This window comes from Streptomyces sp. CC224B, assembly GCF_030010595.1.
GTDB classification, from domain to species: Bacteria; Actinomycetota; Actinomycetes; order Streptomycetales; family Streptomycetaceae; genus Streptomyces; species Streptomyces longispororuber.
Window position 1 is genome coordinate 1 of the sequence record NZ_JASCXL010000016.1, and the last position, 57,671, is coordinate 57,671.

Here is a 57,671-nt window from a genome sequence, read left to right on the forward strand (position 1 = left end):
GCAGATCGATGCCGCCGTACGGGGTCGTCGGGTCCTCGGCCAGCTGGGCCAGCACACGGCCCAGACGCAGGGCGATGTCGCGTGCGTGTTCCTGGTCAAGGAGGTGGTGCTGGTGCTGGAGGGTGACCTTCAGGTGCGGCTCGGCCAGGGCGATGACGGTCAGCGGGTAGTGGGTGCCGCTGAGCGGGCTGATCCCGGTCACCGAGATACCCGCGGCGGAGTAGGCCTCACTCAGCGCGGCACCGTCGATGGGGTAGGACTCGAAGACCACCATGGTGTCGAACAGCGCCCGCAGCCCGGTCACCTGGTGCATGTCCAGCAGACCGTGGTGATGGTGGTCCAGCAGCGCGCCCTGACGGTCCTGCAGCGTGGTCAGCACCTGGCCCAGCGACGCCCCCGGCGCGCAGTCGACACGGACCGGGAGGGTGTTGATGAACAGGCCCACCATCTCGTCCACGCCCGCCACCTGCGGCGGACGCCCGGAGACCGTGGCACCGAACAACACGTCCCGGCGCCCGGTCAGGCCTGCCAGCAGCATCGCCCACGCACCCTGCACCACCGTGTTCAGCGTCACGCCCAGCTCACCGGCACGACGCGTCAACGCACGCGACTGCTCCGCACTCAGCGGCACATCGATCTGGCCGACGCCTGAGGACTGGCCCTGCTCGTCGGAGCCGACGGGCAGCAGCAGCGTGGGCTCGTCCACGCCTTCCAGCTCCTTGGCCCACACACGCGCGGTCGCCTCCCGGTCCTGGCGCGACAGCCAGGCCAGGAAATCACGGTAGGCACGCGGGCGGCCCAGCGCGGAGGCATCCCCGGCCGTGCCGTACAGCCGCATCAAGTCCTGCATCAGGAGCGGGATGGACCAGCCGTCGAACAGGGCGTGGTGAGCGGTGAAGACCAGCTCCCACCGGTCGGTCTCCAGCTTGATCAGCGACAGGCGCAGCAGTGGGGCGTCGGACAGGTCGAAGTGCCTGCGGTGCTCCTCGGCCAGGATCTGCTTGAGGCGCTCCTCCCGTTCGCCCTCGCCGAGGGAGGTCAGGTCCTGCTCCTGCCACGGCAGTTCGATGCCGTTCTGGATGATCTGGACGCGGTCACCGGCGCTGTCGGTGGTGAACGCCGCCCGCAGGTTCGGGTAGCGGTCCAGCAGTGCCTGTCCGGCCGCTCGCATGCGCTCCGGTTCGACCGCACCGGCCAGGTGGAAGTCGAACTGCATCTGGTAGGCGTCGAAGGAGGCACCGGCCAGCTCGGTGTGGAAGAGCAGGCCCTCCTGCATCGCGGTCAGCGGCCATACGTCAGCCAGACCCGCGTAGCTCCTCTCCCATCCGTTCAGCTCTGCCTGGCTCACCTTCACCAGGGGCACGTCCGAGGGCGTGAGGCCGCCCGCCTCCGGCGCGGCGGCGTGCCGGGCGAGGCCTTCGAGGGCGATGCGCCACAGGTCGGCCAGCTCCTCCACCTCGGCCTGCGTGAACAGGCCGGAGGGGAAGTCCAGGCGGGTGACCAGGCGCGGCCCCTGCTCGCCGTCGGCGACGTACGCGGTGACGTTCAGGGCGGCCAGCGCGGGCATGTCCGCGTCCAGCTCCGCGAGCAGCTCGGTGGTCCCCTCGACCTGCGTGAAGCCCAGGCCGCGCAGTGCGTCGGGGACGTCGGACGCACCGGCGTACCGGCCCAGGTAGTTGAAGGACACCTGGCCGGTCGTGTGCCGCTTGAGGATGTCCGCGGTCTGCGGGTTGAGGTAGCGCAGCAGGCCGTAGCCGATGCCCTTGTCCGGCACGGCGAGGAGCTGCTCCTTGACCGCCTTGACGGCGGTCGCGGCGGCCCTGCCGCCGTTCAGGGCGTCGTCGAGGTTCACGCCCGCGACGTCCAGGCGGACGGGGTACATGCTGGTGAACCAACCCACCGTGCGGGACAGGTCGGCGCCCGGCGCCGCGGCTTCCTCGCGGCCGTGGCCCTCCAGGCGCAGCAGCAGCGAGGACTCCTCCACCCCGCGCCGCTTGCGCCACGTGGCCACGGCCAGGGCGAGCGCGGTCAGCAGCCCGTCGTTGACGCCGCCGCGGTAGGCCGCGGGCAGGCTCGTGAGAAGCGCTTCGGTGGCTGCCGCGGGAAGGTCCATGTGGACGTACTGGACCGTGGCGAGGGTGTCGAGGGCCGGGTCGAGCGGGCGGCTGCCGAGCACCGGGTCCCGGCCCGTGACCATCGTGCGCCACAGCGCCAGCTCACCGGCGCGCTCCGCCGACCGGGCCTCCTCCGTCAGCGCGTACGCCCAGCGCCGGGCGGACGTGCCCACCGGCGCGAGCTGCGGGGTGCGGCCCGCGCGGACCTGTTTCCACGCCTCGGCGAGGTCGGGCAGCAGGATGCGCCAGGACACGCCGTCGACGACGAGGTGGTGCAGCACGAGCAGCAGCCGCCCGGCGCGCTCGGCACCGGCGTCGAACCACACGAACTGCGCCATGACACCGGCCGCGGCGTCCAACCGATCGGTGGCGGCATCCAGTTCGGCGACGGCCCGCTCACGCCAGCCGTCGGCCCAGTCGCCCTCGGTCTCCACGCGGTGGATCCGGGACGCGACGTCGACCGAGCCCGGAGCGGTCACCTCAAGGCCGGTCTCCTCGCCGGTGACCAGGCGCGAGCGCAGCATGTCGTGCCGGTCGACGACCGCCGACAGGACCTTGACCAGGCCCGTCTCGTCCAACCCGGCGGGCAGCTCCACCGCCGTCGACATGGTGAACCGGTCGATCCCCGTGCCGAGTTCCTGGAGCCAGTGCCCGATCGGCAGCAGCGGCATGAAGCCCACGCCGCCGCCCTCCAGCTCCTCCAGGACCGGCCGGTCCTCACCGCTGCTGACCGCGCTCTCAGCCAGTTCGAACACCGTGCGGGCCTCGAAGATCTGCCGGGGCGTGACCTCCACGCCCTGCGCGCGGGCCCGGGCGGCCACCTGGATGGAGCGGATGGAGTCACCACCGACGGCGAAGAAGTCGTCATCGATACCGACCCGCTCCAGACCGAGGACATCGGCGTAGACCCCGGCCAGGACCTCCTCCACCGGGTTGCGCGGCGCCCGGTAGGCACTGCCGGTGAACTCCGGCTCCGGCAACGCCTTCCGGTCCAGCTTGCCGTTGGGACCCAGCGGCAGCTTGTCCAGCATCACGAACACCGAAGGCACCATGAACTCCGGCAGCCGCCCGGCCACGAACCGGCGCAGCTCCCGCGAGGAGACCGCCGCGGTCAAATCCACGTCCAGGTCGCCCACATCGGCTATCGCGCCGGGCTCGCTCTCCCACAGGTGGGCGGCCACCACGTAGCCCACCAGCTGGGTGCTGCCCTGGTGCTGTCGCGTCACCACGGCGGCCTTCGCGACACCCGGGTGCGCGGTCAGCGCCGCCTCCACCTCGCCCGGCTCGATGCGGAAGCCGCGCACCTTGACCTGCGCGTCGTCACGGCCGGCGTACTCGAGCTGGCCCTGGTCGTTCCAGCGGGCCAGGTCCCCGGTGCGGTACATCCGCTGCCCCGCCGGACCATAGGGGTCGGCCACGAACCGCTCGGCCGTCAGCCCCGCCTGGCCGAAGTAGCCACGCGCCACCTCACCGGCCACATACAGCTCACCCACCACACCCGGCGCCACCGGCTTCAGGCCCGCGCCCAGCACATAGGTGCGCATATTGCCCAGCGGCACCCCGATCGGCGCACCCGCCGACCCCCTCCAGCCCTCCTGAGCCTGGAAAGCGGTCGCGTAGAACGACTCCGTCTGCCCATAGGAGTTGACCACCCGCACCCCGGGAATGGCCTCCCGGGCGCGCTCCACCAATGCCGCCGACAGCGCCTCACCGGCAAACACGACCGTGTCGGCTTGAATCTTCCCGCCCACCTGGTCGAGCAGCTCGGCGAAGACCGACGGCACCGAGCTGACCACGCTGCCCGACCAGCCACCGCGCTCGGCCACCACCAGCGGATCGCGGACCACCTCCACCGTGCCGCCCACCGACAGCGTGGTGACGATCTCGAACACCGACACGTCGAAGTTGATGGAGGTCCCCGCCAGCATCCGGCAGCCCGCCTCCACACCGACCACCGCGGCGAGGCGCGTGACACCGTTCACCACCCCGCGGTGCGTCACCGCCACACCCTTGGGCTTACCGGTCGAACCGGAGGTGTACATCACGAAAGCGGTGTTCGCGGGCCGGGCCGCGGCCGGCCGTACGTCCGGCCCCGCCGCCGCGAAGTCGACGTCCTCGATGAACAGGCTCGGCACCTCCGACACCGGGAGCGCTCCGGCCGTGCCGGCGTCGGTCAGCACCAAGGCCGGTCGGGCGTCGGACAGGATGTGGCCGAGGCGGGCGCTGGGGTACTTGGGGTCGATCGGCAGATAGGCGGCGCCCGCCTTGAGGATGCCCAGCATGCCCACGACCAGGTCCGCCGAGCGTGGCAGTGCCAGTCCGACGACGGTCTCCGGGCCCGCTCCGCGGCCCGCCAGCTCGCGGGCGAGGCGCTCCGCCCGCGCGTCGAGTTCCGCGTACGACAGCTCTTGGTCGTCGTGGATGACGGCTGTCGCGTCCGGCGTCGCCGCGGCCTGGCGTGCGAGGAGGCCCGTGATGTCGAGTTCGGGTGTCGGGGCCGCGGTGTCGTTGTACGTCCGCAGGACCAGCTCGCGTTCGTCCGGGTCCAGGACGTCCGCGAGCGTGACCGTGCGGGAGGGCTCGGTGGCGAGCGCGTCGACGAGGCGCACGAACCGGGCCAGCAGGGCCTCGGCCGTGGACCGGTCGTACAGGTCGGTCGCGTACTCCAGGAAGATCGACAGGCCCGGGTCGAGCGGGTCGCTGAAGAAGTTGAACTCCAGGTCGAACTTGGCCGTCGGGGTCGCCAGCGGGCCGACGTGGGCCCTGACCCCCGGCAGCTCGAACTCGGACCAGCCGCGGGTCGCCCAGGTGAACATCACCTGGAACAGCGGGTGGTACGCGGTGGAGCGCTCCGGGTTGAGGATCTCCACCAGGCGCTCGAACGGCGCGTCCTCGTTGTCGTACGCGGCCAGGGCCTTGTTCTGCACCTGCGCGAGGAGCTGCTCGAAGGACGGGGTGCCGGAGAGGTCGGTGCGGAGCACCCAGGTGTTGACGAAGAACCCCACCAGGTCCGCGAGTTCCTCGTCGGTGCGGCCCGCGATGGTCGAGCCGATGGCGATGTCCTCGCCCGCGCCGAGGTGCTGGAGCAGCACCGCGAGCGCGGCCTGGAACACCATCGGCGTGGTCACGTTCGCGCGTCTGGCCAGCGCCTCGACCTTCTCCAGCAGCTCCTCGTCGAGCGTGAGGCCGATGCCGTCACCGCGGTGGCTGGGGGCCGGGGGGCGCGGACGGTCGGTGGGCAGGCGTATCGGCTGCGGTATCCCGGACAGTTCCTCGCGCCAGTAGGCGAGCTGCGTGGACAGGAGGCTGTCGGGATCACTCTCGTCGCCGAGGACCTCGCGCTGCCACAGCGTGTAGTCGATGTACTGGACCGGCAGTTCGGGCCAGTCCGGCCGCTCGCCCCGGACGCGGGCGGTGTACGCGGTGGCCAGGTCGCGGGCGAGCGGGCCCGCGGACTCCCCGTCGCTGGCGATGTGGTGGATCAGGAGCAGGAGCCGGTGGTCCTCGGCACCCGTGCGGAAGAGGGTGGCGCGGACCGGTATCTCCTCGGACAGCGTGATCGCGTAGGTGGCGGCCTCCCACACCGCCTCGTCCACGTCCTCCGCGGCCACCTCGACCAGTGGGACGTCCAGGTGGACCTGCTCGGCGGGGACCACCTGCTGCCCGGGGACGCCGTCGGCGCTCTCCACGATCAGCGTGCGCAGACTCTCATGACGGGTCACCACGTCACGGACCGCCGCCGCCAGTGCCTCCGTGTCCAGTACGCCTGTGAGCCGGACGAGAAAGGGCACGTTGTACATCGGCGACGGCCCCTCGAACTTGTCGATGAACCACAGGCGCTGCTGAGCGAAGGACAACGGGATCATGACGTGGGACTCCTATTCATCGTGCGCAGGGGGACCGACTGGCGGCCGATGCACCCGTGACCGTGCGCGCCGACTCCCCCGTGAAATCGGCTCTTCGAATACCGCTCGACGGCTTTTCAGGGCGGGCGACTTCCCTGTGCTCGGCGCGTCGGCCAGGCGGTGCCGGTATGATCGTCGGCCGAACTCGGCAGCCGGTCCCGGCGAGGACTGAAAAGGCTTCACCACGGCCTCGCCGACCATGCGAAAGCATGGCACGCGACCACGGAGAACACCGTCGAATTTCTCCGAGAAACCTGACGTTTTCAAGGCCGGCCCAGTCGACACACCGGGCTCGCCGGATCAAGGTACCCCTGTCCCGTCAACGGGACCACGACGTCGCGGGCTCCGGACGCCCTTTATCGATCCGGCCGCCTGCGGCTCTTGACAACGCTTCGCCCGCAGAAACGGAATGGCATGCATTCACATCATTACCGTTCCGCTTCCCTCGCGACCGGAATACGGGATCGCACTTTACCGGGAGCGCACTTCGGCCGTCATGCGGCAGCTACAGGATCTATGGGAACGGCACGGGAAACGACAACTCGCCGCCGCCCTTCTTTCCCTCCGGCCCGCGAAGGCGAAAGGCCCGTTCAGGCGGGCGTCCACCAGACGCCCTACGCCGATTGACGGAAGCCGCACCGGGCCGGTGCTCGTACCGCAGGCCCCGGCGCGGAATCCGGCCTTTCGGTACGTGGACACCTGTCCGGGCGCACGGAATCAGATGTACACGGCCTCTTGTGACGGTTCTCGCCATTTACGGGTGGAACCCTGTCTTCACCGGGTGGGGGAGGTCACGATCTGAACCACCTCTCCTCCGCATCGCACAGATGGAGCGCTCATGACGCGCAACGACCCCCGTGCGCCCGTGCTCGTGGAAGACCCCTCCGTCGCGTTCTCCTGCGCTCCCCAGCGGCCGGCGCTGCGGCACCTGGGCAGGGCCTCCCTGCGTACGTCCCGGTCCGGCACCCGGCGGCGCGCCCTGGGGCGGGCGCCCCGCGTCCTGCTCTTGGTGCCCTCGTACACCCGGGTCGTGGAGCCCTCCCCGCAGGGGAGCAGCTTCAGGGCGCTCGGCCTTGACACGTTCGAGGTCATGAAGAGGGCGGGCACGCCGATCGGTCTCCTGCGCATCGCGGCGAACGCCCGTCTCGCAGGTTTTGACGTCCGGATCGTCGACTCCCCCTTCGCCGGCTGGGAGCAGGAACGCCGGCACGTGGACCTGGGGAACGGCAGCAGCCTCGTACGCTACGGCCTCGACGACGACCAACTGCGCTCCCTCATCGAGGAGTTCGACCCGGACGTCGTCGGCGTCCAGTGCATCTACACCGTCCAGTGGGGCAACGCGCGCGCCCTCGCCGACCTGGTCAAGGACATCGACCCGGGGATCGTGACGATCACCGGCGGCGCGCACCCCAGCGGCGACTGGCGATACGCCGTCCCGGACTCCCCCTTCGACCACGTGGTCATCAACGAGGCGGACCAGACCTTCACCGCTCCCCTGCGGGCGCTCACCGAGGAGGGCGGCGACATCGACGCCGTGCCCGGCATCGCCTACCGCCGCGCCGACGGTGCCGTGATCCGCACGAGCGCGGCGTCGCCGTACATGCGCATCCTGCCCAAGCGACAAGGGCTCGACCAGCGGCTCGGCATGATGCCGCTGCCCGACTTCGGGATGCTGGACATGCGCCAGTACGAGCAGGGCTACCACTCCTCGGGCAGACGGGTGCGCGACCACGGCTCCTGGGCGCAGATCTTCTCCACCATCGGCTGCAACGTCGGCTGCGACTTCTGCTACATCCCCATGGTGAACGGCCCGTGGCGGGCGCTCGGCACCGACTGGTTCGACCTGCACCTCGCCGAGATACGCAAGCACGGTGTGACCGAGGTGCTCATCGAGGACGACCACCTGCTGCACGACCCGCTGTACGCGATGGAGGTCTGCAAGCTCCTGCGCAAGCACGACCTGCCGTGGGTCGAGGAGGGCGGCCTGAGCCTGTTCAACCTCGTCCTGCTGCACCTGGGGGAGAAGTTCGCCGACGGCATGGACGAGGCCGAGCGGCGCAACCCCAACTTCCGCAACGTCCTCGCGGCGATGCGGGCCGGGCTCACCTGCCGTGACCTGATCAAGGCCATGGCGGACGGCGGCTGCTACAGCGTCTACCTGGCGGTGGAGAGCGCCAACGAGGACAGCCTGGTGGAGTCGGGCAAGCCCCGGCTCAACGCCTTCCAGCAGGCGACGGGTGACGTGGTGGAGATGTTCACCGAGTACGGCATCCAGGTCACCGGCGGTTTCATGCTCGGCTTCGTCAACCCGCCCGAGCGGCCCGGGGGCGAGCCGTACATCGAGTCGCTGGAGCAGATCGAGAAGACCGTCGACTACGCGGTCACGCTCATGGGCCGTGGCATGGCCTATGCCAACCCCTTCATCGTCACGCCGCTGCCGGGCACGAAGATGTGGGACTTCCAGAAGGACTACGTCGTACGCCACTACGACAACGGCTGGTCGCACGAGAAGGCGACGATGGCCACCGAGAAGTGGAGCGCCGAGGACATCGAGCGGGCGCGGCTGGACCTGCTGGTACGCGCCAACGGCGCGGACAAGGTGGTGGAGATGGTCCGCCGCGGGACGTGGCCGGTGGACGCCTGACCTGACCCGGCCTGACGCGGCCTGCCCCGGCCTGACCGGGGTCCGGCGCCCGGGCCCCGGTTCAGTTCCGGCGGCGCGCGGCGCGCAGGGCGTCCGCCGAGGCCAGTGTGGCGCCGCCGGCGATGAGTACGGTGGCGGCGGCGACGGGCCAGCTCGCGTCGGCCCGCCCGGCCGCCACGAGGAGTGTGGTGGACAGCAGCGGGGCGAAGTAGGAGAAGGTGCCGAGGAGCCGGATGTCGCCGTGCTTGGTGCCGTGGTCCCAGACGTAGAAGGCGCCGCCGACCGGGCCGAGGCCCAGGGCGAGCACGGCGAGCCACTGCCAGCCGTCGGGTCGGACGGTGTCTTCGAACAGCAGGTGGCAGACGGCCGCGAGCGCCGCCGTGGCCAGGCAGAAGAAGGCGACCATGTCGGTGGGGACCTGCGGGTAGCGGCGGTTGGCCACCGAGTACGCCGACCACACCAGGGCGCAGACGGCGGCCGCCGTGTAGCCCAGCAGGTACTCGCCGCGGAGGTGCACGCCCTCGCCGCCGGTGACCAGCAGGAAGGTGCCGCCGAGCCCGAGCACCGCGCCCGCCGTGTGCCACCAGCGCAGCCGCTCGCCGGGCAGCAGCGCGGAGAACACGACGATGAGCAGCGGCCACAGGTAGGCGATGAGGCCCGCGTCGACCGCGGGGGCGTTGCGCAGGGCGAGGAAGTAGAAGAAGTGGTAGCCGAACAGGCCGCCGATGCCGAGTGCCCAGGCGCCGCCGGGCAGCCCGCGGGCGAGCGCCGCGCCGCCGCGGACGGCCCGGGGCAGCCCGATGAGCCCGCCGACCGTGAACGCCATCGCGGTGAGCTGGAACGGCGGTACCCGCCCGCTCAGCGTGGTCAGCAGCGCCAGCGACGCCCACAGCAGCACGGCGACCGCGCCGACGCCCGTGGCCCGCATCCGCCCTGCTGACGACCCCGCCGACGACCCCGCCGAACGCCCTGTCCCACCGTGCTCGTCCCCCGACGTGGCGGCGTCGGCCCGAGTCTCCCCCGCGTCCACCAGTCCTCCAGCCCCCCGCGTCCCCCGTGGACCCGGTGACGATGCGTCAGCCCACGGCTACCGGCACATGGTACTGACGCCCGCCGGACCCGCCTGCGCTTTCCGGACAGCCTCGGGCCGGCCGAGGCGGTCGGCCAGCCCGGCCAGGTCGTCGGCGTGCAGGTCGAACCGGTCCGTGCCGGTGGGCGGGTCGCCGACGGGGCGGGCGACGTAGGCGGTGCGCAGGCCGAGGCCCTGTGCTCCGCGGAGATCCCAGGCGCGGGCGGCCACCACGAGCAGCCGCTCCGGCGGCCGCCCGGAGACGGTGACGGCCAGTTGGTAGGCCGCCGGGTCCGGCTTGTAGGTCCGGGCGTCCTCGCCGGGCAGCGCCTGGTGCCGGCGCAAGCCCGCGTGGGCGTTGAGTTCCAGCAGCGCCGTCCGGCTCGCGTGGGAGAGTCCGATCAGCGGGAACCGGTCGGCGAGCCGGGCGAGGCCTGCCGCCGTGTCGGGCCACGGCGCGAGCCTGCGACCCGCCAGGGCCAGCTCCGCCACGGCGGCCGGATCGTCGACTCCGACAGGGAAGCCGGTCTGATGCCCGCGCCGCCCGCGGGTGCGGCGGCCCTCAGGGCGGCGGAGGCAACACCGCCTGCCTGGTGCGCGGGCACCAGGGACGTGCGCGGCCGGTGCGGGTGCACCAGGGCGGGACGGCCGCGGGGGACGATGCCCGGACGGGCCGCTCAGGCGAGTGTGGGAGACGCGTGCAGAGCGCGCAGTCCCCAGCCCGGCCAGGAGACGCGTGCACGGCGCGCGGTCCCCAACCAGCCAGGAGACGCGTGCACGGCGCGCCGTCCCCCAACCAGCCAGGGGACCCGACCAGTTGACCAGTCAGGACCCGACCAGTCAGGAGAAGGGTGCCCATGTCCGTGTCCGGAGCCGTGGTGGTCCCGAGCCGCATCGGGAAGCTCGCGATCGGGGCCCTCGGGGGCCTGGCGCTGGCCCTGGGTGCCTTGCAGGCGGTCGTGGAGCCCGCACTGCCTTTGCTGCAGCGCGAGTTGGGCGTCAGTGCCGGGGAAGGGGCGCTGGTCGGCAACGCGTTGCTCGTCACCGGCGCGGTCGTCGCACCCGTCGCGGGTGAACTCGGCGACCGTTACGGCGGGAAGCGGGTGCTGGTCGCGCTGATGGGCGTGGTGTCCGCGGGTGGTGTGCTGGCCTCGGTGGCACCCGGCCTGCCGGTGTTGCTGCTCGGGCAGGTCCTGCAGGGCGTCATGGTGGGGGCGCTGCCCCTCTCCTTCATCCTGGTGCGCAAGCACCTGTCGGCGGCGGCGGCGCGGGTCGCGATGGGGCTGGTCATGGCGCTGTTCACGGGCGGCGGCACGGTGGGCACGCTGGTCGCCGGGCCGGTCGCGGAGCATCTGTCGTGGCAGGCGATGTTCGCGCTGCCGACGGTCGTGGTCGTCGTGCTGACGTCGGCCGTGGCACGGTTGCTGCCGCACGACCCGCCGAGTCGGTCGGCCGGCGGGGTCGACTGGCCCGGCATGGTGCTCCTGAGCGGCACGCTGCTCGCGTTCATGCTCGGGCTCGTGCGGGTGACGGGTGCCGGTCTGCCGCCGCTCGGGGCCGGTGCCGTCGCGGTGGCCGTGGCCGCCCTCGCGGCCGGTTGGGTCGCCGTGGAGCGCCGGGCGGCCTCGCCGGTGGTCGACCTGCGGCTCCTTGCCCGGCCCGCGCTGTGGCACGCGTGCGTGCTCACCTCCGTCATCACGACCGCTTTCGGGATGGTGGCCTTTCTGCTGCCGCAACTGTTCGCGGCGCCCGGCGACGGGTACGGCTTCGGGCTCGGCACCACCGACATCGGGCTGTTCCTGCTGCCCGGTGCCGTCGCCGGGGCGGTCGGTGACGTGGCGGGCGGGGTCGCGGCGCGGCGTCTCGGCCTGCGTGCCGTGCTCGTCGTGGGCGCTCTCACCACGGCGGCCACGGCGTTCGCCCTGGTGTCGCTGCACACCGCGGCATGGCAGCTCGTCCTCGCGAAGGCGCTGACCGCGATCGCCGCGGGCGCCGGTGCGACGGCGCTGCTCACCCGGGCCGCCACCGCCGTCGGCACCGGGGACACCGGTGTCGTCACCGGCCTGCTCGTGGTGACGCGCGTGATCGGCGTCGCCCTGGGCGCCCAGGTCGGGGCCGCGCTCCTCGACGCCGGGGCCGACCCGCTGACGGGCCTGCCGGCGGAATCGGCCTTCGCCACGGGCTTCGCCGTCGCCGGCCTCGTCTCCGCGCTGCCCTTGCTCATCGTCCGTGTCACGAAGAAGGGATCCCCAACATGAGAGCCAACCGTCCTACGCCGGGCACCACCGTCAAGCGCCGTGTGCTGGTCTCCGGGGCCGGGGTGGCCGGGCTCGCGCTGGCGTACTGGCTGCGCAGGGCCGGCTGTACGGTCACCGTGGTGGAGAAGGCAGGCGCCCTGCGCGACGGCGGGTACCCGATCGACGTCCGCGGCACCGCGACCGAGGTGGTCCGGCGGATGGGGATACTGGCCCGTGTGCGGGAGGCGCACATCGCCTCGCGCCGCTGTACGTTCCTCCACGCCGACGGGCGTGCGGTGGCCTCGCTCAGCCCGCGTGCCGTCGTGGGCGGTGCCGAGGGGCAGGACCTGGAGGTGCGGCGCGGGGATCTGGTCGCGCTCCTGCACGCGGTGGTCCGCGACGACGTGGACATCCTGTTCGGCGACTCCATCGCCGCCCTTGACCAGTCTTCCGGACCGGGTGTGGACGTCACGTTCCACCATTCGGGGCGGCGTAGGTTCGACCTGGTGGTCGGCGCCGACGGGATGCACTCGTCCACCCGGGAGACGGTGTTCGGCCCCGAGCGGCAGTTCCACCGGTACCTCGGCTCCTGCTTCGCCCTCTTCACCATGGCGAACAGGTTCGGGCTCTCCCGCGAACTCGTGGTGTGGAACACCCCGGGCAGGGCCGCGGCCCTCTACGCCGTCGGGGGTGACGACGAGGTGCACGCCTTTCTGACCTTCCACCGGCCGGAACCGCCGTCCGCCGCCCTCCGCGACCCCGGCACCTGGAGGGACCTGGTCACCGCGGCCTTCGCGGGCGCGGGGTGGGAGGTCCCCGGCATGGTCGACGCCCTGCGCGGCGCGGACGACCCGTTCTTCGACGTGGCCGGTCAGATCCGTATGCCCCACTGGTCCCGCGGCCGCGTCGCGCTCGTCGGTGACGCCGCGTACGCCCCCTCGTTCCTCACCGGACAAGGAACGAGCCTCGCGCTCGTCGGTGCCTACATGCTCGCCCACTCCCTGGCCGCCCACCGGGATCACTCTGCCGCCTTCACCGCCTACGAACGCGGTGTCCGTACGTTCGCCGCCATGAACCAGGCACTGGTCGGCTCCGGTGCCGCCACGCTCTTCCCCGCCACCGAACGGGCCTTGGAGCAACGCAACACCAGGCTGCGCGACCTCCTCACCCTGCCCTCCGCACCGGTACGAGCAGCGCATACCGCCCTGAGCCTGCCGGGCTTCCCCTCGTGAGTTCGTGCGTGTGTCGCGCCGCCGTCCGCGTGGCCGCCGTCAACGGGCACGGGTGGCGTACTGGTCCGACGTCAGCGCGTACACTTGTACGCGCCGGCCGCCATTGGGATTGACGGTCTCGCGGACCGGCCGCATCCCCAGTTTGGTCATGATGCGCTCGGAGGCGTCGTTGCCCACCTGCGCGATGCTGACGATCCGCTCCAGTCCTCGCTCCTCGAACCCGTACCGCAGGGCGGCCGCGGCGGCCTCGGTGGCCAGGCCCCTCCCCCAGTGCGAACGCCCCAGCCGCCAGCCGATCTCGACCGCCGGCAGCACCTCCGGCAAGTAGCCGGGCACCGCAAGGCCGGTGAACCCGGCCAGCTCGCCGGTGGCCCGGATCTCCACGGCGAACAGGCCGAAGCCCTGTGACTCCCACTCGCTCTCCCACACCCGGACCCCGTCGCGCGTCTGCTGTTCGTCGCGGACGCTGCCGTCGCGGATCCACCGCATGACGTCGGGGTCGGCGTTGACGGCGGCCATGGGCGCGATGTCTTCCTCGCGCCAGCGGCGGAGGATCAGACGGGGAGTCTCCAGCGTGACCATCCGATCATTGTGGATCACGAACGGGTTCCCCCGCCATCCCCATCAGGCGCGTGCACAACACGTCCTACGACGGCCCGTTGCTGCTTTCGCCGGGGGCGGCACGGGCCAGGCCCGTCCGGTAGGCGATGACGACGAGGTGCGCCCGGTCGCGGGCCTCCAGCTTCGTCATGGCGCGCTGCACATGGGCCCGTACGGTGAAGGGGCTGAGGAACATCCGCTCGGCGATCTCCTGGTTGGACAGGCCGGTCGCGACCAGGGCCACCATCTCGCGTTCGCGCGGGGTCAGCACGGCGAGCTGTCCGGGGTGGTGCGGCGGGGCGTCGTCCGGCGTGGCCAGGAAGCGGGCGACCAGGGAGCGGGTCGCGGCGGGGGACAGCAGCGTGTCGCCGTCGGCGATCGTACGCACGGCGTCGAGCAGGTCCTCGGCCCCGATGCCCTTGCCGATGAAGCCACCGGCCCCCGCGCGCAGCGCCCGGGCGACGTACTCGTCGGTCTCGTACGTGGTGAGGATCAGGATGCGGCTGGCCCGCAGGTCCGGGTCCGCGCAGATCTCGGCCGTGGCGGCGAGGCCGTCCACCTCGGGCATGCGGATGTCCATGAGCACCACGTCCGGGCGCAGCTCCCGGGTGAGTCGCACCGCCTCCCTGCCGTCGCCGGCCTCGCCGACCACGGTGATGTCGTCGGCGGTGTCGAGGAGCATCCGGAAGGCGTCGCGCAGCAGCGCCTGGTCGTCGGCGAGGAGGACCCGGAGCGTCACGGCCCCTCCCCTGCCCGGGCGTCGCACGTCCCGTCCTCGTCTGCCGCCGCCCCGGCCGCCCGGGCCCCGGCCGCTGCTTCGTCAGTCGTACGCTCCGCTTCTGATGTGTCCTCAGAGTGCGGTGTACCTCGCGTAGTTGCCGAGCTGGGCTTCTGGGGCGCGTTCTTGGCGGGTGGGACGGGGAGGTGGGCGGAGACGAGGAAGCCGCCCCCCGGGCGCCTGCCCGCGGACAGGTGTCCCCCGACCGCGGCGGCCCGTTCCCGCATCCCGATCAGCCCGTGGCCGGGTGGGCGGTTCGGCGGCGCGGGCGTCGTCGGCGTCGTACCGCGGGCGCTTCCTCCGTCGTCGGCGACGGTGATGGTCACGTGGTCGTGGTGCCAGGCGAGGCGCACCCGGGCACTTCCGGTTCCGGCGTGCTTGGTCACGTTGGTCAGGGCCTCCTGGACGATGCGGTACGCGGTGAGGTCCACCCCCGGTGGCAGTGGCCTGGCCGGGCCGTCGTGGTGCACCGACACCTCCAGTCCCGCGCGGCGGAACGACTCGACGAGCGGGGGGAGCCGGTCCAGTCCGGGTGCCGGTTCGGCGGGCGCGGGTGTGTCCCCGGACTGACGCAACAGGCCGACCGTGGCCCGGAGTTCGTCGAGCGCGTGGCCGGTGGTCTCGACGAGGTCCCGCAAACTCTTGCGGGTCTGCTCCGGGCGGGTGTCGAAGAGGTGGGCGGCGACCGTGGCCTGCGCGTTGGCCAGGGTGATCTGGTGGGCCACGAGGTCGTGCAGCTCGCGGGCGATGCGTACGCGTTCCTCGGCCACTCGGCGGCGCGCCTCACTCTCCCGGCTGCGCTCGGCCCGCCGGGCCCGCTCCTCGACGGCTTCCAGGTAGGCCCGCCGGTTCCGGACCGAGTGCCCGAGTACGCCCGCGACCAGGGGGAACGCGGCGACCGCTGCCATCCTGCTCGCGTCCTGCCACGAGAGGTCCCCGCACCAGGGGGCGGAGGCGGCCAGCAGGGCCGCGGAGGTGAGCGACACCGCGCCGGCCGCGCGCCGTTCGGTGCGGGCGGTGAGCGCGCAGGAGTAGGCGGTGAGCACGGCAGGGGCCACGGTGAGCGGGCTCAGCAGGAGGCCCAGAGGCCGCACCAGGAGGCCGCTCGCCGTCGTGACCGCCAAGGCGGCCGCGGGTGTGCGGTGCCGCAGGGGCAGCACGGCGCAGGAGAGCACGGCGAGGACGTGGGCGGCGGCAGGCGGCGGGGACAGGGTGTCGCCGCCGTCCTGGAGCGCGCCGCCGAGCAGGCACAGCACGAACGCCGCCGCCGTGACCGCTGCCTCGCGCCACCACGTGCCGCGTGAGCGCGCGTTGCTGCTTTCCGCTGTGGTCGTCATGGCCGACTCAGTGCCGGTTTCCGCTGTGGTCGTCATGGCCGACTCAGTGCCGGTGCCGCGCCGACGGGGAAGTACGACACGGCGGCATCCGGGGCGGTCGCGTCCGGCCGAGGTGCGGCGGCCGGGGCAGGCCCGCGCAGTGCCTCACCTTCGGTGTCCCCATGCGGCAGCACGCGGTTCAGGATACGGGGCGGCCACCAGGCGCGGTGGCCGAGGAGTGCCGGGACCGGCCATAGAGATCCTCTTCCTCCCCGGCCGGGGCCAGTGCGGCGGCGGCCAAGGCCACCACCGGGGCGCCCCACCACACACCGCCCACGAGTCCGGCGCCGCCGAACGGCCCACTGCCCGGCCCGGTAGAGACATGCCGCCACCTGCTGATCACTCCAGACACACACCGCTGGACGAGGGACAGCGCGCGGAACGCACGCGCCGTCCACTCTCCCCCGCGGCATCCCACCTGGCATCGTCCCCCGCTGCCAACGTGCCCTGGTGCCCCCGGACCAGGCAGGCGTACGGTCTGGTGCCTGTGCACCAAGGCGTCACAGCCCGGACAAGCTCGGACGCCTGCCCGGCCTCCGAGTCGCCGCCCGGGCGCCGGACCGTGCGCCCTGTCCATGGCGCGGCATCAGCTCGGCTGCGCCGCGGCGTCGCGCTCCGACACTCGGCGTCCCGGGACCAGCCCAGGCATCCCGCGTGCGGGGCCCGAGGGCCGGAGCGCTTTCCGGAGCCGGCGTCCCTTCTCGACCTGGGCCATCAGACGCGGCCCTGTGCGGCCCTGCTGATCGGGGCCGTTACGCGAGCTGACCGGCCCCCTCGCCCGGTCAGTTCGCTCAGTGCGGCCGCGCCCCGGACGCCCTTCCCTTGCGCGCCCACAGGGTGGGCCACGGCAGGTCGCGTGCGGACCGGCCCGGCCGTTCTCAGCAGTCCGCGAAGACGGAGCTCATCACGTCCTCGTCCGCGCCCGCCAGGTCACCCTGGAACCAGCCGGGGACGGTGCCCAGATAGCCGCTGTAGTCGCTGTGCTTGTAGATGTGGATGCGGGTGGGCGTCCGGTTCCAGGCCGAGCTCGCCCGGTCCTGGAACCACGAGGGCACCTTGTGGTGGCCGCAGCTCGGCACCACCCACAACCAGCCTCCGCCCTCGTCGTTCTGGAAGAAGCAGGAGCCGCTGCCGCACTGGGACCAGGCGCGGGCGCCGTAGTCGCCGCCACTGAGCCGGTACAGGCCCTCCACGCCCGCCACCTCGGTGACGCGGGTCTCCTCGGCGCTCGCCGCTGTCGGCGCGGCGAGCGCGAGAACGGCCGCCGTCGCCGCGACGCCCGCCGTGATCCTCTTGCGCATGTCCCCTCCTGAAGTCGCTGGAATGCCGTGCGTTCACTGTGACCCGTGGCGGCCCGCCGATCGTCAGCAGCGAGCGCACACTTGCTGAGCATCCAGCGCACGCGCCCGGGCCCGCATCTCGCTCGGCGGGAATCCGTACGCCCTGCGGAAGGCCCGGCTGAAGTCCGCGGGGTGGCGGAACCCCCAGCGCGCCGCCGTCGCGGCGATGGTGCGCGTGCCCAGCGCCGGGTCGGCCAGGTCGGTGCGGCAGCGTTCCAGACGCAGGCGCCGGATCATGGCGCCCACGGTCTCCGGTTCGTCGTGGAAGAGGAGGTGGAGGCTGCGTACGGAGAGGTGGTGGTGGGCGGCGATGGCCGCCGGGAGCAGTTCCGGGTCGCCCAGGTTCTGCTCGATGAAGGCTTTGATCCGGGAGCGCAGCGCGGCCTTGCGGGTCTCGGCGGGCACGGCCTCCTCGGCCCCGAGCCGCCCCGCCAGGACGGTCGCGGCCAGATCGACCCCGATCCCGCCGAGCCGGGCCAGCTCCGCCGGGCCGCAGGCGCCGGCGGCTGCCGGCAGTCCGGCCAGGTACGAGCCGAGCAGCGCCGCCGACCCCGACCCGGCGCGGGTGGACAGCCGCTCGGCGAGCAACCGGTCCGCCCGGCCGCCGGCCAGCGGCAGTACCGTGCGCGGCAGCCGCAGCAGCGTCAGCCGGGTCTGTCGGCCGCGGTCGAGGAAGTCGCAGACGAGCGGCGCCGAGGTGGTGAACAGCGTCATGTCGCCGCTCCCCAGGCAGGCCACGCCGCGGGCCTGCTCCAGCCGGATGGGGCTGCCGTGGACGAGGACCAGGTAGTACTCCTCCGGATCGTGGCGGCGGATGTGCGCGGGGGAACGGCGGGCCACCATCGGCGAGAAGCTGAAGGCGGCCACCTGGCTGTGCGGCATCGCCACGGCCTCCACGCTGCCCCGGAAGCGGGTCGCGTGCGCGCTGTGGATCGCCACGGGCATGACCTCGGCGCCGACCATCCGGACCCACCAGTCGAACCGTTCCGGCGCCGGAACCCCGTCGGTGCTCGCGGACACCACCGGCCCGTCCCCGCCCTCGGTCTGCCGCGCCGCCTCATTGATGCTGGACATTCAACGATGCTCACGGCTGGCCGCCCCGCCGGGAAGCCGCCGGTCGGACAGATGGCGGCGGGAAGCGGAGGTGCCTTTCCGTGAAGAGCCGGGGCCCGCCGTCCCGCGAGGTCCCGGGCCTGCGGCACAGGCGGAAACCGCAGCCGCGCTGTAGGGGCGATGCTGCCCCTCTCAGTTACCCGCCCCACCGCGTGGCCCGGCCCCGGCCGCGGCCCCGGGCCCGCGCGTGTGCAGTGCCCGGCGGCAGAGGGCCGGGGTGGGGACGGCGGCCGCCACGAAGACGACGGCGAGGACGGCCCAGCCGCCGACCAGCGCTCCGGTGACGAGGGTGGTGATCAGCGCCGGTCCCACGGTGGCCACGGCTCCTTCGGTGCTGGCCGCGAGGCCCTGGTACTCCCCCTCGGCGTCGCGGCGCATCAGCCGCAGCGACAGCCCCCAGCGCGAGGCCACGTAGTGCAGTTCGCCGTAGACGTGCGCGGCGAGTCCCGCCAGGATGAAAAGGGAGGCGAGCAGGGCGCCCGAGGGCCAGGCCGCGGCGGCGAACAGCAGGCAGCAGACGGCCAGGGCGAGCCCGGCCTTGCGGGTGGAGCGGACCGCGCCGCGCAGGCTCTTTCCCTGCCGGGTCACGCGCACCTGGTACAGCGCGATGAACAGGGAGCTGACGACCACGGTCACCGGCGCCAGCCACACCGGAGCGGCGGTCCGGTACTGCAGCCACAGGGGAAGTCCGCTGGACAGCAGCGGCCAGCACAGGGAGAGCAACGCCGTCGTGCTCATCAGGGTGAGGAACGGGATGTCCCGTACGGCCTTGGTGCCGGGGCTGCGGCGGGACGCGGGCACCGGTGCGGTGTACGGCAGGCCGACGAGCACCAGGGCGGACAGGAAGGCCGCCAGGGCCACGACGGCCAGGGCGGCGTAGTACGGCCCGGCCGTGTCGGTGGACAGCACCCAGGCGGCGGCGCCCGCGCCCGCGGCGTACGTGATGTGCTGCACCACTCGGGCCTGTGCCAGCACGGTGAGGCGCCGGTCGCCCGGCATCAGGAGGTACACCAGGGTGACCTTGACGCCCCGGCCGGACGTCTCCGCGGCGGTGAACAGCGCCGCTGCCCCGAGCAGACTCCAGAAGCCGCTGGTGGTGAGGAAGAGCAGCACCAGCAACCCGCGGGCGACACTGACGGCGACGAACACCTGCCGGGCGCCGCGCCGGTCGGCGAGGGCGCCGACCGGGACCGCGGCGAGCAGGCCGACGCCGCCGCCGAGCCCCATGGCCAGGCCCATGGAGGCGGCGGGGATCCCCTTGACCGACGTCAGGTAGACGGCCCACATGCTGAACCACAGGCCGCCGCCGAAGGCCGACACGGCTTCGGAGTACAGCAGTTTCCGTACGACGCCGCGCTCCCGGGACGAGCCGTCGTCCGCCTCGCCCTCGGGCACGGTCGCGGATCCCGACGCGCCTGTATTCGTCACCTGAACTCCGTCCCTTTCGCGTCTGGCCCGCGCCGAGCCCGGAAGGATGGAACAGCACGCCGTACGACAAGGTGAACGCTTCTGGAAGAACGGGGACCGGGCGCCCGCCGGACGGTCACAGGAATGCTCCTCCATGAGCACCGGGGCTGGAATGTCGCAGACGGCTGTCCGGCGAGTACCCCGTCTTCAGGGCTTATTCGCGACCGTGTTCCATGGGTGTGATTCGGCCACGAGGGGTGGCGGCACAGGGACGGACACCCCTCGGCCGCACCGCCGTTGAGCTGCCGCTGAAGAGATGGGCACCATGTTTTCGGCCCCTTCCGGTCGTGACTGAATAAGCTCGCGCCCTGGACTTGACGTGTTCCCTGTCACGCGGCTTATCGTGCTGAAGTCGCCGCTTCGGTAGCCGATTCGCACGACCGTCCTTCCGCCGCTTCGGCAGAAAAATTCCAGAGACGCCGCTACCGGACGTGCCGCATGACTCGTGCCACATGACTCGTGCCACATGACTCGGGCATCAGCGCATTCGACGCCGCGGGATCTATCCCCCCTGGAGCAGTTGTGTCGCATTCCCCGCTGAGCATCCTTTCCCAGGTCGACTTCAACGGAAATCCGTTGAGTGAGGAGTTGTTGGCGAAAACCTTCCACCAGTTGATGGACGAGCACGGCTACGTGCTCATGTGCAACGTCCCCGACACCTTCGACCAGGTGCGGTTCTGCCGTGCGCTCGGGGCGTTCGTCCCCAACTACACCGGCGCCGTGGTCGGTGACGTCCGGCCCGAGCCGGGCATGGACGACGTCTACCACGCGGGCAACACCCGCCCGCTGACCCCGCACACCGAAGGCTACGACTTCGCCGTGCTGCCGCCCCGCTACATCGCCCTGTGGTGCGTCACGCCGGCCACCGGGCCGGGCGGCGAGACCACGCTGTGCGACACCCGGCCCTGGACGCAGGCCCTGACGGACGACGAGCGCGAGCGGCTCCTCGACCACACCTACGACTGGAAGACCACCGAGGGCGTGCAGCGGCTCGGCCTCGACCTCAAGACCCGGCACCCGATCCTGGAGGAGCACGAGAAGGGGCTCATCGTCCGCTTCAGCTGCAACAACCTCCTGCGGGACGACGACGACCCGGTGGCGGAACTCCAGGAACGCTGGAAGCACGCCTTCGAGGCGGAGCACATCGCCATCACCTACCAGCGCAACGACATGCTGGTCTGGGACAACTGGCGGCTGCTGCACGCCCGCAACGCGTTCACCGACCGCAGCAGGCATCTGCGGCGCATACAGATCGCGGCCTGACCGCCCGGCGAAGGAGACACCCGTGCACCGCACCATGCTCCACGCGAAGATCCACCGCGCCACCGTCACCCAGGCCGACCTGCACTACGTCGGTTCCCTCACCCTGGACCGCGATCTGATGGACGCCGCCGGCGTGCTGCCCGGCGAACAGGTCGACATCGTCGACATCAACAACGGCAACCGGCTGACCACGTACGTCATCGAAGGCGCCCGCGGCAGCGGCGTGGTGGGGATCAACGGCGCCGCCGCCCGGCTCATCTCCGTCGGCGACCTGGTGATCGTCATCGCGTACGCCACGGTCAGCGACGAGGAGGCGAGGACGCTGCGGCCGCGCGTCGTCTTCGTCGACCGGCACAACCACCCGCTGGACACCGGCGCCGACCCCGCCCACGTACCGGCCGAAGCGGACGCCGCGACGCTGATCCGAGGCGACCACCTGCTCGAAGGAGCCGCCTCATGACCTCGGTGCTGCCTCCCACGACCGCGGCCGGCCTGTGTGAGGTCCCCGCGGCCCTCTCCCACTACCACGACGAGCTGCGGCGCGTGCTCCAGCAGACCGCGGGCCGGACGCGCCCCGCCCCCGAGGCCTTCGCACCCGCCTGGGAACTGCCGGGCCCCGGTCCCGCGCTGGACGCGTTCTTCGCCCCCAGCACGATCAGCGCGCACCCCCTGACCGAGTATCAGGGCCGCCGGGTGGACCTGCTGCACCTGATGCACAACCCGCGCACCCGCACCACCAAGACCTATGCCTCCTTGCTGATCGTCGCCCGCGCGGTCGCGCACATCGAGCGCACCGGCGAGCGGGTCGTCATCATCACCCCCTCCAGCGCCAACAAGGCGACCGCGCTGAGGGACGCGGTGCTGCGCGCCCACGAGTGCGGTCTCGCCACCCCCGAGTCCCTCGGGATCGCCTGCGTGGTCCCCCTCTCCTCACGCGCCAAGCTGTGGCGCTCCCCCCTGACCGACGACCCGGAGCTGCGCCGGGCCAATCCGCTGACCGTGCTCGACACGGCCGAGCCGGGCCAGGTCAAGGAACTCGCCAGAACCGTCACCGACACGCTGTCCGCCACCTTGCACCGGGACCACGGAGTGCGGCTGTGGCACTCGCTGGAACTGCTCAACTACGCCGTCGCCGACACCGCCCGCGCCCTCTTCGAACGCGACCGGCTGCCCGCCGCGCCCCGTTTGCACGCCCACGCCGTCTCCAGCGCCTTCGGGCTGCTCGGGCACTTCCACGGGCAGCAGTACCTCACCGGCCAGGACTGGCCGGGCACCTCGGCCGGCTACTTCCTCGTCCAGCACCTGGGCACCCCGGACATGGTCTCCAGCCTCTACCACGACCACTTCGACCACCGGCCGAGCTGGACCGAGCGCGACGGGCTGCTCGTGCAGGACCACGACCCGCACTTCCCCCAGGTCGCCTACGCGCCCGACGAACAACTCGACGCGACCTTCTACACCCGCCGGCCGGCCACCTCCGCCCGCATGAACGAGATCATCCGCCGTCAGGGCGGGGGCGGCATCGTGGTCTCGCTGCCGGAGTGCCTGGAGCGCTACCCGGCCGTACGCTCCCTGCTCGCCCCCGCGGGGGTCCATCTGCCCGCCGACCCCCGGCGGCTGCGCGAGTGGTCCCTGGTGATGGCGCTGACCGGCGTGCTCAACGCCGTCGACCGCCACCTGGTGGACACCACCGACATCCTCGTCCACGGCTCCGGTTCCTACGCCGCCGGCGACTACGAACCGGTGCCCGAGGAGCAGCTGCGGCCGGTCGCGGACGCCGCGGATCTGGAGCTCGCTTTGCGCGAAGCGGTCCGCTGACGCCACGGCGCGGGGTGTGCCACGGCCGCCGCCCCGCGCCGCTCCCGCCGCACCATGGAGTGCCCTTGCTGTTCGAACCCCGCTCACCCCGCCCGCCCCGGTCGTCCCGACCGGCCCCGTCCGCCCCGCGCCCGGCGGCCGACGTCGTTCCCGCGCTGCCCGCGAGGCTGCGCTACACCTGGAACAACAGCCCGCACCCGGTCTTGCGCGCCGCCCGCCGCGTCGTCGACGACGCGCCCACGCGGGTGCGCGCCGTCGTCTCCCGGGAGCGCCACGGCCGCCTGGACATCGCCTACGTCGGACTGCCCGCCGGGCGCGCCAACATCCTGCAACTCCTGGAACAGCAGCGCGGCGCGCTCGGCATGAGCACGGGCCGCCGCGAACACGCCCTGGTGGCGTGGCGCGACCTGGCCCGCGGGGTGCTGCCCCCGGCCGACCTGGTGGTCGTCGGGGCCGAAGCCGGCCGCCTGGCAGGGCTCCCGTCGGACCGCTCCGTCACCGCGCCCTTCCGCATCCACCTCACCGTCGACATCCCCGCGCGCCTCGACGACCTCGAACAGCGGATCTCCAAGCGCGAACGCTGGCAGTTCCGCCGGGACCGCGCCCGCCACGACTGGGCGTGGACGCAGGACGCCACGCCACGGGCCCTGGAGTTCTTCTACCGGCGCATGCACCTGCCGACCATGGCGTCCCGGCACGGCGACCGCAGCAGGACCGAGCCGTGGCCGGTGGCCCGCCACGCCATCCTCCCCCACGGCACGCTCTTCTTCCTGACCGACGCCGGCCGGCCCGTGGCGGGCGTCCTGTGCCACTGGTCCGCCGACAGGACCACACTGACCACCCGCCTGCTGGGCGTCCTCGACGGCGACGAGCGCCACTACCGCGACGGCGCCTTCAAGGCGGTCTACCACCACCTGCTGCACTGGGCCCGGGAACAGGGCGTCCCCCGCGTCGACTTCTACGGCACGGAGGCGTTCGTCAGCAAGGGCATCTTCCAGTGGAAGCGCCGCCTCGGCCCGCGCGTCGAGCTTCCGCCCAACCACTTCTCCACCAAACGCATCCGCCTGTACCCGCGGCGCGACACCCCCGCCCTGCGCGACTTCCTCGTGGCGAACCCTTTGCTCGCCCACCAGCAGGACGGCTCCCTGGCACCGGTCTACTTCACCGACGACGAACGCCCGCCGCGGCTCGACCTCAGCGCGCGCTGCCCCGGGCTGCCGAGCCCGCACACCGTCCCTCTCTCCGCCTTCTTCGAAGGCCTGCCGACGCCCGCCCCGGTGACCCCATGACCAGCGCCCCGACCCGCCCCTGGACCGTCCTGGGCACCGGTGCGTTCGCCCGGAGCCTGCTGCGCGCCCTGGCCCACCGCCCGGGCCGCCTCACCACCGTCCACGTCGTCGGCCGCACCCCTGAGCGCGCCCGCGGCGTGGCCGCCCTCGCCGCCGGCCACGCGGCACTGGCCGGCACCCGGGTGGCGTTCGTCCCCCACAGCGCCGGCCTGTCGCCCGCCGACCGGCTGCGCCCCCTGCTGCGGGCCCAGCGCCCGGCCCTGCTGGTGGTCTGCGCGTCACCGCAGTCACCGGCCGAGGCACGCACCCGGGACTCCGACTGGGCCCGGCTGCTGCGCCGGGCGGGTTTCGGCGCCACGCTGCCGCTCCAGGCGGCGCTGGTCCGCGAGTCCGTGCTGGCCTGCGCCGACGCCTCGCCCGGCACCCAGGTGGTCAACGCCTGCTTCCCCGACCTCGTCAACCCCGCCCTGCACGGCGCGGACCTGCCCGTCCTGTGCGGTCTCGGCAACGTCGCCACCCTGGCCACCGGCGTCCGCGCCCGGCTCGGCGTACGCGACGACTCCCGCCTGGCGCTCCTGGCCCACCACGCGCACCTGAGCGCACCGGAGGGCCCGCGAGACGAGGCCACCGGATGGCTCGACGGCACCCCGCTCACCGGGCTGCGGGACGTGCTCGGCGAGGTGCGGGCGATGCCGCGCGACTTCCTCAACGAACTCGGCGCCCACAGCGCCGTACCGGCCCTGCACGCCCTCACCGATCCCTCCGCCTCGTACGCGGGCCACCTGCCCGCGCCGCACGGGCTGCCGGGCGGCTATCCCGTCCGCATCGACGGCGCCGCCCTCACCCTGCGGCTGCCGCCGGGGCTCTCCCCCGCCGACGCCGTCGCGTTCCACCGCGAGCGCGAGCACCTCGACGGCATCGGCCTCGGCGAGGACGGCCTGCTGCGCTTCACGCCCGCCACGCACGCCGTCCTGCGCGCCCACGGAGCCGACCTTCCCGGGGCGTTCGCCCCGGCCGACCTGCCCGACCTGAGCCGGCACCTCCTCCACCTGCGAGAACGGCTGCGCCGGACCTTCACGTCCGCACCCTCTGAGAAGGAGACCCCGTGACCACGTCCCCGCCGACCCCCTCCCCGTACCTGCTCGGAGCCGACAACGAGGAGCGCCGGCGTCTGCTCTTCCAGGCGGAACTGCTCCAGGACGACACGCAGGCCCTGCTCGACCGGCTGCCGCTGAGCGGGGGCGACAGGGCCCTGGACGTCGGCTGCGGACCGCTCGGCATCCTGGACGCGCTGTCGGCCCGGGTCGGGGAGGCGGGACAGGTCGTGGGGCTGGACGCCGAGCCCCGCATGATCGAGATGGCCCGCCGCACCGTCGCGGAACGACACCTGCCCAACGTCTCGCTGACCACCGCCGACGCGGCGGACACCGGCCTGCCCCGCTCCTCCTTCGACCTGGTCCACACCCGCCTGGTCCTGATGAACGTCCCCCACACCGACCAGGTGCTCGACGAGATGGTCGCCCTGGCCAGGCCCGGCGCCACCGTGGCCGTGCAGGACGTCGACTGGCTCACCCGCGTCTGCGAACCCCCGCACCCCTCCTGGGACCGCCTCGTCACGGCCATCGCGGAGCTGTGGCGCCGCAACGGCATGGACGTCACGCTGGGCCGCCGGCTGCCCGGCATGCTGCGCCGGCGCGGGCTGCGCGACGTCCGGGTCCGGGCGTCGACCCACGTCTTCCAGCACACGGACCCGTACCAGACCCTGCTGATCGACCGGGCCCGACTGTGCCGGTCGGCGCTCGTCGAGCACGGCCTCCTCACCGACGCCGAACTGGACGAGCACCTCCAGGCGCTCTCCCGGCACCTCGCCGACCCCGGCACGCTGGTCGTGCACGCCACCCTGTTCCAGGCGTGGGGGACCCGGCCGGCCACCGCGTGAAAAGCGGCTCCAGCGCGTCGACCGGCGCGCGGTACGAGGAGTGAGCCCGTCCCCCGGGCCATGGTGGGCGCGTCGGCGCAGGGGACGGGCTCACTCCTCCGGCTCGGCGAACTCCCGGGCGAGGGCGCGGTGCCTGTCCGCGGCCGACGCGCCCTGGGCGGGGCTGATGGTGGACCCCGGCATGCGGCTCAGGCGTTCGACCTCCGCCGCGAGGCGCAGGTGCTCGCGCCGCGCGTGCTCACGGCAGGCGAGGCAGGTGACGCGGTCCGGACGCGAGGAGGTCATGGCGCGCGCCACCCGCAGCCCGCAGCCCGTGGTGACGACGCCCGGCAGGTCAGTGACCAGACCGAACGTGGACGCCACCGCGTCGCGGACAGCGGCGTCGTTCCGGATCAGCCGCGCGTCGACGTGGATGTGCGGATCGGTCCCGGTATTGGTCCCGCTCATGGGCCCTCCCCTCGTGTTCCACCCGGCCGTCGGCGTCAGGCGTCCGCCGTCTCCCGGATCCGCCGCAGCCAGGAGACGCAGTCGGGAGAGCCCAGCAGGTCGGAGTGGCCGCCCGGGAAGGTGTGCCGGGTGAAGGGGCCGGTCGTGGTGGAGTGCCACGCGGCGATCGTGTCGTCCGTCGTCAGCGGGTCCTCGGCGCCGCGTGCCGCCAGGACGGGGCAGCGCAGGCCGGGGACCGTCCCGGGGGTGAACTGCCGCAGCAGGCGCAGGTCCTGGGCCGCGGTCTCGGCGACGACGGCGCGCCACTCGTCCGAGGGGGCCCCGGCCAAAACGCCGGGGTCGACCCGGTCGAGGTAGGCCGCCGCCTCCGCCGGACCGGCAGCGGCCTGCTCCGGCACCCGCAGCAGGCCGGGCCCCACGGCACCCGCCACCGCCAGCGCGGCCACCTCGACGCCCGCCTCGCCCAGGCGCACCGCCGTGGCGTAGGCGACGTACGCGCCGTAACTGTGCCCGAACAGCAGGGGACGTACGGCGGACCGGCGGAGGATCTGTTCGGCGCAGGCCCGGACCACCGCGTCGAAGGAGGGGGCCGGTTCGCCGAAGTCCCGGCCGAGCCGCCCGGGATAGCGCACCGGCCAGGACGACCGGCCCAGCGCCTCCGTGAGCGGACCGAACTCGGCTCCGAAGGAGCCCGCCCCGGGGAAGAAGACGGTCACGCTGTCGTCGTTGCCCGTGTCGACCGTGCCGACCGTGTTGTCCACCATGCCGTTCATGCCGTCTGTGTCGTCCATGCCGTCTGTGTCGTCGGTGTCGTCGGTGTCGTCCATGGGGGTCTCCGTAACTCCGTAGCTTCGCGTTCGTCGGCGACGGGTCTCACCGGTCCGCGCTCTCGTACTCGGGTTCCCGCGTCGGCGGGCGTCGGGCGAAGGTGGCGGTCGCCAGCCAGACGGCGGCGAACAGGGCCCAGCACGCCCACATGGGCGGGCCTGCGAGGACGGTCACGGCGACCACCGTGACGGCGCACAGCACGGTGACCACCCGGGGGGTGGCGCCGGGCCCGGCCAGCTTCGCGTACGAGGCCGCGCCCAGGCCGTAGAGGACGAAGTAGATGCCGCCGGACAGGACGAAAAGCAGCTCGAACGACATGACGCCGGTCGAGCCGAGCACCGCGATCAGGACCAGGACGGCGCCGACCACCAGGACGGACGTCACCGGGTTGCTGTCCCGGTGGCGCACCTGGGCCAGCGGTCGCGGCAGGTAGCCACTGCGGGCCATGCCGAACACCAGCCGGGACAGGGCGAGGACCGAGGCGCACACGTTCGCGGCGATGGCGGCGACGACCAGCGCCAGCGTCACCGGCCGGCCCAGGTCCCCGAGCGAGCGCTCCGCGAGCCGCAGCAGCGGGGCGTCGTCCAGGGCCTCGTCCCCGGGGGACACCGCGCTGAACAGGCCGAGCAGGACGAGGCCGTAGAGGGCCACCACGATGACGTAGGAGGCGGCGAAGATGCGCGGGATGGCGTCCGGGCGCTTGTGCTCCTCGAAGGTGAAGGCCACGGTCTCCCAGCCGGTGAAGGCGACGTAGACGGCGGTGAGCACGCTGCCGAACTCCCCGAGGCGGGGCAGGTCGGCGCTCGGGGCTGCTACGCCGTGCGTGCCGAGCGCGACCAGCGCGGTGCAGGTGACCAGGACGAACAGGCCGAGCACCAGGGCGACCTGGACCTTGCCGGACACGTTCGCGCCCATGCAGCCGATCAGGGTGGCGGCGGCCAGGACGGCGATCGGGAACAGCCAGGCCAGGCTCGGCACGCCGGCGAACTGGGCGACGTAACGTCCGCCGGTGATGGCGGTCGCCGGGATGCCCGCGACCAGCGCGAGGGTGGCCAGGAGTCCGGAGGAGCGCCCGACGGGCCGGCCGAAGGCGACCTCGGAGTAGTGGGCGACGCCGGACGCCGAGGGGTGGCGGCGGCCGAGCCAGGCGTAGCAGTACAGCAGCGGGACGACCGACACGGCGGCGACGGCCCAGGGCAGCCACGCGGAGCGGCCCAGTTCCTGGTAGCTGGTGCCCGGCAGGATCATCATGCCGCTGCCGAGGATGGTGGACAGCGCGAGGAAGGTGCCGACGGTGCCGCCCAGTGACTTCTGCAGTCCGCTCACGCCGCCTCCTCCTCGGCGGCGGGGGTGGCGGCGAGCACCCCGGCGAGGGCGCGGCCGAGGGCGGCGGCCCGGGCCGCGTCCAGGCTGTGTCCGCCGGGGACGACCGTCAGGTGGAACTCCCCCGACACGCGGTGGGCCCAGGCGGCGCAGCGTTCGGTGGGGATGAACCGGTCGTCGCGTCCGCACAGCACGTGCAGATCGGTGAGGCGGTCGTCGGGGGCGGTCCGCTCGGCGAGGCGGTCGGCCACCGCGGCGTCGCCGCGCAGGCCCTGCGCGATCTCCGCCAGCATGTCCTCGTCGTCGAGTAACTCCGGTGGGAAGCCGTCGTGGGCGAGTACTTGGGCGATCTCGGAGTCGGTGAGCTGTGACATCGTCGGTATGCGTCCTGAGGAGTCGGGGCAGGGGGTGTTGACGACTAGTACCCCGGTCGGCCGGACACCCCTCATGTCGAGGGCCGGTTGCAGGCGGACGGCGGAAAGGCCGCCCATGGAGTGCCCGGCGAGGACGATCCGGCGGGCGCCGCGGCGGGCCGCGGCGCGCCGGATCTCCTCGACGGTGCGCTCCTGCCACCGGCCCGAGTCGAGGTCGGCCACGGATGCGGCGTTCGGCAGGGCCAGCGCGGCCAGGCCGTGGCGGGCGGCGGCGTCCCTCAGCAGGGTGAGGGTGGTGCCGCCGCCCCCGGCGGCCGGGAAGCAGACGCACAGGTCCTGGCCGGGGGTGGCGGTGCTCACGACGCGCCGAATTCCTTGGCGTCGACCACCTCGACCTGGAGTTCGGTCAGGCCGAGCATGAAGTTCGAGCGCAGCCGGCGGGGCGGTGTGCGCACCGCGAACGCCTTGTCCCAGGCGGCCAGTTCCTCGACGAAGGTCTGGATCTCCAGGGTGGCGGCGGGGGCGCCGACGCAGCGGTGCACCCCGGCGCCGAAGGCGAGCTGCTTGTTGTCGGCGCGGTCGATGAGGAACGTGTCGGGGTGGTCGAAGACCTCGGGGTCCCGGTTGGCCGACATGTTCCACAGGGTGACGAAGCTGCCGGCGGGGATGGTGTGCCCGCCGACCTCGAAGTCCTCCACGGCCAGCCGCTGGACGTAGCTGTTGGTGGAGGTCCAGCGGAGGAACTCCTGGGTGGCCACGTCGCAGCCGACGTCGCCGTCGGCCACCTTGCGCCACTGCTCGCGTTCCCCGTCGATGGTGTGGACGGTCAGGCCGGCGGTGTGCGGGGTCGTCTCGTTGCCGCCGACGGCGACGTTCAGACCGTTGAGCACGGCGACGTCGCGGGGCATCGTGCCGTCGGCCACGCACTGCGCCAGGAAGCCGATCATGTCGTCGGCCTGCCCGGTGCCGAGCCGGTGCCCGATCAGGTCGTCGATGAACTCGAGGACGTCGAGCTGCGCGTCGACGAGGGAGTCCAGCGGGGAGTTCCCGGCGTACACCTCGTCGCGGTAGCCGATCATCGTGCGGGTGGCTTCCAGCAGGTGGTGGGCGTCCTTGGGGCCGATGCCGAACAGCACCTCGAGCACGCCCTTGGGCAGCTCCGGCGCCACGACGGCGCTGAAGTCGAGCTGGTCGCCCACCGACAGCTTGCCGAGGGCGTCCTGGAGGTTGCGGCGCACCGTGCGGCCGACCCTGGCGAGCATCTCCCGGCTGAACCCGCTCGTCTTGATCGGCTTGCGGATGGCGGTGTGCGCGGGCTGGTCGGTGACGATGAGCATGCGGCCGGAGGCCGAGTCCTTCTGCGGCAGGTAGGAGCCGTCGACCATCGTCCCGTACGAGGAGCTGAGCCGCTGGTGGTCGACGTAGGCCGTGTAGACGTCGGCGTACCGGGTCAGGGCGTAGAACTCGTAGCCGTCGTCGCGGCGGTGCACGGAGACCGGGTGGTCGGCGCGCAGGCCGGCCAGGTAGGTCCACGGGTCGTCGTCGGCGAAGAACTCCGGCGAGTACAGCGGGCTGTCATCGACGACCAGCATGGGTGCCTCCGATCAGGTCGGCTATCCGTTCCGGGGTGCGGCCCTCGAAGAAGACGTGGCCCGGGACCTTGACCCCGGTCCGTTCCTTCAGCAGGGCGCGGCACCGCAGGACGGCGAGGGAGTCGACGCCGGCGGTGAAGATGTCCGTGTCGTGGGTGAGGTCGCGGTTGAGCACCGTGCGCACGCAGTCGGTGATGGCGGCGGGTGAGATGTCCTTCGTTTCTCCGATGTCTGTCATGTCTCCTCGGCCTTGTCCGTGGTTCGGTAGTGGTCCATCAGGGTGGGGACGTCGACCTTGCCGCCGGCCCGGACCGGGTACCGGTCCACCAGGCTGATGCCGATCGCGGTCGAGAAGTCCTGGACGACGGTCTCGATCCGCGTCCGGGTGGCCGGGTCCCCGAGAGTGGCCGGGTCGGTGCGGACGAAGGCCACGGTGTGCCGTTCGCCCTGCACCACCCGGCAGTCGCGCACCCGGGGCAGGGCGGTGACCCGCTGCTCCAGGGCCGCGGTGTCGACGCGCATGCCGTTCACCTTGACCTCGCCGTCCAGCCGCCCGGCGAACACGAGGTCGCCGTCGCCGTCGGTACGCACCAGGTCCCCGGTGCGGTACGACGGCCGGCCCTCCTCGTCGTGGAAGCGGTGGGTGAGGACGCCGTCGTCGAGGTAGCCCAGGCAGACGAACGGGCCGGTGACGACGAGTTCGCGGGTGCCGGGCGGGCCGTCGTCCGCGGGGCGCAGGACCTGCCGGCACCCCGCCAGCGGCCGCCCGATGGGCACGGTCGGCGCGGTGAGGTCCTCGGGCAGCCGGTAGTGGTGCGTGGCGAAGGTGGCCTCGGTCGGCCCGTACAGGTTGACGAAGGCGTGGCGCAGGCCCGCCTGCCGGGCCTGCCGGTACGTCGACACGCGGAACTGCTCGCCGCCGCTGAACAGCCAGGGGATGTCCGCGACGGCCTCGGGCAGCACCTCGACGACCGTGGCGAGGACCGCAGCGGGCAGCAGCAGGCGGCTGATGCCGTAGGTCCGCGCGAGGCCAGGCCAGGCGAAGACGTCGTCGTTGACGTGGGGCAGGCACACGACTCTCCCGCCCGTCGCCACCGTGCGCCAGGTGTCGAACCACCAGCCGTCGTAGGTGGGGGTGGCGAAGCTGCCGGCCGTGAGCCCGCCGGGCGCGGGGACGTCCAGGTCCCGGCAGGTGAAGAGGGCCAGCAGGTTGTCGCGGCCGACGGCGACGGCCTTGCGGCTGCCGGTGCTGCCGGAGGTGTAGTTGACGGCCACGACCTCGTCGGGGAGCGGTTCCGGGCGCGGGCGGCGCGGGGGCCGCGTGACGGACTCGACCGACGGGTGCGGGCCCCTGGACACGGTGAGCACGAGGTCGGGCCGGATGCGGTCGAACTCCCGCTCGGTGAGCCTGTGGTCGTCGGCGACGGCCACGGAACCGGCCCGCCAGGCGCCCAACTGGCCCGCGAAGCAGCCGAGTTTGCATCGGGACCGGATGACGACCACACGGGCCGGGCCGTGCGCGCGGACGCTCGCCTCGACCGCCGCGGCGAGCCGCCCGACGTCCGCCCCGCTGTACTCGGTACCGTCCTCGACCCACACGGTGTCCGGCGAGGACCAGCGGCGGCCGTGCAGCAGCTCGTGCCAGGCGTCCGCCGTCCGCGTACCGGTCACCGGTGCGTTCGTCATGGACGTGTCCCTCATGGACGTGCCAGTAGGGGGCGTGTCCCTCATGGACGTGTCCGTCGTGCGCGGTTCGCTCATGAGCGCAGTCCCAACTCGTCGATGATCGCGCTGATGCTGATGAGGCTCAGCCGGACGTCCCACTTGTCGGGCGTGGTGTCGGCGCCGAGGGCCTCCAGCGCGTCGGGGCGGAAGACGCCGCTGGCCGCGACGAGGTCCCGCCAGCGCGACAGGGTCCGGCCGTCGGCCGTGTCGGCGAGTCCGTACGCCGTGAAGCCCTGCTTGGCGCGGTGCAGGATGCGTTCGGGCACGATGCCGGCGTAGGCCTCCTTCAGGCAGGCCTTGCCCTCGAAGTCGGCCATCTTCCGCTCGTCGGGGACGCCGAGCGCCAGGTCGACGACGGGGTTGCCGAGGAACGGGTAGCGGCCCTCCACCGAGTTCGCCATGAGCATCATGTCGCCGTGGTCGCCGAGCAGGTGCCCGCCGAGCTGTACATACACGTCGGCGATCGACCGGAGCTGCATCCGGGTCAGGGAGGCGGTCTCCTCGTCGTCGAAGGGGATCAGCCGGTCGCGCCAGTACTCCCGGCCGGGCAGGGCGTCGCGTGCCTGCGGGGACAGGCTCAGGTCCCGGCGGCGGGCCGTCCTGGCGCGGTCGGTCTCCCAGGCGAAGTCGGCCCTGCCCCAGGCCTGTTCGTTCTCGGCGTGGTGCTCGGGCGGTGTGCGGCGGGCGCCGTCGAACGCGTAGGAGTCGTAGCCGAAGAACAGCTCGTCGGCGCCCTCGCCGGAGATCACGCCCTTCAGGCCGGTGAGCCGGACCTGGCGGGAGAGCATCAGGGCCGCGACGTTGTACGTCTCGCGCTGCGGGTAGCAGCAGTGGCGCACCATGTCCTCGAACTCGGCGGCGACGTGGGCGGGGCTGCAGCGGACCTGGTGGTGCTCGCTGCCCACGGCGTCGGCGACCTCGCGCTGGAACCGCCCTTCGTCGAGGGTGACGTCGTCGAAGAGCACGGAGAACGTCCGGGCGGGCTTCTCCCGGGCGCGGGCCGCCTCGAGGACGAGCGTGCTGGAGTCGAAGCCGCCGCTGAGGTAGGCGCCGATCTCGACGTCCGCGCGCAGCCGGTCCGTCACCGCCCGGCCCACGGCCGCGCGGATCTCCTCCCCGGTGGCGGGGCGGTCCGCCTCCCGGAACTCCCCGTACCGCCAGTAGCGCACGGTCTCGGGGGGCCGGTCCGCGCCGAAGCGGACCACGCAGCCGGGCGGTACGGCGCGCACGTCCTCGACCAGCGTCCTCGGCGCGACGATGTTGCCGAGCGCCAGGTACTGGTCGACGGCGCCGAGGTCGAGCCGCCAGGGGTGCGGCACGCCGCGCACCAGCGGTTTCAGCTCGGAGCAGAAGTGCACCTGGCTGCCGAGCACGGCGTAGAACAGGGGGCAGACGCCGAAGCGGTCCCGGCCCAGGTAGAGGCTGTCGTCGGCCCGGTCGTGGATGACGGTGGCGAACTGCCCGTCGACCCGGGTCAGGCCCTCGGGCCCGTGGCGGGCGAACAGCTCGGGCAGCACGGCGACGTCGACCCGGTTGTCGGGCGGTCCGCCGCCGAGCAGGGCGCGCAGCTCGGCGGCGTTGTAGATCTCGCCGTTGGTCAGGGCCGCGTACCGGCCGCTCGGGTCCTCGGCCGGCTGCCAGCCGTCCTTGAGCGCGGTCATCCCGAGCCGGCCGAGCTTCGCGGCGAGGACGGGCGTGTTCAGGGAGTAGGTCTCGTCCGGGCCGCGGTGGACGAGCCGGGCGTGCATCGCCGCGGCGACGGACCGGTCCAGGGTTTTGTCCGGGGCGTAGGTCCCGCACAGGCCGCACATCGTGTCACACGCTCCGTTCCCGCAGCCGGTCGGCGAGGTCGCGCAGGGTGTCCGCGCGCAGCACGTCGCGGACGCCGGCGTCGGTCCAGCCGAGCTTCTTCATGCCGGTGACCAGGACGACGGCCGAGGCGGAGTCGCCGCCGAGCTCGAAGAAGTTGTCGTCGAGCCGCGCGTCCTTGACCCCGGTGAGCGTCCGTACGAGGCGCAGCACCTGCTCGTCCGGGCGTTCGGGGGCGTCCTCGGGGGCGCGGGCGTGCCGCCGGGCGCGCAGGGCGTCCCGGTCGATCTTCCCGTTCGGGGTGCTGGGGAAGACGTCGACGCGTTCGAGCACCGACGGGATCTTGTACGGGTCGAGGAGGCCGTCGAGGTGGCGCCGCAGGGCGCGCGGGTCGGCCGTGCCCTGGTAGTAGCCGACCAGGGTGTCCGCGGCCGCGGTGTCGCCGTCGGCGTGGGCCTCGGGGACGACGACCGCTTCGCGCACGTCCGGGTGGCGGCACACCGCGGTCTCGATCTCGCCGGGGTCGAGCCGGTAGCCGCGGACCTTCACCTGGCGGTCGAGGCGCTCCACGTAGCAGAGCCGTCCGTCGCGCAGTTCCACGACGTCGCCGGTGGCGTGGCCGCCGGTCCCGTCGGGGCCCTTCAGTGGCTCGACGCCCTGCTCGGTGAGGTACCCGGCGGCCACGGAGGCGCCGGTGACGACGAGTTCGCCGCGCCTCACGCCGCTTCCGGTGGCGCCGGTGTCGACGTCGCGCAGGACGTACGCGCAGTCGCCGACCGGTTCGCCCAGCGGCACCGCGTCCCGGCAGTCGTCGGGGTCGAGGGCGTCGCTGAGCAGGTTGCACACGGTGGTCTCGGTGAGGCCGTAGGCGTTGTGGAAGCCGGCCGCCTTCGACCAGGTGCGGACCGTGGCGGGGCGGCACGGTCCGCCTCCGTTGACGACGTGTTCCAGGCGCATCGCGTCGGTGGGTTCGGTGACCGTCAGGGCGAACGGGGTCGTCTTGAGGTGGGTGATCCCGAACCGTTCGAGGGTGTCCTGGAGGACGGGGCCCGGCGCGAGCCGCTCCTCGTCCACGACGACGAGGCAGGCGCCCGCGGTGAGGGTCCACAGGATCTCGGTGAGGCAGCCGTCGAACGTGAGCCGGGCGAACTGCAGGGTGCGGCTGCCGGGCCCGACGGACAGGCGCGTGACGTGGTCGCGGATGACGGGGGCCAGCGGGGCGGCCCGCACGAGGACGCACTTGGGGGTGCCGGTGGACCCCGAGGTGTGGATGGCGTAGCCGATCTCGCCGTCGGCGAAGGGGAGCCGGCGGGGCGCCCGGCCCTCGGTGGTGCCCCGGTGGTTCGACGGCTCGGTGCGCTCAACCTGGTGCGCGGCCGGGTGCCGGTGGGCCTGGTCCGCGGTGCCGTGGGGGGCCTGGTCCGCGGTGCCGTGGAGGTCCGGGGCCGTGGCGGCCCCGGCGGTGGTGCGCCAGCGCTCCGGCAGTCGGGTCAGCTCCACGTCGCCGTCGTCGCCCGTGCCGCGGGCCAGCAGACGGATGCCGAGGAGGCCGGTCTTGGCGGCGTTGGAGGCGTCGCTGTCCCGTTCGTCGACGAAGACGAACGGCCGCCACGCCTTCAGGGCTCCGACCATGGCGACGATCGCCGCCGCGCCGCGGGCGCCGAGCAGGGCGACCCATTCGTCGGGGCGGGTGGTGCGCCGCAGCCGGTCCGCGAACGCGTCGGTGCGCGCGCCGAACTCGCGGTAGGTCATGCCGGACCGCGGGGTGCGCAGCGCCTCGTGGTCCGGGAGGTCCCGGACGGCGCGGTCCAGGCCGTCGAGCAGGGACTCCTCCCCTGCTTCTCCTGGTCGCATGTCACCCTCCTTCGCTGTGGGCGCTGTGGGCGCTGTGAGATGCGGAGAACCGTTCCTCGTGGCGGTCCGCCGGCCCTTGCTGGCGGACGGGGTGGGTCAGCGTGCCGACGTCCTGGACGAGCGCCCGCACCGTGTCCCCGGCCTGGATGACCGCCGCGCCGGGGGTGCCGGTGCAGATGACGGTGCCGGCTTCGAGGGTGCGTCCGGCGCTGAAGTACTCCACGAGGCGGTCGATGCCGAACTTCATGTCGGCGGGGGTGGCGGCCGCGATCGTCTCCCCGTTGCGGACGGTGGCGATGCGCAGGGCGCGCAGGTCGTCGTCGTCGAACTCGTCCAGGGTGACGAGGACCGGGCCGACGCTGCAGAAGGTGTCGAACCCCTTGGCCCACGGGATGTGGCGGGGGTTCTCCCGGATGACGTCCTCGGCCGTCATGTCGAGGACGGCGGTGACGCCTCCGACGACGGAGCGCCAGTCGGCCCGCTCGACGTTCTTGCAGGTCGTCTTGATGACCAGGCCCAGCTCGGCCTCCGCGGTAACCCGCTGGGACTGCGTGGGCAGCTCGATGTGGTCACCGTTGCCGATGAGGCAGTTGGCGGGGCGCAGATAGGAGCCGGGGCCGGAGCGCGGCTGTGCGGACGCCAGGTCCTCGGAGTGACGACGGTAGTTGAGTCCGGCGCCCCAGATGTCGGCTCCGGGGTCGACGACCGTGGGGGCGAGGTCCGGGTCCGGCCGGACGGGGGTGAGGGTGGCCGCGTGCCGCTCCAGGGCGGTGGTCAGCTCCCGTGCCCGCGCCTCGTCGAGGAGGTCGCTCAGCCGGGTCGTGCCGGCGTACCCGGGCACGTCGGCGAGGTCGAACCACTGGTCGTGGTGGTGTACGGCGATGCCGTGCCCGGTGGTGGACGTGCCGGTCCTGCTGATTCTCATGGTGGTCTCCGTGGGTGGGCGGATCGGATGGCGGTCCGCCGGTGGGCTGTTGCCTTGCTGGGGCCCCGTGCTGGGGCCGGGCCGGCTCGGGGCCCCGGGCGGGGCGTCGGGCATGGCTCCGCCCGGGGCGGGACGAGCCGGGCGCGGGGAGCCGGTGGCCGGTGAGGGCGGCGCGGCGGGCCGGTGGACCGTGGGGCGGCATGGGGCGGCGTGGGCAGCCGGCGGCCCGGGCCGGTGCCGCGCGCGGGGGGGCGTGCCGGGGTCTCCGCCGCGTCGGCGGGGCCCGGAACGGTGGGGTCAGGCGCTGATCCTGCTGGCGGCGGCGCGGAAGTCGTCCTTGCGCGGACTGTGGTCGGCGATCTTCACGGCCGTCTCCATGAGCCGCGCCGGGTCGGTGTCGTGCTCCGCGGCCAGCTTCTCCACCAGCGGGAAGTAGCCCGAGTGGATGCCGATCACGGCACCGAGGACCTGCATGGTGCGGTCCTCGGGGATGGGCCGCATGTTCTCGCGGCAGTACTCGGCGAGCCTGGCGAGTTCCTGGTAGTCGAAGAGGTCGGTCTCCAGCATCTTGATGACGCCGGCCAGGGACTCGATGGCGGCGTTGCCGGATCCGCGGCCGATGCCGTCGAGGGTGGCGTCGACGATGCCGGCGCCCGCCTGCAGGGCGGTGATGCTGTTGATGTTGGCCATGCCCAGGTTGTCGTGCCCGTGGAAGCCGACGACCGGGAACTGCTCGCTGACCGCGCTCACGTAGGTCTGCACGTCGGCGGGGAGCATCGCGCCGTAGGAGTCGACCACATAGACGCCCGCGATGTCCGGGGTGACCCCGTCGAGCAGCCGGACCAGCTCGGCCACGGGGGTGGCGCTGGACTTCATGAGGTTGAGGTAGACCTGCCCGCACAGTTCGGTGGCGCGTCGCAGGTAGTCGAGGTGGTCGGGGACCCGGTCGGGCTCCATGCCGACCCGGACGAAGGACATCCCGCGGTCGCTCATCTCCGCGATGGTGTCGAGACGGGTGAACTCGGGCTGGGCGAACATGCCCCAGGGCTTGCGGGTGAGGGCGGAGCGGGCGATCTCGGCCCAGCGGTAGTGGCCGATGTTGCACGGTTTGATGCCGCTGCGCTCGGCCTCCAGGCCGATCCCGTGGCCGACCTCGACCTTGGCGACCGGGATGGAGTCGAGCCGGGTGAGCAGGTGCGTCACGAACTCCTCGTCGAGCTGGAAGTCGACGGCGTACGAACCGTCGCGCAGCGTGCAGTCGAGCAGTTCGATGGCCGGCACATCCTCGAGCCGGCCGTCCGCTAAGGACATGAGGTTACTCCTCGTTTTAGGCAGCACGGATGACGTCTCCGAAAGGGTCAGAAAGGGTCCGGGGAAATCCGGAAGAGTCCTGGAGGGTGGTAGGGGCGGGGAATCCAGTGAGGACGGAAACAAGGGGGGCGGGCAGCGATGGCCGCTTGTTCTGTGCTGTACGGAATACGCGTGCCCAACCCTAGGTGTCATAGACACGTGTACAGGCTTTGACCGGATAACACGCCCCTACCGCCGGGAAGGTGACGGTGTCGATCACCGGGCCCGCGGGGCGCCGGGCGGCAGGACATCGACCGTCCTCACTGCTGGGGACCGGAACGCGAAGTCGTGACTCCGGATCACCAACGGGACCAACCGGACCGCGCGGGACTGGAGTTGTGCTCGCGGGAGCACAGAGTTCCGGTCGAGGTGGCACGAAACCCCCTGTCCCCCCTTGACGTAGGCGCCGGGCGGCTACTCGTTTTCCGACCGTCTCACATGGCGAGAACTGCCCTCTTTCCGGTTTCCGGACGTTCCGAAAGTCGGGGGGACAACCGGGTTCCGGATATCGGGGCGGAGCCGGTGCACGGCGGTCGGCGGAAGCGGCCGCGCACGGCAGGGACCCGCTTCGACGAATTCCGCACTGTGTGCCGTGACAATGACCGCACCCGCCCGGTGTGCGCTGTGAGGCAAGGGTGTGGGCACTGCGGTGCAAGGTGTGTGTGTCTGGCTGTCTACCGTGCAGGGCGAAGCCGCGGCCTCCGCGTACAGGGTCTGCTTGCTCCCGGCACGCGGGCCCGACGGGTGGCGGTGGAGTTCATGTGCGGGCCCGACGAGGGGTGGCGGAGTTCATGTGTCGCGCTTCGCGCAGCGAGACATGTGCGCGACCGGGACACCTCATGTCACCCGCCGCACCGTCGAACAAACCGCACAACCAAGAGCCGCTCGACGAGCGGATCGCCATCCCTCACACCGCGAGAGAACCCCCCACGCGGCACCACACCGCGCCACCGACACGCGTCCCACCGAAAGGCACCACCCATGACCCGGCCGACCCGACCCACCCAGCCCGAACGCCCTGCCACCACCGCGGTTCCGACCGTCGAGCACGTGGCCGACCGGCACCGGTACGTCGTCCTCGTCGACGGCGAGCGCGCCGGTCTGACCGCCTACCGCGACCGCGGTGTCCAGCGTGTCTTCTTCCACACGGAGATCGACGACGCCTTCGCCGGCCGGGGCCTGGCGGCACAGCTCGTCCACGCGGCGCTCACCGATGTGCGCGCGTCCGGCATGCGCGTCGTGCCGGCCTGCCCCTACGCGGCCAAGTACCTGACCATACATCAGGAGTTCGACGACATCACCGACCCGGCGACCCCGGAGGCCGTGCGGTGGCTGGAGGCACACCTGAGGTGACCGGGCGCCGCGGACCCTGCCTCTGGAGGCGCGCCGGGCCGCTCACCAAGGGGCGCACCAGCGGTGGGCGGCGCGGCGGACGACGGCGCTGCGGGCGGGGCCGCCGAGGTCAACGGCGGCCCGTTTGAGGTGGTCGGCGACGCGGTGCGGGCCCAGCGGGTCGGCGAGGGCGGACAGATGGGCCTTCACCCCCACGAGTTGGCGTGCCTTGGGCCGGGGTGCCGAGAGGGCCCGCACGATGGCGCGGATGAGGGGTTCGGGGCCGGGTTTGCGGGCCGCCGCCCGCAGTGCCGGGATCATCGCGCGGTAGGCGGAGGTGTGCGGCGAGGAGCTGTCCGCCAGGGCGCCGAGGGCGTCGGCGGCCCGGTCCCAGATGGGGCTGCCGTAGCCGTCCGCCTCGATGAGGACGACCTGGATCCCGGCGGGTGACACCTCCATCCGCAGGGCGTCGTTCCAGGCGTTCATCGCGGCCTTCGTGGCGCAGTACCAGCCCATCAGGGGGGCCGTGACGCGCCCGGCGAGGGAGGAGTTGTTGACGACGCGCCCCTCCCCGCGGGCGCGCATGACCGGCACCGCGAGCCGGGTGAGCCGGGCCGCGCCGTGCAGGTTGACGTCGAACAGCTCGTGCACGGTGGTGTCGTCGAGGTCCTCGACGGCGCCCATGCGCAGGATCCCGGCGTTGTTCACCAGGGCCCAGGGGCCGCCGTCGGTGTGTGCGGCGACCTCGTCGAAGGCCTGCTCGCAGGAGTGCGGGTCGGTGACGTCGAGGAGGACCGTGCGCACGCCGACCCCGCGCGCGGCCGCGGCGGCGCGCAGGAGGTCGGCCTCGTCCTTGTCGAGGGCCGTGCCGAAGACGTCGTACCCGCGGCGTGCCAGGCGCAGGGCGGTCTCCAGGCCGACTCCGCTGGTGGCACCGGTCACCAGGACGCTGCGTCGCATGGGCAACTCCGTAAGTCGTCGGATGGGGAGCGGGGGGCGGTCCGAGGACCGTGGTGCGGGTGGGGCGGGAGCCGCGACGGGTTCGACTCAACTCCCGGTACACGCAAGGTAGTTGGTCCGACTGGCCGAAACGCCGGGCACGGCGCGGCGGTCGGCCGGAGGGCACCTTGACTGTGCCACGTCCGATGGTCACATTCATCAGTGTCAGACGGCGGGCGTCCGGGCCCCGTCACGCGATGCCCCGCGGGGGCCCTCACGCGGTGTCCCGCGGGAGCCGTCACGCGGTGTCCGGCGGTGCGGACCCGTCCCCCGCGCCGCGCCGTGCCGGAGCCGGGCCGAGAGGGCGGGCGGAGAGGCAGGCTGGAGTGACCACCGATCACAGCACCGCCGTCGAGGACCTGCTGGACGTCCTCACCCCCGACCGCATCGACGCCCGTACGTTCCGTCCGCGCGGGCCCGTCTCGTGGTCGTCGCGGCACCTCTACGGCGGTCAGGTGGCCGCGCAGGCCCTGCTGGCCGCCGGGCGGACCGTCGCCGAGGACCGGCCCGTGCACTCCCTGCACGCCTACTTCGTCCGGCCCGGCGACCCCGACGCCGCCGTGCCGCTGCTGTTCGACGTGGACGAGGTGCGCGACGGGCGGGCGGTGAGCCTGCGGCAGGTGACCGCGCGCCAGCGCGACGCCGTGCTCTTCACGCTGTCCGCCTCGTTCCACCGCGCCGAGCCGGGCCTGGACCACCAGGACTTGATGCCCGCGGTCGGGGTGCCCGAGGCGCTGCCCACGTACGAGGAGCGCCTCGCCCGTGCCCTGGGGGAGCCCGTGCTGCCGCTCGGCATGCCCTTCGACCTGCGCTACGCGGGGCCGTTGAGCGTCGAGGCGCAGCGGGACCCGGCGCTGCGCACCGGGTCCAACCCGCTGTGGCTGCGCACGAACGGCGCCCTGCCCGGGGATCTGCCGCCGCTGGTGCACGCCGCGCTCCTCACGTACATCTCGGACATCCTGCTTGACACGGTCGCCCTGCGGCACGGCCTGTCGTGGGCCGACGGCACGGCGCGCCCGCGCAGTGTGGACCACGCCCAGTGGTTCCACCGGCCGTTCCGCGCCGACGACTGGCTCCTGCTCGCCCAGGACACGCCCGTCGCGTACGGCGGCCGGGCCCTGGCGCGGGCGCAGGTCTTCACCCGCGGCGGCGACCTGGTCGCCTCGGCGGTGCAGGAGGGGCTGGTGCGGCTGCGCCGCCGGCCCGCGGCGGAGCCCGAGGGGCCCGTCAGTGGGCCAGGCCCCCGGACACCTCGATCACCTGGCCGGTGATGTAGCGCGCCCGGTCCGAGGCCAGGAAGCAGACGAGGTGGGCGACGTCCTCGACGCTGCCGAGCTGCCGGCCCGGGATGCGCTTCTTGATCTCCTCCAGGCGTTCGGGCGGGATCCCGGCCGTCATGTCGGTGGCGATCAGGCCGGGCGCCACCGCGTTGACGCGCACGCCGAGCTCGGCGAGTTCCTTGGCGAGGGCCTTGCTGAAGCCGATGATCCCGGCCTTGGACGCGGCGTAGTTGGCCTGCCCGGGTGCCCCGTGGATGCCCACCGACGAGGTGACGTTGACGATCGCTCCCGCTCTGCGCCGCACCAGCGCCATGACCAGTGGCCGGGTGACGGTGAACATGCTGCCCAGGTTGGTCTCGACGGCCTCGTCCCAGTCCTCGCGGCGCATCCGGGCGAAGACGCCGTCGCGCGTGACGCCCGCGTTGTTGACGAGGGCGTCGACCGAGCCGAGGGCCTCCAGGGCGGCCTGTGCGAAGCGGGCGGCGGAGTCCGTGTCGGCGACCTGTGCCGGCAGCGCGGTGCACTGCTGCCCGGGGTGGGCGGCGCGCAGCTCCGCGCACAGCTCGCGGGCCCTCTCGGCGCTGCGGTTGTAGCTGAAGACGACCTCGGCGCCCTGCCGCAGCGCGAGCCGCACGATGCCCGCGCCGATCCCGCGCGCGCCCCCGGTGACCACGAGCCGCTTGCCGTCCAGGGGCAGGTGCTCGCTCATCGCGGCTCACCCCCGCGCCGGGGACGCGGCCGCGGCCTCGGCGTCCGCGGCGGCTCCGGTGTCCGCGGGGGCCGCGTCGTCCTCGGTGCCGGCACCGTCCTGGCCGTTCCCGGTCCGCCGGGCCCGGCGCGCGGCCCGGCGCGCCTGCGCGGCCTGCGTCTCGCGCTCGCGCAGCGCCCGGTAGCGCTCCTCGGCGAGCAGGGCCTGCACCATCGGCGTGTAGAAGGGGCCGTCGCCGACCAGCCTGACCTCCGCGTCGCTCACCTCGACGAAGCCGTACTCACCGAGGCCGTCCCAGACGGTGGCGAACTCCTCGTACACGTCGGTGCCGAACGCCGCGCGGTAGTCGGCGCGGTTCACGGTGAGGCCGAACAGGCTGCGGAAGAGCATCGCCAGGCGCCAGTCCGCCGCCTCGTGGGAGAAGCCCCGCTCCACGGGGAAGCGGCCCTCCTCCAGGGCCTGCTTGTAGCGGGGCAGGCTCAGGTGGTTGATGAACGACCACGAGCGGTCGGTGCCGATGGCGGAGTTGCCGAAGAACGACACCGCCGCGTAGCCGAGGCCGACGGTGTCCATGGAGTCCAGGAACCGGTTGACGCCCTCCTCGTAGCCGCGTCCGGCGGGGTCGCCGGGTTTGCGGAAGTTGTACGCGGTGATCTGCTCGTAGCCCTGGTCGGTGAGGAAGTCCCGGGAGGCCCGGTACATCTCCAGGTTGGCCAGGGTGCTGGGCAGTTCGTGGAAGCGGTTGAGGGCGAAGTCGGTGGGGCCGCCGACGTTCAGCTCGTAGTGCGTGATGTCGTACACGTTCCACGAGACGAGTGTCTCGAGGTCCTTGAGCATGGTGCCGACGGTCTGCTGCGGCCAGCCGAAGATCAGGTCCACGTTGGCGGCGAGGCCCAGCTCGCGGGCCCACTCCAGGCTCTGGACCACGTGCCGGGTGGTCTGCTTGCGGCCGCTGAGCTTGTTCAGGCGCTCGTCGACCTGCTGGATGCCCATGCTGACGCGGTTCATCCCCGAGTCCTTGATGGCCTGCATCTTGGCCCGGGAGAACAGCTGCGGGATGCCTTCCAGGGTGATGTCGGCCCCCGGCGCGATGTCCGGGAACAGGCCGCGCACCAAATCCATGAGGCGGTGGTACATCGGCTCCTTGTAGAGGTTGGAGGTGCCGCCGCCGAAGTAGACGGCGCCCAGGGTGGCTCCGGAGAGGGCCTGCCGGTACAGGTCCGCCTCGCGTTCGACGTAGCCGAAGTAGTTCTCCAGGGCCGCGTTGCCCTGGAACTCCTCCACCGGGAAGAGGCAGTAGCCGCACTTCCCGGGGTCGGTCTGGATGCAGTACGGCACCCCGACGTAGAAGTTGACGAACGAGTCCCTGCCCGCCGCGCGGATGCGCCGCCGGTCCTCGGCGATCTCCTCGACCGGGACGTCGGTGCGCGACCAGTAGCGGGGCGAGGGGAATCCGTGCTGGATTTTGTTGACCTGGCGCTGTTCGAGGTGGGTGTCGATGTAGGTGTGGACGAAACCTGCGTCTAGCATGCGCGGGACACTCCCCTTCGGGTGGTACGCGGTCTTACGCCGGTTCCGGCTGCTGCTCGGTCTCGTTCCGTGCCGCCGCGGGCAGGGCGGGGCCGAGCGCCCGGTCGAGGATGTAGCCTGCGAGGTCTTCCAGGCTCTGGTAGGTGAGCGCTTCCATGGCCTCGAAGCGGAAGTCGAGCTTCTCCTGCAGCCGCCGCTGCAACTCGGTGATCATGAGGGAGTCGAGGCCGATCTCCAGGAGCGCCGTCGACGGGTCGAGGTCGTCGATGTCGAAGTCGTCGGCGGCCTGTCCGAGGGTGTCGCGCACCTCGTCCAGGAGCCAGGCCCCCATGGCCGCCACGCGCTCCCGCTGTCCGAGCGGTCCGAGTCGCTCCAGGAGGAGCTTGCGGGCCTCCCCCGAGTACGGGCGTGCGGGCGCGGGTGCCTGTCCGCTGTCGGCGGCTCCGGTCAGGGCGGAGGTGTGGCGCAGTTCCAGGCCGTCGAGTTCGGCGAGCAGCCGGCCCTCGTCGTCGACGACGCGGGCGGAGGCGACGGCGGCGGTCCCCTGGTCGTTGGTGCGGACGCTCACCTGGCTCCACACCTGCTCCGGCAGGGGCCGGTGCAGGGTGGCGCGGCGGAGGGTCACCGGGATGTAGGCGCCCTCAAGGAGGCGGGCGGGCAGGGTGAACAGGGCGGCGGCGGTGACGTGCAGGCAGCCGTCGAGCATCGTCGCGAGGGCGTGGCCGTGCTCGGCTCCGCCCGCCCCGTCGGGGGTGGCCCGGATCCGGCCGAGCGCCGCTCCCGTGCCGTCGCCGCCGGGCCACAGCTCCCGCACGGTGGAGAAGCTCGTGCCGTACTCCAGGCCCGCCTCGCGCAGCATGCCGTACAGGCGGCCGGGTGGCTGGCCCGCGCCCAGCGGCGCGCGCAGCTCGGCGGGCGGGGTGCGGGGCTCGTCGGCCGGTGCGGCGGCCGGCCGGACGGTGCCGCGGCAGTGTTCGACGGGGTGCTGCCCGGTGCCGGACGTGCTCACGGTGAAGTGGAAGGCGCCGTCCTGCCCGGGGGCGGGGCGCAGTGCCGTGGTGGCGACGGTGGGGCGCCGCGGCTTCAGGAGCAGGGGCCGGACGAACGCGAGGTCCTCGCAGCTGGCCGGGGTGGCGGGCGCGGCCGTCCCGGTGAGCGGGGCGTCGGGGGCGTCGGCGGTGTGCGCGGCGAGGGCGCGCAGGGCCAGTTCGAGGTGGCCGGTGGCGGGGAAGACGGTGGCGCCGAGGACGCGGTGGTCCGCCCAGGGCGTGGCCGCGGCCAGCTCGGTCGGCCAGGTGCCGCTCGGGCCGGTCTCGTCCCGCGGGCCGCGCATCATGGAGCCGAGGTCCCAGCCGCCCTCGGTGGGCGCGATCCAGTGGCGGTCGCGCCGGAAGGGGTACTCGGGCGCGTGGATGCGCCGGTGGCCGCCGGTGGTGAACAGGCGCGGCAGCCGTACGGGGCAGCCGGTGGTGTGCAGGACGCCCGCGGCGGTCCGCATGTTGCGCACGTCCTGCCGGTCGCGCAGCAGGGTGCGTACGAGGGCGATGTCGGCCTGGCCGAAGGCCGCGGCGACGGCCGGGATGAGCGCGGCGTGCGGGCCCACCTCGACGACGGCGGAGCAGCCCGACTCCACGACGGTGCGCATCCCGTCGTGGAAGCGGACCGGGTCGCGCATCTGCGCCGCCCAGTAGGCGGGTTCCTCGGTGCCGGTCAGCGGCGCGCCGGTGACGTTGGACACCACGGGCACGGCCGGGACGCGCGGGTGCAGGGCGGCGGCGGCCCGCTCCAGCTCGGCCAGGGCGGGGTCCATGAGGGGCGAGTGGAAGGCGTGGGAGACCTTCAGTTCGGTGGTGCGGAGCCCGGCCTCGTCCGCGCGGCGGGCCACCTCGTCGACCGCGGCGGCCGCCCCCGAGACGACGACGCTGCGCGGTCCGTTGACGGCGGCGAGGGAGACGGCGTCCTCACGTCCGGTGAGCCAGGCCTCCACCACCGCGGCCTCGGCGGCGACCGCCAGCATCTTCCCGCCGGGCGGCAGCGAGCCCATGGCGCGGCCGCGCCGCACGGCGAAGCGGGCCGCCTCCTCGAAGGGGAGCATGCCCGCGGTGCAGGCGGCGACGAGTTCGCCGATGCTGTGCCCGATGACGACGGACGGCTCGACGCCCCAGTCCTTGAGCAGCTCGGCCAGGGCGAACTCCACGGCGAAGACGGCCGGTTGGACGTACTGGGTGTTGTTCAGGGCCTCGGTCGATACCCGCTCGTCGAAGAGGACCTCGTGCAGCGGCAGGCCGAGGTCCGCGTCCATGACGTCGGCGCACCGGTCGAGCGCGGCGGCGAAGACGGGTTCGGCGGCGTACAGCTCCCGGCCCATGCCCGGGTACTGGGCGCCTTGCCCGGTGAAGACGAAGGCCACCCGGGGATTCCTGCGGGCGCGGCCCTCGGAGACGGTGACGGGGGCCCGTCCCGAGCGCCGGCGGCGCAGCGCCTTGGCGGCCTCGGCGCTGTCGGCGGCGGTCACCGTCAGCCGGTGGCGCAGGGTGGCACGCCCGATGGCGGCGGTGCGGGCGGCCGCGCCGAGGTCGATGTCGTCGTGGGCCAGGAACTCCGCCCAGCGGTCGGCGAGTTCCTCCAGGCTCTCGGCGGACTTGGCGGACAGGGCAAGTAGTTCGGTCGCCCGCCGCGGCGCGGCCTGCTCCCGCGGGCGCACGGCGGGGGCCTCGCGCAGGATGGCGTGGGCGTTGGTGCCGCTGTAGCCGAAGGAGTTGACGCCCGCGTGGCGGGGGGTGTCGCCGCGCGGCCAGGGCACCGGCGCGGACGGCAGGCGTACGGGGGCCCCGCGCAGGTCGATCCTCGGGTTGAGCTGGTCCACGTGGATGCTGGGGAAGATCACCTCGTGCTGCAGCGAGAGCGCGGCCCGCACCACGCCGAGCAGTCCGGCGCCCGCCTCGATGTGCCCGAAGTTGCTCTTGGCGGAGCCCACGTACAGGGGGCGGTCCGCGGGGCGGCCGTATCCGTAGGCGTTGACGATGGCGCTCATCTCGATGGGGTCGCCGACCGGGGTGCCGGTGCCGTGGGCCTCCACGTAGCCGGTGTCGGCGGTGTCGATGCCGACGCCCGCCAGAGCGCGGTGGATGACCTGCTCCTGGTTGCGCCCGTTGGGGGCGGTCAGTGCCTGGGTGCGGCCGTCGTGGTTGACGGCGGTGCCCACGACCGTGGCGTAGATCGGGTCTCCCCGCTCCACGGCGAGGGACTCGCGGCGCAGGAGCGCCGCCACACAGCCCTCGCTGCGCACATAGCCGTCGGCCCGCGCGTCGAAGGCGCGGCACTGGCCGTTCCTGGAGAGCAGGCCCACCTTGGAGAAGGCGATGTGGATGCCCGGGTTCAGCATGACGTTGACGCCGGCGACGATCGCGGCGTCGCACTCGCCGGCCAGGATGCTCTGCCGGGCCAGGTGCAGGGCGACCAGGGCGCCCGAACAGGCCGTGTCGACCGCGAGGCAGGGGCCCTCGACGCCCAGGAAGTGGGCGACACGGCCCGCGGAGATGCTGATGGCGTCGCCCATCGCGTCGTAGGGCGTGATGCCTTCGGGGCCCTGGAGGGTGTTCTTCAGCATGGCGTAGTTGTTGGTGTTCATCGAGGCGAGGAACACCCCGGTGCTGGTGCCGCGCAGCTCGTCCGGGTTCTGCCCGGCGTTCTCCAGGGCGTGCCACACGGTCTGCAGGAGCAGCCGCTGCTGCGGGTCCATGCGCGCGGCCTCGGTGTCGGAGATCCCGAAGAAGGCCGCGTCGAAGGCGTCGATGTCGTCGACGAATCCGCCGTGGCGGACGTACGTCCTGCCGGGCCGCAGCGGGTCGGGGTCGTAGAAGGCGTCGGCGCCCCAGCGCTCCTCGGGGATGGGGCCGACGCAGTCGCGCCCGTGCAGGAACGCGCCGCGGACGTCCTCCACGTCGGCCACGCCGCCGGGCAGCGCGCAGCCGATCCCCACAATCGAGACATGACGGTCCATCGCGATCGTCTCCTTCGGGCCGCGCGCGGCTGGGCACGCGCTCGCCGGTCGCCCTGCCCGCGCAGCGACGGCGTGTCCGAGGCCTTTCACGTTCAGGCATTCGGGAAATCGCCGGGAATACGTGCGTGAGCAGGCGTGGAATTGACGCTTCCGCACCTTTCCCCGCACGGGTTTCGAGCGCGGGCAAAGAGGTCCGGACCTCAAGTGACCTTACAACCGGGGACGCCCCTGTCAAGGGTACTTACCCGAGTTATAGAAGCATCCTGCCCGGCCGCCCCGGGGCTGTCGGAGGGGAGGGGACGGGTGGCACGGATGTGGCGTTGACCAGCGTGTCGGCAGCGATGTCACGAGGTGCCCGGGACGACCGTGACGGGAGTCCGGACCTGGTGCACGGGGCCGGAAACGCTTGCGTGTTTGCGCCATCGTCACGCGCCGAACGGTGCACCGAGTGGCTGGTTACCCCCGGTACATGAAAGAAAATTCACCACGCAATACCCGCTCCCTTTCTCGCGGACCGACCGCACCGGCGAGGGCGTATATCGCCGCACGCAGCAGAGGGCGAGGAATTACGGCAGGCGTCGGCCACCTGTGCGGAAATGGCCGGGAGAGGGGCGGCTCATTCAGGGCGCCGCGCCCCCGACAGGGCCCGCCCGCATCGGGTGTCGGGGTGGCCCCGAAGGAGTTCTTCGACGGCGTCGTCGCCGCGGTCAACTCGATGCTGTCAGGGAACGCGGCCACGCCAGGCCGGGTCCCGCGCCGGTACTTGCCGCACGGCGCACCGCCCTTGCCCGGGGGCGCAGGACCGGAAGCCCGCCAGAAGTTCATGCATGCTCCACGTACTGGCCTGGCGCGCGTGGTGAGGAGGGCACCGGGTCCCGTGAGGTTCACCGGGGCACACACCGCACCTCACCACCACGGAGTCACGCATGGACCGCAGAACCCTCCTCGCCGCGAGCGGCGGCGCCCTGGCGACCACCGCCGTCGCCCCGCAGGCCCACGCCTCCCCCGCCGCCGCGCGCGCCGAGCGGGGGCGCGACCGCGGCGTCGTACGGTTCAACGTCGTCAGCGACATCCAGGGCGACCTGCGGGACTTCGGCCTGGCCCTGGACGACATGGCCGCCGTCAACCCGCGCAGCGCCGGCCTCGCCGTGGCGGGCGACATCACGCCGCGCGGATACGACGCCGAGTACGCGCAGGTCAGTGCCGAACTCCGGCGCCACCCGCACCCCCGGAACGTGGCCTGGGCGATCGGCAACCACGAGTTCTATGTGCCGAAGTGGCGTGACCCCGACACGCTGGCGCAGGACACCTGGCCGAACGGGACCACGGAGGACTCCCTGTTCCGCAGCTTCTACCGGTTCGCCGGGCGTGGCGCGGTGCACGCGGAGACCTCCTTCGGCGGGGTCCCGGTCCTCTCGCTCGGCACCGAGCGGTACATGCACTACCACGATCCCAAGCTGTGGGACGAGGTCTGGCTCAGCGACGCGCAGTTCGCGTGGCTGGAGGACCGCCTGTGGCACTGGTCGCGCCGCCGCAGGCCCGTCATGGTCATCACGCACCACCCCCTGCCCAACACGGTCTCCGGCACCCGCAACAAGCTCTACGCGAGCGACTACCTTCAGGCCGACCGCCTCCTGGGGCTCCTCGGCCGCCACCCCGACGTGTTCCTCTTCTCCGGCCACACCCACTGGGACCTCGACCTGTCCGACTGGGTGGTGCGCCGCGTGGTGCCCGGCACCGCCAACCTCGACGGGTTCACCGTGGTGAACACCGGCGCCATCCAGACCGGTTACCGCGACGACGGCAAGGGCGGCGAGGTGGCTGTCGCGGGCTCCTTCAACCAGGGCCTCCAGGTGGAGGTGCACCACGACGCGGTCGTCATCAAGGCCCGAGACTTCGCCCGCCGCACGTGGCTGAAGCAGGTCAGGGTGGCGCTGACCCGCTGAACGGCGGCACCGGGACCCGGCCCCGGCCGTGCCTTCGACCTGGGGCTACGGAGCGTGACCGTCCACCGCGCCGGAACGGCCTCTGGCCGCGCGGCCAGGGGTCCTGCGGCACACTGAGGGCATGGGCGACCTCAATGTCCCGGGGGCGTCGTCGCGGCGGTTCCCCCTGGGGCCGAAGAGCGTGGCGCAGGCTCGACGGTTCGTGCGGGCCGCTCTCGCGGACGGCGCACCGGATCTGGTGGGCACCGCTCAGCTCCTGGTCAGCGAGCTGGTGACGAACGCCGTGCTGCACGCCTGCACGGACGTCGAGGTCTCCGCCCGCGTCGACGGCGGCACGGCGCGCGTCTGCGTGGGCGACCGGCGGCCGGACCGGCGGCTGCTGCCGCAGGAGTGCCCCGCGTACGCCGGTACGGGACAGGGGCTGGCCCTGGTCGAGCGCCTCGCGTCCCGGCACGGTGTCGAAACGGGTGAGGACGGCAAGACGGTCTGGTTCGAGCTGTGGTCCACCGGGGCGCCGGAGCAGCCGGGCGGCTGGGGCCCCGCCGAGCCCGCCGACGGTGCCGACTCCGGCTCCGGCTCACTCTCCGGTCCCGGCTCTGCCTCCGGCTCCGCCGAACAGGTGACGCTGATCGACATGCCGGGCGCGCTGTACGCCGCGTCCCAGCAGCACCGTCACACGTTGCTGCGCGAGACGGCCCTGGCCCTGGCAGCCGGGTGTGACCTCGGTGTGCCGCCGGATGACCTCGTCACCGCCCACGACATGAGCAATGTGATCAGCGCGAGCGTGACGACCGCGCTGCGCCGGGAACCCGCCGGGAAGGAGATCCCGTCCCTCCCCCTGCGGCTGCCTGCGGACGCCGGGGAGGCGGTGGAGACGTTGCGCCGCGTCCTGCGGCGCGCCGAGGACGCGGCCCGCGACGAGCGCCTCCTGACCCTGCCGGCACTCCCCCGCAACCGGGTCTTCCACGAGTGGCTGTTCGACCAGATCGTCGGGCAGCTCGCCGGAGGACACGCCACCGCGTGGACCGTGGTGCCCCGCGAGCCGAGCGCGAGCCCGTACGAGCTGGTGCCGTGGGAGGCCGGGCAGGTGCGGTCCAGCAGGGTCCCGACCATCGCCGCCGACGAGCGGAACCTCATCATCGCGGCGAACGGGCCTGCGGCGGACCTGCTCGGCTGGCAGGTCGACGACCTCGTCGGGCGGCCGCTCACCACCATCGTTCCTGAGCACCTGCGCACACGGCACCTGGAGGCCTTCGGCGCCCTGCTGCTGAGCGGACGGCCGCACATCCTGGGCCGCTCGGTGCCGCTCCCGGCGCTGCACCACGACGGCAGGCTGGTCCCCGTGCGGCTGTTCATCCAGACCCAGGAGACGGCCGACGGCCGCACCGTCTTCGTGGCGCAGCTCGCCCCCCGGGCCGCCGCGCCCCTCGCCACGGCCCGCCCCGCCGCCCGTAGCAGGCCGGCGGCGCCGCAGGTGCCGGGCAGCACCTCCCCGGCCGTCCTGACGGGCGAAGGCGCCCCGGAGGCCGCACCGGACGACGCGCCGACAGGTGTCCTGGAGCCCGCCCTGGACGGCACGTCGTCGGGCGCTCTGCAGCCCGCACCGGACGGCACGTCGGCGGGCTCCCCGCAGCCCTCCCCCGACGGCATGGCGCCAGGTGCCTTGGAAGGGGCGCCCAGGACGGGCCGGGGCCACGCGGGGCTCTCGGCGCTGGAGCGGCTCTTCCTGCTCGCCGACACCGGGGCCGCGCTGAGCAACACCCCCGACCCGGACGAGGGCCTGCGCCGGGCGGGACGGATCCTGACCGAGCGGCTGGCCGACTGGTGTGCCGTGGACCTGTTCACGGAGGACGCCGAGGTGGAGCGGATCTGCGTCGTCCACCGCACCCCGCAGGGGCTGTGCCCGCGGGACTACGAGGGCAGCCTCCCGCCCGTGACCGAGGCCGCCCGGGGCCCGCTGGCCCGGGCGCTGCGCGGCGCCGGGCCCCTGCTGCTCACCGAGCCCCCGCCGCCGAGCCAGTCGGCGAGCCCCCTGGACGCGCACTACCTCGACCTGTTCGGGCACCTGGGCGCGCACAGCGCGGTCGTCGCCCCGCTGCGGGCGCGCCGGCAGATCATCGGCGCCCTGACCGTGGCCCGCGGCGGGGACGAGCAGCCCTTCACGGAGGAGGACCTGCCCCTGGTCGACGACCTGTGCCGCGGGCTCGCCCTGGGCGTGGACAACGCCCGGCTGTACCAGGAGACCCGGAACATCGCCGAGCGGCTCCAGCGCTCGCTGCTGCCCGTGCTGCCGCGGGTCGAGCCCTTCGAGCTGGCCGCCCGATACGCCGCCTCCTCGACGACGGCGCAGGTCGGCGGGGACTGGTACGACGCCTTCGTCGTACCCAACGGGGACATGGCGCTGGTCATCGGGGACGTCACCGGGCACAACCTCGACGCGGCCGTCGCCATGAGCCAGTTGCGCAGCATGCTGCGCGGTATCGCCGTGGACCGCCAGGAACCCCCGGAGACGGTGCTGCGCCGCCTCGACACGGCGAACCACACCCTGTACCGCGAGGCCACGGCCACCTGCATCTACGGCCTGCTCAAGGGCGGTGCCGCCGGGCCGTGGGAGCTGGTGCACTCCTCCGCCGGGCACCTGCCGCCGCTGCTGACCACCGAGGACGGCCGCACCCGCTACCTGGAGGGGGGCGCGGGGCTGCTCCTCGGCATGGACCCCGACATGCCGCGGCCCCGGGCGACGGACGCGATCCCCGCGCACTCCACCGTGCTGCTGTACACCGACGGACTCATCGAACGGCGCGGCGAGTCCCTGGACGACGCGATGGAGCGGCTCCGCCGGTACACCTCGGCCCTGGCCCGCGAACCCCTCAACGTGTTCTGCGACGAGCTGCTCATCGGGCTCGGCGCCGACAGCGATGACGACATCGCCGTCCTCGCCGTCCGGCCGACGCCTCCCCCCGCCCACGGCTGAGGCGCGGCGCCCTCGCCGCGACGGCGGACGCCCCGTCAGAAACCCGCGCCGCCCGCCCCACCGCCGGGCCCGGGGCCGCTCCCTCCCCGCCAGCCGTTCTTCCTCGCCCACCAGACGATGAGCCAGACCACACCGCCGAACACCACCAGACCCGGCAGGAAGAAGGCGACCGCCAACAGTCCGACCTCACCCATGCCGCTCCCCCTCTCACCGGCTGCCCGCGCCTCCGCACCCCTTCATACCCGGGGTACGGCCGGGCCCGCACGGGCTTTCCGTACGGCGCGGGACTCCGCACGGCGGGCAGGTCCGAGGAGCGGCGGTGGATGCGGGGCGCGCCATCAGCCGTGGGTGCCGACCACTTCCCGTACGGCGGCGAGGAACTCCTCCGTCCGGGGGTGCGTGGGGTGGGCCGGGCGGGCGAGGTGGACGGTGGCGGCGGGTGCGTCCTCGACCGGGACGAAGCGCACCCCCGGGTGGCCGTGGCTCTCGGCCGTGCCCGCGGCGCCGACACCGAAGGCGCCGCCCATGGCGATGAGGTGCAGCCACTCGTCGACGTTGTGTACGTCCACCGTGCGGTCCGGGCGCTGCGCCGGGGGCCACAGGTCCACCGACGCGGTGCCGGTGCCGGGCCACAGGGCCAGCGGGAGGGGCGGGCCGGAGGTGAGCTCGGCCAGCCGGACCCGGTCGCGGTCCGCGAGGGGGTGGTCGTCGGGCAGGGCGGCGACCCGGTCCTCGGTGTAGAGGGCCTCGGTGCGGATGCGCGGGTCGGCGGGGGCGGTGCGCAGGACGGCCACGTCGGTGGCGCCGGTGGCCAGGCCCGCGGTGTGGTTGTCCTGCCGGACGACTTCGAGCGGCACGTCCGGCCGGCTCCGGCGCCACGAGCGCAGCAGCGGCACGGTCCGCTGCCCGAGGACCGCGCAGGTGTAGCCGAGCCGCAGCGGCCGGTCGTGGGCCCGGGTGTCGGCGAGTGCCGCGTCGAGGTGGGCGAGGATGGCGCGCCCGTGCCCGAGGAGGGTCTCCCCGGCCCGGGTGAGGTCCAGGTGCCGGGAGGAGCGGTCGACGAGCCGCACTCCCACGCGCGCCTCCAGCTGGGCCAGGGTGCGGGAGACGGCGGGCTGCGTCATGTGCAGGCGGGCCGCCGCGGCGGTGACGGTGCCCTCCTCGGCGATGGCGGCCAGGGTCCTGAGGTGACGCAGTTCCACATCCATGCGTGGGAAGCATAGTGGCTGCCCAGACGGCATTTCCGGGAGCGGGAGGGGCTGCGTAGCGTCGGGTGTGCCGGGTGGTCGGACCGCCCGGTCTCCCCCTGCCCGGGCCGGTGCCCATGTGCCTGCGGGGAGCCCTTTCTTCCAAAACGCGGATGGTGTGGTGTGAGGATTCTTCTGGTCGGCGCGGGCGGCACGCTGGGCTCGGCGGTGCGCGAGGCGCTCGCGGAGCGCGGCCACGACGTGCTCGGCGTGGGGCGCACGGGCGGGGACGTGGTCTGCGACGTCACCGATCCGGTGGCCGTGGCGGAGATGTACGAGCGGGTGGGTCCGCTGGACGCGGTGGCCGTCGCGGCGGGCGACGCCGTGTTCAAGCCACTGGCCGAGCTGACCGCCGACGACGTCGCGGCGACGCTGCGCGGCAAGGCCCTCAGCCAGGTGGAACTGGTCCGCCAAGGCGCCCGGCACGTGTCCGCGACCGGCTCGTTCACACTGGTCAGCGGTGTCCTCACGGAGGAGCCGATCGTCGCGGGGGCCGCCGCCTCCGCGGCCAACGGCGCGGTCGAGGCCTTCGTACGGGCCGCCGCGATCGAGCTGCCGCCGCGGCGGATCAACGCCGTGAGCCCCACGGTGGCCGAGGAGTCCCTGCCCGCCTACGGGCCGTTCTTCGTGGGCATGGAACCCGTACCGGCGGCACGCGTGGCGACGGCGTACGTCCGCGCGGTCGAGGGGGCGCAGACGGGCCAGGTGTACCGGGTGCGGTAGCCGCCGGCTGCGCGGCAGTCGCACGGCCGCCTGAAGCGGCTGCCCGCCCGCACGGCCTCCTTCTGACGCGCACGACGGGGCGGAACTGAGCCGGGGCACGGGGACACCGGCGCAGGAGGCGCGGGCTCGGCGGGCGCGGGCCCGGCGGGCGCGGGATCGACGGCGCCGGGCTGCCGTACGTGCCGCCGCGTGCCGCACTCGCCGCAGGCCGCGCCCCGCGGCGTGCCGCGCCCCGCCGCGCCCAGCGTCAGGAGGACGAGGCCCGCACCTCCACCACCGAGAGCCATCCGCCGTCCTGCTGGACGGTGACGTGCAGACGGGCCCCGTCGCCGGTGGCGGTGCCCGACCAGTGCGGCTCCGCGCCGTCCCGGTACGTCAGACCGCAGGCGACCAACTCCCTCTCGTAGGCCGCTCGTTCGCGTGCGGCGACCTCACGGCTCGCGTAGGACACGACGCGGTGGCTCGCGGAGGCGTCGGCGGCGTCGGCGGTGTTGGAGTAGTACGCGGTGGAGTACTGGACGTGGTCGGGGGCCTTCCGCCCGCGGAACGAGTCGGGGCACGAGCCGCCGTCCGCGACGCGCGGCAGCGGCGAGTCCTCGGTGTCCTCCTCCCCGGCCCGCCAGTGCCAGCGGTCGTCGCCCGGGACCTCGTCGGCGGGCAGGATGCGCGGCATGCCGTCGACGACGAGCGCGGGGCCGCTCTGGCGCCCCGCCGGGCGTACCTCCCGGCCGTCGGCGCCACCGCCGGGCGGTCCCGCCCACACCAGCACCCCGGCGGTGGCGGCCGCCACGGCCGCGACCGTGCCCGCGGCCCGGCGCCGGGTCCGCCGCCGCCCGCCCCGCGCGCGCACCTGGGCCGCGCTCGGCAGCCGTACGGGCACGTCGTGGAGGAGTTCGTCGACCTGTACGTCAGCCATGGCTCACTACCTCCTCGGTGGCGGGCAGGGAGCGGCCCGCGCCGGTGTCCTCGTCGTCGTGCAGGCGGGCGCCGAGCACCTTGCGCGCCCGGCTCAGCCGGGTGCGCACCGCGCCGTTCGACACGCCCGTCTCCCGGGCGACCTGCTCCACCGGCAGGTCGAGGAGGTGATGCAGCACCACCACCTGCCGCTGCCTGGGCGGCAGTTCGCGCAGCGCCGCCACCAGCGCCACCCGGTCCGGTGACAGCGCCGGCTGGTCCGCCTGCGGGCCGTGGCGGAACTGGGCGCGCACCCGGTTCCGCGTCCGCCGCCAGGTGCTGATGGCGAGGCGGGCGGCCACGGTCCGCACCCAGGGCAGCGGATCGTCGCCGTCGCCCGTGAGCCGGCTCCAGCGCTGCCACGCCCGTACGTACGCCTCCTGGACGGCGTCCTCCGCCTCCGCGAGGTCGCCGGTCATCGCGTACACGGCGGCGACGACGCGCTTGGCCGTCGCGGCGTAGAAGGCGTCGAACTCCTCCACCCGCCGCGCGGCATCGGATGTCTCTGTGCGGTCCCCCATCGTCCCCCGTTTCCTCGCCCGGTCGTCGTCCTCTGCCTGATACACGCCCCGCAGGCGGGCGACGTTACGGCCCACATGGACGGGACGTGTGCGAAAGGTGAAGGTGGACAGGTGGATCACATGACTGACCTCGGTTTTTACGCTCGCAGATACGGGCCCGCGCCGCGTCCGGACCGCCCTGCCCTGGTCCTCGTCCATGGTCTCGGGCTCTCGGGGCGCTACTTCGTGCCGCTCGCCCGCCGGCTGGCCGCGCGCGGGGAGAGCGTGGTGGTGCCGGACCTGCCGGGCAACGGGCGCTCGCGGGCCGCCGCACGCCGCGCCCCCGACATCGGACAGCTCGCCGACGCCCTGGCCGGCCTCCAGCGGCAGGCGCTCCCGGGCCCGAGTGTGCTGGTGGCCAACTCGGTCGGCTGCCAGGTGGTCGCCGCCCTGGCCGCGCGCCACCCCGACCTGGTGAGCCGCCTGGTGCTGGTCGGGCCCGCGCTCCAGCCGGGCGCCGCCGCCTGGCGCCAGTGCGGCCGGCTCGTCGCGGACGCGCCCAGGGAGCCCTTCAGCCTGCTCTGCCTGGCCGCGTTCGACTACCTGGTGACCGGCCCGCTGCGCTGCGCCTCGTCCTTCCGCCGGGCGCTGCGGGACGCGGCCGGGTCGTTCGAGGTGAACCTGTCGCGGGTCAGCGCGCCCACGCTCGTCGTACGGGGAGCGGGTGACACCATCGCCTCCGGCACATGGACCCGGCGCGTGGCGGACCTGGTCACCGACGGCCGCACGGCCGACATCCCCGGCGCGGCCCACGCGGCGCACTACAGCGCGCCGGACGCCCTGTCCGACCTGATCGCAGACTTCACGGCGGAAGAAGCGGAAGAAGCCGGAGAGGCGGCGGAGGCGGGAGCGGTGAGGAAGGTCGAAGCGACGGAAGAGGCGGAAGACATGGGAGAGGCCCGATGACGTCCTCGAAGGCATCCCCTGACACAGCGTCCGAGCACACGAAGCACCCCTCTCCCTGGCTGCGCCTGCTGCCCGGCATCTCACCCAAGCGGCGGGG

43 protein-coding genes and 2 pseudogenes (1 of these 45 running past the window's edge) are annotated in these 57,671 nt (G+C 73.2%); 16 read left to right on the plus strand and 29 right to left on the minus strand.

Annotation, left to right across the window (positions count from 1 at the left end):
- On the minus strand, window positions 1–5,980 hold a 5,980-nt coding region (locus QK440_RS08755), incomplete at its 3' end, for a non-ribosomal peptide synthetase (protein ID WP_282792431.1).
- 877 nt (window positions 5,981–6,857) lie between these two features.
- Between QK440_RS08755 and QK440_RS08760 the strand changes: the two genes are divergently transcribed.
- Complete coding sequence (locus QK440_RS08760; protein ID WP_282792432.1) at window positions 6,858–8,663, plus strand: radical SAM protein; 1,806 nt, start codon at window positions 6,858–6,860, stop codon at window positions 8,661–8,663.
- Between the two features lie 61 nt (window positions 8,664–8,724).
- On the opposite strand, the gene QK440_RS08765 is transcribed toward QK440_RS08760, so the two are convergent.
- Window positions 8,725–9,591 carry an EamA family transporter gene (locus tag QK440_RS08765; RefSeq protein ID WP_282792433.1) on the minus strand — a complete coding sequence of 289 codons (867 nt, stop codon included), beginning with the start codon at window positions 9,589–9,591 and terminating at the stop codon, window positions 8,725–8,727.
- A gap of 159 nt (window positions 9,592–9,750) precedes the next feature.
- Window positions 9,751–10,245, minus strand: a pseudogene (locus tag QK440_RS08770) (HAD-IA family hydrolase); the annotation flags it as partial.
- Window positions 10,246–10,589: 344 nt separating this feature from the next.
- Between QK440_RS08770 and QK440_RS08775 the strand changes: the two are divergent.
- Window positions 10,590–11,990, plus strand: coding sequence for an MFS transporter (locus QK440_RS08775; protein WP_282792434.1), 1,401 nt, complete (start codon window positions 10,590–10,592; stop codon window positions 11,988–11,990).
- Entirely contained in the window at window positions 11,987–13,201 is a 1,215-nt protein-coding gene (locus QK440_RS08780; protein ID WP_282792435.1) for an FAD-dependent monooxygenase, read from the plus strand. Before QK440_RS08775 ends, QK440_RS08780 begins: the two co-directional genes overlap by 4 nt.
- 39 nt (window positions 13,202–13,240) lie before the next feature.
- Here the strand turns inward: QK440_RS08780 and QK440_RS08785 are convergent, their stop codons facing one another.
- The 7 genes and pseudogenes from QK440_RS08785 to QK440_RS08815 all read right to left on the minus strand — a co-directional run bounded on the left by QK440_RS08785 (window position 13,241) and on the right by QK440_RS08815 (window position 19,836).
- Window positions 13,241–13,783, minus strand: coding sequence for a GNAT family N-acetyltransferase (locus QK440_RS08785; protein WP_282792514.1), 543 nt, complete (start codon window positions 13,781–13,783; stop codon window positions 13,241–13,243).
- A gap of 64 nt (window positions 13,784–13,847) precedes the next feature.
- Window positions 13,848–14,540, minus strand: coding sequence for a response regulator transcription factor (locus QK440_RS08790; protein ID WP_282792436.1), 693 nt, complete (start codon window positions 14,538–14,540; stop codon window positions 13,848–13,850).
- Complete coding sequence (locus QK440_RS08795) at window positions 14,537–15,916, minus strand: sensor histidine kinase (protein WP_282792437.1); 1,380 nt, start codon at window positions 15,914–15,916, stop codon at window positions 14,537–14,539. Before QK440_RS08795 ends, QK440_RS08790 begins: the two co-directional genes overlap by 4 nt.
- 32 nt (window positions 15,917–15,948) lie before the next feature.
- Window positions 15,949–16,143 (minus strand): annotated as a pseudogene (locus QK440_RS08800) (hypothetical protein); the annotation flags it as partial.
- A 690-nt stretch (window positions 16,144–16,833) separates the two neighbouring features.
- Window positions 16,834–17,256, minus strand: coding sequence for a peptidase inhibitor family I36 protein (locus QK440_RS08805; protein ID WP_282792438.1), 423 nt, complete (start codon window positions 17,254–17,256; stop codon window positions 16,834–16,836).
- A 63-nt stretch (window positions 17,257–17,319) separates the two neighbouring features.
- Window positions 17,320–18,369, minus strand: coding sequence for a helix-turn-helix domain-containing protein (locus QK440_RS08810; protein ID WP_282792439.1), 1,050 nt, complete (start codon window positions 18,367–18,369; stop codon window positions 17,320–17,322).
- Window positions 18,370–18,540: 171 nt separating this feature from the next.
- Window positions 18,541–19,836, minus strand: coding sequence for an MFS transporter (locus QK440_RS08815; protein ID WP_282792440.1), 1,296 nt, complete (start codon window positions 19,834–19,836; stop codon window positions 18,541–18,543).
- Between the two features lie 561 nt (window positions 19,837–20,397).
- Between QK440_RS08815 and QK440_RS08820 the strand changes: the two genes are divergently transcribed.
- From QK440_RS08820 to QK440_RS08845, 6 genes are all read left to right on the plus strand, one after another.
- Window positions 20,398–21,138: a TauD/TfdA family dioxygenase gene (locus QK440_RS08820; protein WP_282792441.1), complete on the plus strand. Its 741-nt coding sequence runs from the start codon at window positions 20,398–20,400 to the stop codon at window positions 21,136–21,138.
- A gap of 22 nt (window positions 21,139–21,160) precedes the next feature.
- The gene (gene panD / locus QK440_RS08825) at window positions 21,161–21,598 is read left to right on the plus strand and encodes an aspartate 1-decarboxylase (RefSeq protein ID WP_282792442.1); all 438 of its coding nucleotides are present in this window, start codon (window positions 21,161–21,163) and stop codon (window positions 21,596–21,598) included.
- Window positions 21,595–22,956, plus strand: a complete 1,362-nt coding sequence (locus QK440_RS08830) for a DUF6002 family protein (RefSeq protein ID WP_282792443.1) — start codon at window positions 21,595–21,597, stop codon at window positions 22,954–22,956. Before panD ends, QK440_RS08830 begins: the two co-directional genes overlap by 4 nt.
- A gap of 65 nt (window positions 22,957–23,021) precedes the next feature.
- Window positions 23,022–24,245 carry a GNAT family N-acetyltransferase gene (locus QK440_RS08835; protein ID WP_282792444.1) on the plus strand — a complete coding sequence of 408 codons (1,224 nt, stop codon included), beginning with the start codon at window positions 23,022–23,024 and terminating at the stop codon, window positions 24,243–24,245.
- Complete coding sequence (locus QK440_RS08840; RefSeq protein ID WP_282792445.1) at window positions 24,242–25,354, plus strand: hypothetical protein; 1,113 nt, start codon at window positions 24,242–24,244, stop codon at window positions 25,352–25,354. The genes QK440_RS08835 and QK440_RS08840 overlap by 4 nt, the downstream gene beginning before the upstream one ends.
- On the plus strand, window positions 25,351–26,184 hold the full coding sequence (locus tag QK440_RS08845) for a methyltransferase domain-containing protein (RefSeq protein WP_282792446.1): 834 nt from the start codon (window positions 25,351–25,353) through the stop codon (window positions 26,182–26,184). Before QK440_RS08840 ends, QK440_RS08845 begins: the two co-directional genes overlap by 4 nt.
- Window positions 26,185–26,274: 90 nt before the next feature.
- Here QK440_RS08845 and QK440_RS08850 read toward each other — a convergent pair whose 3' ends face one another.
- From QK440_RS08850 to QK440_RS08900, 11 genes are all read right to left on the minus strand, one after another.
- Window positions 26,275–26,631, minus strand: a complete 357-nt coding sequence (locus QK440_RS08850) for a hypothetical protein (protein ID WP_282792447.1) — start codon at window positions 26,629–26,631, stop codon at window positions 26,275–26,277.
- A 35-nt stretch (window positions 26,632–26,666) separates the two neighbouring features.
- Window positions 26,667–27,458, minus strand: a complete 792-nt coding sequence (locus QK440_RS08855; protein ID WP_282792448.1) for an alpha/beta fold hydrolase — start codon at window positions 27,456–27,458, stop codon at window positions 26,667–26,669.
- 46 nt (window positions 27,459–27,504) lie between these two features.
- A complete protein-coding gene (locus tag QK440_RS08860; RefSeq protein WP_282792449.1) occupies window positions 27,505–28,785 on the minus strand; it encodes an APC family permease in 1,281 nt (426 codons plus the stop codon).
- Complete coding sequence (locus QK440_RS08865) at window positions 28,782–29,516, minus strand: alpha/beta fold hydrolase (RefSeq protein WP_282792450.1); 735 nt, start codon at window positions 29,514–29,516, stop codon at window positions 28,782–28,784. The genes QK440_RS08860 and QK440_RS08865 overlap by 4 nt, the downstream gene beginning before the upstream one ends.
- Window positions 29,513–30,748 (minus strand): cytochrome P450, encoded by a 1,236-nt coding sequence (locus QK440_RS08870; RefSeq protein ID WP_282792451.1) that lies wholly within the window; start codon window positions 30,746–30,748, stop codon window positions 29,513–29,515. The genes QK440_RS08865 and QK440_RS08870 overlap by 4 nt, the downstream gene beginning before the upstream one ends.
- Window positions 30,732–30,986, minus strand: coding sequence for an acyl carrier protein (locus QK440_RS08875; RefSeq protein ID WP_282792452.1), 255 nt, complete (start codon window positions 30,984–30,986; stop codon window positions 30,732–30,734). Before QK440_RS08875 ends, QK440_RS08870 begins: the two co-directional genes overlap by 17 nt.
- A complete protein-coding gene (locus QK440_RS08880) occupies window positions 30,983–32,434 on the minus strand; it encodes an AMP-binding protein (protein ID WP_282792453.1) in 1,452 nt (483 codons plus the stop codon). The genes QK440_RS08875 and QK440_RS08880 overlap by 4 nt, the downstream gene beginning before the upstream one ends.
- 71 nt (window positions 32,435–32,505) lie before the next feature.
- Complete coding sequence (gene asnB, locus QK440_RS08885) at window positions 32,506–34,284, minus strand: asparagine synthase (glutamine-hydrolyzing) (RefSeq protein WP_282792454.1); 1,779 nt, start codon at window positions 34,282–34,284, stop codon at window positions 32,506–32,508.
- Between the two features lie 4 nt (window positions 34,285–34,288).
- Complete coding sequence (locus tag QK440_RS08890) at window positions 34,289–36,136, minus strand: AMP-binding protein (protein WP_282792455.1); 1,848 nt, start codon at window positions 36,134–36,136, stop codon at window positions 34,289–34,291.
- A 1-nt stretch (window position 36,137) separates the two neighbouring features.
- Window positions 36,138–37,061, minus strand: a complete 924-nt coding sequence (locus QK440_RS08895; RefSeq protein ID WP_282792456.1) for a fumarylacetoacetate hydrolase family protein — start codon at window positions 37,059–37,061, stop codon at window positions 36,138–36,140.
- 297 nt (window positions 37,062–37,358) lie between these two features.
- Complete coding sequence (locus QK440_RS08900) at window positions 37,359–38,372, minus strand: hypothetical protein (RefSeq protein ID WP_282792457.1); 1,014 nt, start codon at window positions 38,370–38,372, stop codon at window positions 37,359–37,361.
- A gap of 1,020 nt (window positions 38,373–39,392) precedes the next feature.
- Here QK440_RS08900 and QK440_RS08905 point away from each other — a divergent pair.
- Window positions 39,393–39,764, plus strand: a complete 372-nt coding sequence (locus QK440_RS08905; RefSeq protein WP_282792458.1) for a GNAT family N-acetyltransferase — start codon at window positions 39,393–39,395, stop codon at window positions 39,762–39,764.
- A gap of 42 nt (window positions 39,765–39,806) precedes the next feature.
- On the opposite strand, the gene QK440_RS08910 is transcribed toward QK440_RS08905, so the two are convergent.
- On the minus strand, window positions 39,807–40,703 hold the full coding sequence (locus QK440_RS08910; protein ID WP_282792459.1) for an SDR family oxidoreductase: 897 nt from the start codon (window positions 40,701–40,703) through the stop codon (window positions 39,807–39,809).
- A gap of 365 nt (window positions 40,704–41,068) precedes the next feature.
- On the opposite strand from QK440_RS08910, the gene QK440_RS08915 reads away from it, so the two are divergent.
- Window positions 41,069–42,013 carry an acyl-CoA thioesterase domain-containing protein gene (locus QK440_RS08915; RefSeq protein WP_282792460.1) on the plus strand — a complete coding sequence of 315 codons (945 nt, stop codon included), beginning with the start codon at window positions 41,069–41,071 and terminating at the stop codon, window positions 42,011–42,013.
- On the opposite strand, the gene fabG is transcribed toward QK440_RS08915, so the two are convergent.
- The 3 genes from fabG to QK440_RS08930 are packed head-to-tail and all read right to left on the minus strand — an operon-like array spanning window position 41,970 to window position 48,264.
- Complete coding sequence (gene fabG, locus QK440_RS08920) at window positions 41,970–42,731, minus strand: 3-oxoacyl-ACP reductase FabG (RefSeq protein WP_282792461.1); 762 nt, start codon at window positions 42,729–42,731, stop codon at window positions 41,970–41,972. The two genes, QK440_RS08915 and fabG, sit on opposite strands and share 44 nt — an antisense overlap.
- A gap of 6 nt (window positions 42,732–42,737) precedes the next feature.
- A complete protein-coding gene (locus QK440_RS08925; RefSeq protein WP_282792462.1) occupies window positions 42,738–44,261 on the minus strand; it encodes a radical SAM protein in 1,524 nt (507 codons plus the stop codon).
- A 34-nt stretch (window positions 44,262–44,295) separates the two neighbouring features.
- Window positions 44,296–48,264, minus strand: coding sequence for a beta-ketoacyl synthase N-terminal-like domain-containing protein (locus QK440_RS08930; RefSeq protein WP_282792463.1), 3,969 nt, complete (start codon window positions 48,262–48,264; stop codon window positions 44,296–44,298).
- A 926-nt stretch (window positions 48,265–49,190) separates the two neighbouring features.
- Here QK440_RS08930 and QK440_RS08935 point away from each other — a divergent pair.
- Both QK440_RS08935 and QK440_RS08940 read left to right on the plus strand, forming a co-directional pair.
- Window positions 49,191–50,210, plus strand: a complete 1,020-nt coding sequence (locus tag QK440_RS08935) for a DUF4073 domain-containing protein (RefSeq protein ID WP_282792464.1) — start codon at window positions 49,191–49,193, stop codon at window positions 50,208–50,210.
- A 121-nt stretch (window positions 50,211–50,331) separates the two neighbouring features.
- Window positions 50,332–53,184 carry a SpoIIE family protein phosphatase gene (locus tag QK440_RS08940; RefSeq protein ID WP_282792465.1) on the plus strand — a complete coding sequence of 951 codons (2,853 nt, stop codon included), beginning with the start codon at window positions 50,332–50,334 and terminating at the stop codon, window positions 53,182–53,184.
- 35 nt (window positions 53,185–53,219) lie between these two features.
- Here QK440_RS08940 and QK440_RS08945 read toward each other — a convergent pair whose 3' ends face one another.
- Both QK440_RS08945 and QK440_RS08950 read right to left on the minus strand, forming a co-directional pair.
- A complete protein-coding gene (locus QK440_RS08945; RefSeq protein ID WP_282792466.1) occupies window positions 53,220–53,378 on the minus strand; it encodes a hypothetical protein in 159 nt (52 codons plus the stop codon).
- A gap of 144 nt (window positions 53,379–53,522) precedes the next feature.
- The gene (locus QK440_RS08950) at window positions 53,523–54,392 is read right to left on the minus strand and encodes a LysR substrate-binding domain-containing protein (RefSeq protein ID WP_282792467.1); all 870 of its coding nucleotides are present in this window, start codon (window positions 54,390–54,392) and stop codon (window positions 53,523–53,525) included.
- Window positions 54,393–54,554: 162 nt separating this feature from the next.
- Here QK440_RS08950 and QK440_RS08955 point away from each other — a divergent pair, with 162 nt between their 5' ends.
- Window positions 54,555–55,154: a short chain dehydrogenase gene (locus QK440_RS08955; RefSeq protein ID WP_282792468.1), complete on the plus strand. Its 600-nt coding sequence runs from the start codon at window positions 54,555–54,557 to the stop codon at window positions 55,152–55,154.
- A 247-nt stretch (window positions 55,155–55,401) separates the two neighbouring features.
- Here QK440_RS08955 and QK440_RS08960 read toward each other — a convergent pair whose 3' ends face one another.
- Window positions 55,402–56,070, minus strand: a complete 669-nt coding sequence (locus QK440_RS08960; RefSeq protein ID WP_282792469.1) for a hypothetical protein — start codon at window positions 56,068–56,070, stop codon at window positions 55,402–55,404.
- On the minus strand, window positions 56,063–56,629 hold the full coding sequence (locus QK440_RS08965; protein ID WP_282792470.1) for a SigE family RNA polymerase sigma factor: 567 nt from the start codon (window positions 56,627–56,629) through the stop codon (window positions 56,063–56,065). Before QK440_RS08965 ends, QK440_RS08960 begins: the two co-directional genes overlap by 8 nt.
- A 120-nt stretch (window positions 56,630–56,749) precedes the next feature.
- On the opposite strand from QK440_RS08965, the gene QK440_RS08970 reads away from it, so the two are divergent.
- The gene (locus QK440_RS08970) at window positions 56,750–57,574 is read left to right on the plus strand and encodes an alpha/beta fold hydrolase (RefSeq protein WP_282792515.1); all 825 of its coding nucleotides are present in this window, start codon (window positions 56,750–56,752) and stop codon (window positions 57,572–57,574) included.
- A protein-coding gene (locus tag QK440_RS08975; RefSeq protein ID WP_282792471.1) for a hypothetical protein crosses the window boundary here: on the plus strand, window positions 57,571–57,671 show its start. It continues 427 nt past the right edge of the window; the window shows 101 of its 528 coding nt (coding positions 1–101); its start codon is at window positions 57,571–57,573; its stop codon lies beyond the right edge, outside the window. Before QK440_RS08970 ends, QK440_RS08975 begins: the two co-directional genes overlap by 4 nt.

Bases quoted from the DNA above. Each gene is read 5' to 3' on its own strand.
- QK440_RS08760 (WP_282792432.1), top strand. From the start codon at position 6,858: ATGACGCGCAACGACCCCCGTGCGCCCGTGCTCGTGGAAGACCCCTCC.
- QK440_RS08765 (WP_282792433.1), bottom strand. From the start codon at position 9,591: ATGCGGGCCACGGGCGTCGGCGCGGTCGCCGTGCTGCTGTGGGCGTCG.
- QK440_RS08775 (WP_282792434.1), top strand. From the start codon at position 10,590: ATGTCCGTGTCCGGAGCCGTGGTGGTCCCGAGCCGCATCGGGAAGCTC.
- QK440_RS08780 (WP_282792435.1), top strand. From the start codon at position 11,987: ATGAGAGCCAACCGTCCTACGCCGGGCACCACCGTCAAGCGCCGTGTG.
- QK440_RS08785 (WP_282792514.1), bottom strand. From the start codon at position 13,783: ATGGTCACGCTGGAGACTCCCCGTCTGATCCTCCGCCGCTGGCGCGAG.
- QK440_RS08795 (WP_282792437.1), bottom strand. From the start codon at position 15,916: ATGACGACCACAGCGGAAAGCAGCAACGCGCGCTCACGCGGCACGTGG.
- QK440_RS08805 (WP_282792438.1), bottom strand. From the start codon at position 17,256: ATGCGCAAGAGGATCACGGCGGGCGTCGCGGCGACGGCGGCCGTTCTC.
- QK440_RS08810 (WP_282792439.1), bottom strand. From the start codon at position 18,369: ATGTCCAGCATCAATGAGGCGGCGCGGCAGACCGAGGGCGGGGACGGG.
- QK440_RS08830 (WP_282792443.1), top strand. From the start codon at position 21,595: ATGACCTCGGTGCTGCCTCCCACGACCGCGGCCGGCCTGTGTGAGGTC.
- QK440_RS08840 (WP_282792445.1), top strand. From the start codon at position 24,242: ATGACCAGCGCCCCGACCCGCCCCTGGACCGTCCTGGGCACCGGTGCG.
- QK440_RS08850 (WP_282792447.1), bottom strand. From the start codon at position 26,631: ATGAGCGGGACCAATACCGGGACCGATCCGCACATCCACGTCGACGCG.
- QK440_RS08855 (WP_282792448.1), bottom strand. From the start codon at position 27,458: ATGGACGACACCGACGACACCGACGACACAGACGGCATGGACGACACA.
- QK440_RS08870 (WP_282792451.1), bottom strand. From the start codon at position 30,748: ATGCTGGTCGTCGATGACAGCCCGCTGTACTCGCCGGAGTTCTTCGCC.
- QK440_RS08875 (WP_282792452.1), bottom strand. From the start codon at position 30,986: ATGACAGACATCGGAGAAACGAAGGACATCTCACCCGCCGCCATCACC.
- QK440_RS08880 (WP_282792453.1), bottom strand. From the start codon at position 32,434: ATGACGAACGCACCGGTGACCGGTACGCGGACGGCGGACGCCTGGCAC.
- asnB (WP_282792454.1), bottom strand. From the start codon at position 34,284: ATGTGCGGCCTGTGCGGGACCTACGCCCCGGACAAAACCCTGGACCGG.
- QK440_RS08890 (WP_282792455.1), bottom strand. From the start codon at position 36,136: ATGCGACCAGGAGAAGCAGGGGAGGAGTCCCTGCTCGACGGCCTGGAC.
- QK440_RS08895 (WP_282792456.1), bottom strand. From the start codon at position 37,061: ATGAGAATCAGCAGGACCGGCACGTCCACCACCGGGCACGGCATCGCC.
- QK440_RS08900 (WP_282792457.1), bottom strand. From the start codon at position 38,372: ATGTCCTTAGCGGACGGCCGGCTCGAGGATGTGCCGGCCATCGAACTG.
- QK440_RS08905 (WP_282792458.1), top strand. From the start codon at position 39,393: ATGACCCGGCCGACCCGACCCACCCAGCCCGAACGCCCTGCCACCACC.
- QK440_RS08910 (WP_282792459.1), bottom strand. From the start codon at position 40,703: ATGCGACGCAGCGTCCTGGTGACCGGTGCCACCAGCGGAGTCGGCCTG.
- fabG (WP_282792461.1), bottom strand. From the start codon at position 42,731: ATGAGCGAGCACCTGCCCCTGGACGGCAAGCGGCTCGTGGTCACCGGG.
- QK440_RS08925 (WP_282792462.1), bottom strand. From the start codon at position 44,261: ATGCTAGACGCAGGTTTCGTCCACACCTACATCGACACCCACCTCGAA.
- QK440_RS08930 (WP_282792463.1), bottom strand. From the start codon at position 48,264: ATGGACCGTCATGTCTCGATTGTGGGGATCGGCTGCGCGCTGCCCGGC.
- QK440_RS08935 (WP_282792464.1), top strand. From the start codon at position 49,191: ATGGACCGCAGAACCCTCCTCGCCGCGAGCGGCGGCGCCCTGGCGACC.
- QK440_RS08940 (WP_282792465.1), top strand. From the start codon at position 50,332: ATGGGCGACCTCAATGTCCCGGGGGCGTCGTCGCGGCGGTTCCCCCTG.
- QK440_RS08945 (WP_282792466.1), bottom strand. From the start codon at position 53,378: ATGGGTGAGGTCGGACTGTTGGCGGTCGCCTTCTTCCTGCCGGGTCTG.
- QK440_RS08950 (WP_282792467.1), bottom strand. From the start codon at position 54,392: ATGGATGTGGAACTGCGTCACCTCAGGACCCTGGCCGCCATCGCCGAG.
- QK440_RS08960 (WP_282792469.1), bottom strand. From the start codon at position 56,070: ATGGCTGACGTACAGGTCGACGAACTCCTCCACGACGTGCCCGTACGG.
- QK440_RS08965 (WP_282792470.1), bottom strand. From the start codon at position 56,629: ATGGGGGACCGCACAGAGACATCCGATGCCGCGCGGCGGGTGGAGGAG.
- QK440_RS08970 (WP_282792515.1), top strand. From the start codon at position 56,750: ATGACTGACCTCGGTTTTTACGCTCGCAGATACGGGCCCGCGCCGCGT.